Below are 57671 nucleotides of genomic sequence, written 5' to 3' on the forward strand. Positions count from 1 at the left end.
CCCAAGCCCAATACGGCAGTGCCATCAGATACAACAGCTACCATATTTCCTTTCATCGTATATTCATATACATTGTTTACATCATCATATATTTCTTTGCAAGGTTCTGCTACACCAGGGGAATAAGCAAGGCTTAAATCCTCTGCATTTCGAACAGGAATTTTGGACTTTGATTCTAGTTTACCTTTGTTAATGCGGTGCATATGCAATGCTTCTTCACGTAAAGACAATGAATTTCACTCCCAATAAACAAAATGATAACAAATACTGCGCCTGAACCATGTTCTTTCCCACACTCATATGATGTTATAAATCCAATTGCATTTCATTTCAAGAAAAACGCATCTAATTCGTATATTTCATAAAAAACGGTGGTCAGACCACTTTTTTAACTATTTTACCATATAACATCACATGAAATCTGTAAAGACTATATCTTCTTGAACACAACGTGCTTCTCTCCAAGCATTGCTTTTAAAGTTTTTATTAACTCGTCGCTTCGTTCAATAGAATAGTGAACGGGAAGCTTGACCAATTGACGTTCTGCCTCATAATAAATTTTCACGGGGATTTTCCCTCTATGAGACTGAAAATGCTGGTAAATAGCATGAAGCAGATTTTCTGTACCTTGCTTTGTTTCTATACGTAAGTATAATTCTTCTGACGGTAGTTTTTGAACCGCCTCGCTAGCAGCTTCAGCACGTTGACAAACAATTTGCTGCTGCCCATTTCTTTCATCTATCTTTCCTTGTATCAGTAAAACCTTCCCTTGTTCAAACAGCAGACGATTCTGTTCGAATACGCGGGGAAACGCGACAACTTCTCCTTCTCCACTTTCATCCGTGATGCGTAAAAAGGCCATTTGTTCTCCTTTTTTCGTTCGAATGACGCGAACTTCCAACACAAATACTAAAAGAGAGACCGCTTTTCCTGAAGCGTATTCTTTCATATCGTGAAGAGAAACAACAGAATAAAAGGAATTCAGTGCTTCATACTGAGAAGCAGGGTGGCTTGATAAATAAAAACCTAGCATATCTTTTTCATACTGAAGCCGATCTTCTATTTTCAGTTCCTCTTTTTCCATATATTTAGGCTTTAACGAAAATTCAGCTCCAAATCCAAAGTCATCATCTGGGAGTACCAAGCTTGCATGTTCAAATGCTACATCAATCGTTGCTAATAAAGTAGCTCGATTTTCTCTAAACTCATCAAAGCCTCCAGACAGAATCAAAGCTTCAAGCGCCTTTTTATTCACGGCTTTTTGTGAAACGCGTGCACAAAAATCAAATAAGTCTTCAAATCTTTTTTTCTTTCGCTCTTCTGTTATTTCCTGCATAGCTGCTGCACCAATATGTTTAATCGCTGCAAGGCTATACCTTATACTTTCACCTTCTACGTTAAACGAATACATGCTCTTGTTAATAGAAGGTGGGAGAACTTGTATTTTTTTTCTTTTTAGTTCATTAATATATTGAGCAATTTTCCCTTCGTTTCCAATAACGCTCGTTAATAAAGCTGAAAAGAACTGTAGCGGGTAATGTGCTTTCAAATAAGCTAACTGATAGGCTACCATACTGTAAGCAACAGCATGACTTCGGTTGAAGCCATAATCAGCAAAACGCACAATAAGGTCATACACTCGATTAGCAACGGATAGGTCATATCCTTTCTTCTTGCTTCCTTGGATAAAATGAGCTCGTTCACGATCCAGCACTGCCCGTTCTTTTTTACTAACTGCTCTTCTCAACAAATCTGCTTCCCCAAGAGAAAAACCGGCCATTTTTGAAGCAATCTGCATAATTTGCTCCTGATACACGATAACGCCATGCGTGGATTGTAAAATGTCTTTAAGCGTAGGATGATCATATATTACTTTCTCCACTCCATGCTTGCGCTTAATATAGGTTGGAATATTTTCCATCGGACCAGGTCTATACAGCGCGTTAACTGCTACAATATCTTCTAGCTCTGTAGGTTTTAATTGCTGAAGCACTCTTCTCATTCCATCTGACTCTAGCTGAAAAATACCGGTCGTATCCCCTTTACTCAGCAGTTCAAAAGTTTTCTGATCGTTAAATGGTATATGAGACAGTGACAGCTTTCGATTCATGTCCCGCTCAATTTTCTTTAAAATATGATCTAAAATGGTTAAGTTGCGCAAACCTAAAAAGTCCATTTTCAAAAGCCCAACGTCTTGCAGAGCTTCCATTGGATATTGAGTCAGATATACATCATCATGTCCTTCTTGTACAGCTACAGATTGCGTCAGCGGCTTCTCACTAATCACAACGCCTGCTGCATGCGTAGAAGTATGCCTTGGCAGTCCTTCTATCTTCATGGCAATGTTGTACCATTGTTTTCTGGCTTCATTTTCAGATAAATAGTCTTGAAGAACTCTTGAATCACGAAGAGCGCTTTTTAACGTTGTACCAGGTTTAGTTGGAATCGCTTTGGACATTTTGTTTAGCGCCTCTTGATCAAATCCCATCACTCTCCCTACATCACGTACGGCTGCTTTAGCTGCTAATGTTCCAAACGTAATGATTTGAGCGACATGCAGCGCTCCATATTTTTGAGCCACATACTGAATGACTTGATCTCGTTTGTTATCAGGAAAATCAATATCAATATCAGGCATTGAAATACGTTCAGGGTTTAAAAAGCGCTCAAATAAAAGCTGATGCTGAATTGGATCAACATTTGTAATTCTTAAGGCGTATGAGACCAGTGAGCCTGCCGCTGAACCACGGCCTGGCCCCGTTAAAATACCGTGTTCATGAGCATAATTCATAAAATCCCATACGATAAGAAAGTAATCACTAAAGCGCATATTTTCAATAATGTTCAGCTCATAATCCAAGCGTTCCTCGTATTGTTCCGTGATCACTTGAACTCTTTCTTGCAATCCTTTTTCGCAGAGAGTGCGCAAGTAGGTTGATGATGTAACAGACGGGGGGACAGGATATTTTGGAATGGACATTACGCCTAGAGAAATTTCGAGCTCGCATCGTCTTGCGATTTTTATACTTTCTTCTATTAAAAAATGCTGGTCATGAAAGAGATCTTCCATTTCATCAGGTGATTTGAAATAGTACTCGGTACTCTCATTTTTCATTTGTTCATCGCTATGTAATTTCTCTCCGTCTCGAATAGCTGCTAAACACTCATACGCATCTCGATCTTCTTTTTTTAAATATTTCACTTGATTCGTCGCAACAAGCGGGATATTTTCTTCAGCAGCAAGCTCCGTTAACTGCTGATTTATAAAAGCTTCATCCTGTCCGTGGCGCTGTATCGATATATACAAAGACTGCGAATATACTTTTTTAAAGAATTGAAGCACTCGCTTAGCATCTTGAAGTTTTTTTTCTGCTAGCAGGGTTTCAATCTCTCCAGTTACACCCGGTGTAATAGCAATCAACCCGCCGCTGTAATGGTGGAGCCATTTTTTATTTACACCGTGTTTTTCCTTGGTTTGAACTAAACTGCTTAGTTTTAATAGATTTTCATATCCCTTATCATTTTCCGCTAATAAAACTAAAGGGTACGCTCGCTCGCTTTCTTCATGTTCTAGGATTGATAATGTGAGCCCAATAATTGGCTTGATCCCCGCTTTCACGCAGGCTTTATAAAAAGGAATGACTCCGTACATCACGTTTTCATCAGTCAAAGCAATCGCTTCATAGTTCATTTTCTTAGCTGTTTCTACAAGTTCATGAATACGAACGGAACTGCTTAGTAAGCTATAAGAACTTTGAAGCTGCAAGTGAACAAAAGGCACAGGACTTCCCACCTTTCTTTAATTCTTTATTCTCATTATAAATTTTGTTGCCGGCGTAGACAAATTACATAACTCTGAGCGTTTGTCCATATATATGTAGGAAGCGTGATTCATTGATAAAATAGTAAAGGAGGACGCGTCATGACAAAAGAGCCTTTTATGTCTCTTTTCATTTGGAGTTACTTCACTTCATTAGGTATTATTTTAGGCGGTTCATTAATTGGAGCATTTGCGGGGTTTTTAATTGGAAAATCTCCTTTATACGTCATGCATACCCTCAGCAATAGTTTGAAAATCTGGGCAATTGTCGGAGCAATTGGAGGAACATTTGATACGTTTTACAGCTTTGAGCGAGGACTCTTTGAAGGAGCCACAAAAGATGTATTCAAACAAATCCTTTTAATTCTATCCGCTATGGGAGGAGCTCAGACCGGGGCTCTTATCATCAAGTGGTTAACTCAGGAGCATTTTGTATGAGGGTACCCAGCGAGCGAATGTTCAAGCGCTCCGACTGGCAGCGTTTTTTTGCCGGTATAGTCATTGGAGCAATTGTTAGCTGGGGGGTGTTTTTAACGATTTATGGCGTTTCAAGAGATAGAGAGCTAGAAGAAGTTCGAATTGCTAATGATAAACTAGCAAAAGCAAATTTGCAAATTAGCGCATGGCAAGAAGATGTAAAAGCATTAAACAAGGAAATGAAGCAGCATTTGATTATTCAGAATGTGAAAGTAAAATTAGTAAACGGCAATCGTTATAAAGTAAACTCTGTGGTTGAATACAATATTCAAAAAAGCGTCGACGAAGAAGCGCAGCACTTAATTGCCCAAGATATTGAAAGTGCGTATCGAAGCCGGGATATCTTAAAAAAAGCAATTGAAAATAAAAAATACGAATTCGATAAAACGATTTATGAAGTTGAAGTTCATCAAATTTATTTTTATACAACGCTTTCGATTGAAGTTCGAATTAAAAAGATGGAAAAAGTACTATAAAAAGCCGCTGATTTAAAATCAACGGCTTATTTTACAGATTACTCCTGACTGCAGAGCTCTTCTAAATCAAGTAGTAAAGGCTCTACTTCTTCCCATGAATAAATGGAAGCGCCGGACGCGAGAGGATGGCCTCCTCCGTTGTATTTTCTAGCAATTGTATTAATAACAAGCTCTTTTGAACGAAGGCGAACACGAATTTGATTTTCTTCCTCCACAAAAAACACCCACGTTTTTACTCCATCAATTTGGCCTAACGAACCGACTAGCTGAGAGGCATCAGCTGGTGTCACATCATATTTGCGAAGAATTTCATTCGGAATTTTCATATGTGCAACTCCTGCTGGAGACATCGTGAAGTTTTGCAGCACATATCCATGTAAGTGAGCGACGTTTTCTTTTGTTTTGTATAACTGATCATATACATCTTTAAAATTGAAACCATATTGAATCAATTCACTTGCATAGCAAAACGTTTTCGGCTTTGTATTTGGAAATAAAAATCGACCCGTATCTCCGACGATACCGCTGAAGATCAGCTTTGCTCCTTCATCATTCAGAGATAACCCCTTTTCTTTTCCTTCCAAGTAAAATTCATAAATCATTTCGCTTGTTGAAGAAGCAGACGTCTCAACCCAAAGCAAATCACCGTAAGGAGTTTGGTTTGGATGGTGATCAATTTTAATGACCATTTTTCCATTTACGTAGCGCTGATCTGATACTCGTGCTTCATTAGCCGTATCACAAACAATGACAAGCGCATCCTCATAGGTGTCATCAGCGATATCATCCATACGGTATAAAAATTTTAATGACTCCGCTTCTTCTCCCGTTACATATACCTTCTTCTCCGGAAAAGATGTTTTTAACAATTCCGCTAATCCGCACTGAGATCCGTATGCATCTGGATCTGGACGAATGTGCCGGTGAATAATGATGGTGTCAAACTGCTTAATAGCTTCTAATATTTGTGCTTTCATTTTCTCTCTCCTGTCAATACTGTTCTTGTTTTATGTACGTACCACATGCACTTACATTTCCACAGCGCTGTATTCATATTATTTATTAAATCATATCTCTTCTCTTTTTTAAAAGAAGAATCAATCAATAGTAGAATTTTCTGTCATCGACCTGTAAAATAATAGATACTACTGTAAACACTTTCAACACTGTGCATTACTAACATCTAGAAACATTACGGATAAAAATACACCGGACTGGAGGGGCGTCTGTGCCATTTTTAATGATTTTAATCGTTGTGTCCTTTGTTTTCTACATGTATTTAAAAGTAAAATACGTACGTTCGAAACGCCCAATGGAACGAAAGTGGATTTCCGCTAAGTCGAGTATTTGTCTTGGCTCTTTTGTATTATTTTTTGGGATCAATCAATGGTTTATTTACGAAACAAACCTTTCGCTTATCATCGGCATATTATTTGTATTATTCGGTTCAGGCAGCATATTAGCAGGTATCAAAGCTTACAAGTACTATCAGCCTTATGCAATAAAAGAAGCAGATCAAATGTAAAGAGATTGAGACATAACGAAATCAATTCAATCTAAAGACAAACAAAAGGGATAAAGGAGCTAGTATAGATCACTTGTTACACCGCTGTTGGTTTCCGTGCAAGTCTTCGCCTTGCCCTCCAATCAACAGCTAGACGCATCTTCATTGAAACCTACGTTCACCCTATCAATGAAAAAATCCGAACGAATTTGATTCTCCATCAAGAATCTCAATTTATCGTTCGGATTTTCTTTCAACTAAAATACGTTTGTCCCAGCCTCTTTTTTATACTCTTTCTAATAACTGAGCCATCATCATCGCTTTCCCTACTACAACCCCAGCATTGTAGACTTCTACATCTAATTTAGCAAACTTCCGACCAAGTTCTAATAGCTTAGGACGAATTTCAATTACACTTTCAATTTGAACTGGCTTAATAAAATAAACGGTGATGTTTTCAATAACCAAATCACCTTTTTTATATAAGCGAAGAACACGATTGGCGGCTTCCGTTACAATAGTAGTGAAAACTCCGTATGAAATAGTCCCCATATAATTCGTCATTTGCGGCGTTACTTCACAGCGATACACCGGTGCTTCTTTTGTCTCTTGTACATCCATAAACTGATTGGTTACAATGTCGTCAATGGTTTCTCCTACCTGCGGTTGACGCTGAATCATTTGCAGTGCCTTTAAAACGTCTTGACGGCTGATAATGCCCTCTAGCCGGTGGTAATCATCCACTACAGGCAGCACTTCAATCCCTTCCCATACCATCATATGCGCAGAAGAAGCGACCGATGTTTTTCCGTGAACCGTCATCGGATTTTTCGTCATTACTTTTTCGATTGAAGTAGAAAGGTCATATCCAATAACATCTTTTGAGGTGACCATACCGTGAACTTTCATATGCTGATCCACTACAGGAAAACGACTGTGGTGAGTCTTATCGTTACATTCATGCCATTTTTCAATCGTATCGGTTAACTGCAAGCTAACCGCTTCAGAGACAGGTGTTAAAATATCCTCTACAAGCACAATTTCTTTTTTTATCAGCTGGTCATAAATAGCACGATTAATCATCGTTGCAACTGTAAACGTATCATAGCTCGTTGAAATAATAGGAAGCTTAAGATCATCCGCAAGCTTCTTAACCCATTCTTCCGTATCAAAGCCGCCCGTAATTAACACGGCTGCTCCTGCTTCAAGAGCTAATTCATGAGCGTTTACTCGATTCCCTACGATAAGAAGGTTTCCAGCCTCGGTATATCTCATCATAGCATCAAGCTTCATCGCTCCAATAACAAACTTGTTTAACGTTTTATGCAAGCCTTCACGTCCGCCCAGCACTTGTCCATCCACGATGTTTACTACTTCAGCAAACGTGAGCTTTTCAATGTTTTCTTTCTTCTTTCGTTCAATTCGAATGGTCCCAACTCGTTCAATCGTTGAAACATATCCTTTATTTTCCGCGTCTTTTATTGCTCGGTACGCCGTGCCTTCACTGACATTCAGTTCTTTGGCAATTTGGCGCACTGAAATTTTTTCACCAATTGGAAGCGAATCGATATACTGTAAAATTTGCTCATGTTTTGTCGCCACGTGTACTTCACCCTTCTAAAACGTTTTTACGTTTCATATGTCTTTTCTTTTATTATACGGGGGAAGTGAAATGGATTCAATCTAACCTCTTTGACGCAAAGGCTTTCTCGCACTATTTTTTTGAATACCTGCCTTTTTGCGGCGCGGTGTATAAAGTAGTGATGACAAATTGCCTCCGGCTACAAAAAGAGCAAAGGTAAGCCAGCTTATACTAAAAATTCCTTGCAAACTCGAAGTTGTTAACACTAAGTGCGGCATTGCATAGTAAAGCATCACTCCGCATAGTAAAAGCGATAAAATAACTCGATTTTTTTCCATAACTCTCCCTCCTTATTATTACTATCGTATGCAGGGAAGTAAAAAAAGCAGAACGTTTCTTTACAAATAAAAAACAAACGACTAATCGATAATATCGATTAGTCGTTCGTATCTATCTTTAACTGAAATACTTTTGTACTAGCCTCTGTTTATGATTAAAAATCCAACCCTTCTCCAGCTTTCAACACTTTTCCTTCAATACCAGATAAAGACTCAACAAATTGATGAGGATCTTGCTTAATTACAGGAAATGTATTGTAGTGAATTGGCACAACAAGCTTTGCCTGCACCCATTCCGCTGCGATAGCCGCATCTTCAGGTCCCATTGTAAAGTTATCTCCAATTGGAAGAAATGCTACGTCAGGCTCATGGCGACCAATTAACTTTAAATCAGAAAATAAAGCCGTATCTCCAGCATGATAAATTGTCTTTCCTTCAATCGTTAAAAGCAAGCCAGCCGGCATTCCTGTATAAATAATTTTTTCATTATTCTCTGTATAACTTGAACCGTGGAAAGCTTGTGTCAATTTCACCGTGCCAAAATCAAATGTATAGGCTCCGCCTATGCTCATTGGGTGTACGTTTAAGCCTTGCCAGCTAAGATATGTAGCTAATTCTGCTACTGCCACAACAAGTGCACCGCTGCGCTTAGCAATTTCAACCGTGTCGCCTACATGATCATTATGGCCATGAGTCAGTAAAATCACATCTGCTTTTACATCTTCAGCATTTAAATCTGTTAATTCATTTCCAGTGATAAACGGGTCAATTAAAATTGTTTTTCCTTTTGTTTCAATTTTAACAATAGAATGTCCATGATAAGAAACGTGCATCATTTATTCTCTCCTTTTACACTAACCTTTTCTATATTCTACCCGTCTGTTTTAGTTACAAAACAAGTGAATACGCGGCTATCATATCACAAACTGCGCAAAAACATGCCTTATTATGCTTGCTCTAATAAAGTTGTTGCATCAGCGTAAGTTAGACCGTGTGCATCTGCCACAGCCGCGTAAGTGACAAACCCATTTAGGGTGTTGATGCCTTGAAGAAGGGAAGGGTTTTTTAAGCACGCTTTTTTATATCCCTGACTTGCTATTTGCAGAGCATAAGGCACCGTTACGTTGGTCAGTGCTAAGGTCGACGTGCGGGGAACAGCTCCTGGCATATTAGCAACAGCATAATGCAAGACCTCATGCTTCGAATAAGTCGGGTTATCGTGAGTGGTAATGCGATCAGTTGTTTCAAAAATCCCGCCTTGATCAATAGCAATATCAACCACAACGGACCCTTTTGACATCGTTTGAACCATTTCCTCGGTGACAAGCTTTGGCGCTTTAGCTCCGGGTATGAGAACCGCTCCTATCACTAAATCTGACTCTTTTACAGATTGTGCGATATTGTAGTGATTTGACATTAATGTCGTCACTTCTTTACCAAATAAATCATCAAGCTGGCGAAGGCGATCAGCGTTTAAATCAATTATTGTAACATCAGCCCCTAATCCGACCGCAATTTTAGCAGCGTTGGTCCCTGCTACTCCTCCTCCAATAATCGTTACTTTTCCTCTTTGCACGCCTGGAACTCCACTTAATAAAATCCCTTTGCCACCTTTGGTTTTCTCCAAAAATTGAGCTCCAATCTGAGAAGACATTCTTCCTGCAACTTCGCTCATCGGCGTTAACAGAGGCAAGCTTTTGTTTGGAAGCTGTACAGTTTCATAAGCGATGCCTACCACCTTTTTATCAATCAATGCTTTCGTTAATGCTTCTTCAGCTGCCAAATGTAAATACGTAAACAAAATAAGTCCTTCACGAAAATATCCGTATTCTTCTGAAATCGGTTCTTTTACTTTCATAACCATTTCAGCATCCCACGCTTCTTTTGCAGTATTTACAATAGAAGCTCCTGCATTTGTGTAATCTTCATCATGGAATCCAGAGCCTTCTCCTGCCTGTGTTTCAATATATACATCATGCCCACCGTTAACTAAAGCTGTAACACCAGCTGGAGTAATAGCCACGCGATTTTCATTGTTTTTTACTTCTTTCGGCACTCCAATTTTCACCTTTATCCCTCTTTTCTTATATCAGTGATTAACTGAAAAAAGAACGCCATACCAAATCCTTTAGAAAACCGGATTTACTATGACGTTACCTTTCGATAGAGCTCAGCATAATCCTGCTTTTCTTAGTCTATATACAGTATATGCATGTAGTTATTCATATAGTTCGTTATCACTCTGTGCTTCTGGATTTTCAACCACAGAAGCCATAGCATCGCCAATGACGCCGCTTGAATAAGAATCCATTAGCTGTCTTGATGTCTCTTTTTCTCCTTCAAAATCATATTCATATACATGATGCGGATGTTTTTTGTCTTTCATATGTCACTTCTCCTTTTTCACTCTATTTTCTTTACGAATGTGAACTTTACTTCATAATCCCTTACATGATCTTTTCTATTTTCTTCTTAAATGCTCTAGTTATACCATTTATCTCACATCAAAAAACGCCCGCAGATTTTTCTGCGGACGTTTTGATAACTTTTTTATATCGATGTTTTTTCGTGCAATTCATCTTTAGCTAGCTGAATTGCTTTTTTCACTTGTTCAAACCCTGTTCCTCCCGCGCTATTGCGGCGATTAACAGCTGTTTTTGGACTTAATACATGATAGATGTCTTCCTCGAATAAATCTGACGCTTCCTTATATTGCTCAAGCGGCAAATCCATTAGGTAGATATTTTTCTGAATGCAAACGAGAACCAGTTTCCCGACCACTTCATGTGCTTCACGAAACGGCATGCCTTTTGAAGCAAGATAGTCAGCTAACTCCGTTGCATTTGAAAAATCTTGTTTCGTAGCTTTTTCCATAACATTTGTTTTTACTGTCATTGTTTCAATCATGCCAGCAAAAATGGTCAAACAGCCTTCAATCGTTGTAACCGTATCGAACATGCCTTCTTTATCTTCTTGCAAGTCTTTGTTGTATGTTAAAGGCGTGCCTTTTAACACAGTCAATAGGCTAAATAAATGACCATATACTCGTCCTGTTTTACCACGAATTAACTCCGCCATATCAGGATTTTTCTTTTGAGGCATAATACTGCTGCCCGTTGCGTACGTATCATCCATTTCAACAAATTGAAATTCTTGACTAGACCATAAAATTAACTCTTCACAAAAACGAGATAAATGCATCATTAAAATAGAACTGTTGCTTAAAAACTCTAAAATAAAGTCACGATCGCTGACAGCATCCATACTGTTTTGATAAATCCCATTAAAGCCTAAAAGCTCCGCGCTATAATGACGATCAATCGGGAATGTTGTACCAGCTAAAGCTCCTGCTCCTAAAGGAGATAAATCAATACGCTTCAGCGATTCCGCATAACGTTCAGCATCGCGCTTGAACATTGAAACATAAGCCATTAAATGATGAGCAAAAGAAACCGGCTGCGCGCGCTGTAAATGTGTGTAGCCTGGAAAAATGGTTTCAACATGCTGATCTGCTTTTGTAAGCAATACATCTTCTAGATTTTCAATCAGCCCTACAATTTGCTGAACATGCTTTTTTAAATATAAGTGCATATCTGTAGCAACTTGATCATTACGGCTTCGACCCGTATGAAGCTTTCCTCCAACCGGACCAATTTCATCAATTAATAACTTTTCTAAATTCAAATGAATATCTTCATATTGAGCAGAAAATGTTAATTCTTTCTTCTTAGCTTTTTCAAGCAGTGTTTGAAGGCCTTTTTTAATTTGTGACGCTTCATCTCCAGAAAGAATACTGCATTTCTCAAGCATTGTTACATGTGCTAAACTGCCTTCAATATCTTCTTCTACAAGATGCTGATCAAATGAAATCGACGCACCGAACTCGTCAATCCATTGTTCAGGGCGTTTCGTAAAACGCCCTCCCCAAAGTTTGGTCATACCGTTGTCACCTTCTTTTGATTTACCATGCTGCTCACTTGTGTTGGAAGTCCCCATAATGAGATGAAACCAACTGCTGCATTGTGATCAAATTCATCTTCTTTTGTATATGTTGCAAGTTTTTCATTGTATAAAGAATTAGGAGATTTACGTCCTTCTACGATAGCATGCCCTTTAAATAGTTTTACTCTCACTGTTCCGTTCACATATTGCTGCGTATCTTTTAAGAATGCAAGCAGTGAATTTGTTAATGGAGAGAACCATAAACCTTCATAGATAACTTCTGTTAATTTTTTCTCAATCACTGGTTTGAAGTGCGCTACTTCTTTCACTAATGTTAAATCTTCAAGCTCTTTGTGTGCTTTAATTAATGTCATAGCAGCTGGACACTCATATACTTCACGTGATTTAATTCCCACAAGACGGTTTTCTACATGATCAATACGTCCGACTCCGTGCTTACCTGCAATTTCATTCAATTCTAGAATTAACTGAGCTAGCGTGTAAGATTGACCGTTTAATGATACTGGAACACCTTCAACGAATTCAATTTCTACTACATCCGCTGTGTCTGGAGTGTTTTCAAGAGAAGCCGTTAGGTCATATGCTTCTTCAGGTGGAGCTGCCCAAGGATCTTCAAGAACGCCACACTCGTTACTTCTTCCCCATAAATTTTGGTCAATTGAAAATGGGCTGTCTAAGTTAATTGGAATTGGAATATTCTTTTCTTTTGCATACTCGATTTCTTCTTCACGAGACCATTTCCAGTCACGAACAGGAGCTAAAACTTCTAAGTGTGGATTTAATGCTTTAATTGATACTTCGAAACGCACTTGGTCATTTCCTTTTCCCGTACATCCATGTGCGACAGCTACTGCATTTTCTTGTTCTGCTACTTCTACAAGCTTTTTAGCGATTAGCGGTCTAGATAGTGCAGATACTAATGGATATTTTCCTTCATATAATGTGTGTGCTTGAAGTGCTGCTAACGCAAATGTATTGGCATATTCTTCTTTTGCATCAATCACATATGATGATACCGCTCCAACTGTTAATGCTTTTTCTTTAACGAATTTTAAATCTTTTCCTTCGCCTACATCTAAACAGCAAGCTACCACATCGTACCCTTTTTCCTGTAACCATTTAATTGCAACTGATGTATCTAAACCTCCAGAATATGCTAAAACAACTTTTGGATTACTCATCATCTATTCCTCCTACAAATTATATATATATTAATACAACCGTTTTAATTTTTATTCATTTAATCTACTATTACTTTAACAACTTTTTAATCTATTTTCAATAGTTATTCAAAAAAAAGTATATAAATTCACATTTATTTTAATTTAATAGGGTAAAATCTCTTAAAATACTGTAAAAATAGACATGAATGAATATTCCTTCCTGAAATACTGTGTATATTTATATGCATAAATCAAGTATAAATGATTTATTTTTCACTTACAGTAGCTCTGGCTTTTGTCATTGTATAAAATGGAAGGGAAGAGGTGAAAAAATGGAGCGCTTTTTTACTTATGACAACAGACTCGGTATAAAAATTCCTGCTCTTGAAAGAGAATGGACATTCTATTCTGAAAAAGTTCAGCAGGATATCCTCCTAACATGGGAATCCATTCGTGGGCAGATTCCAGACAAAATTCAATCTTTAGAAAAGAGTATTAATCAAAAACAAGCGGCGTTAGAAGATGAGACTAATTTTATCCGCTCCTGTGAATTAAATAGCGAGATAGGAGAACTTGCTTCTATTATTAATGATTTGTGGATTTGGTATCGAACAAATGAGGAAATATCAAAAAAAGTTCACGGATAGACAAAAAAAACGAGTCTCATGAAAAATTAATGAGACTCGTTTTTCTTATCCAGCAAATAGCGGTATTGGTAAAAGCGCTTCGCATAATCTGTCACTTGTTTGGCCATTCGATAATTCATCCCTCCACCAACCATCATACTCACAATTGGCAAACGATTATAAACTTTTCGCTTCGCAGCAAATATAGCTAGCGTTTTCCCAATTTGCACAACGATTTTTTGCAGCCACGTTTTATCTACAATTTGATCAACACCTTCATAAAAATACGGGTCAAAGTCTTGGCTTAACTCACTCTTTAATTGATGCCACCCCTCAGCCTGAAGGTGTCTAGGTAACGTTGCTGCATGGAAAACTTTTAGCGTTAGCATAAGTTCTGAAGGAGTCTGGATATGATAGCCGTAGCTCATTGCTGCCTGTTGCACCGCTTGAATATTCATGCATAAAACAGCGGGTATATCAATACCGACTAGCAGCGATTGTCCGGTTCCTGAAAGTGCTCCTTGACTCAGCGCATACAACCGAAGCTTGGCCATTTGCTGTTCGCATATATAAGAAAGCTGATCTACTTGAAGGGAATTCATTTCTGACAGATCTGTGATATCTTCTTTGAATACACGGGCAGTTTCAATAATTCGTTTTGTCGCTTGAGTTTGCATTTCCGTACCTTGAATTAATGCAGTTAACTGAAAGAGTCCCTCATCAATTTTATGTAAATAGGTCTCACGAACAAAAGCAGGAATTAAGTTAAGCCCTTTTTCTAACCACTCTTCGTACAATAACTCCATCTCAGTTGCTTCTACGCTCTGTAAGCTCTCTTCCCATTTATAGATTTCTTCTAAAAGCTGTTCTTCGCGATTCGTTAGTATCATCATGTCACCCTTTCAAGAAATAAGTAGTTTTATTTTTATTATAACAAATAATGCATCCGTTACATTTTGCTTCCTATATTATTTCTTTCTTCTATACGTTGTAAACCTTCTTTCAACCGTCAGCTATTTACGCTATATAAAAAAGCTGATTTCCTAACAAGGAAATCAGCTTTTCGTTAGTTTGCCTGACAATTTATGAGAATTCATGCATTGAAGAGGCACTTTATGAACTTAAATATTCGCTAAACGAGTAACGTCACGTGCAATCATAACTTCTTCGTCTGTAGGAATAACCATAACTTTAACTGGAGAATGAGGGTAGCTAATAAATGCTTCTTCTCCTTGTACACTATTTAAAGCTGGATCCCAATAAACGCCCATGAACTCTAAACCGCGAAGAACGCGAGCACGTACAACATCACTGTTTTCTCCAATACCTGCTGTGAAGATGATTGCATCTACACCAGACATACGAGCAGCATAAGAACCGATATATTTATGAATACGGCTAGCAAATACTTCAAGTGCTGTTTCAGCGCGTTCATTGCCTTCAGCGCTTGCTTTGATTAGATCGCGTAGGTCACTAGAAATACCAGATACACCTAAAAGACCACTTTCTTTATTTAATACATTTAATACTTCGTCAGCAGTTTTTCCTGTTTTCTCCATAATAAATGGAATTAATGCAGGGTCAATGTTACCTGAACGAGTTCCCATTGCTACACCAGCTAATGGTGTGAAACCCATTGATGTGTCAATTGACTTGCCGCCTTCAATTGCAGCGATACTTGCACCGTTACCTAAGTGACAAGAAATTAAGCGCAATTGTTCGATTGGACGGCCAAGAAGCTCAGCTGCACGCTCAGAAACATATTTATGAGATGTGCCGTGGAAACCGTATTTACGAACGCCATACTTTTCATAGTACTCGTACGGTAAGCTGTACAAGAATGATTTTTCTGGCATTGTTTGATGGAATGCTGTATCGAAGACTGCTACAGCTGGAACATTTGGAAGAATATCTTGGAACGCTTTAATTCCCACAATGTTTGCTGGGTTGTGAAGCGGTGCTAAATCAGATAAAGCTTCAATTTCCGCTAGTGTTTCATCTGTGATTAAAACAGAATTAGCAAATTTCTCTCCGCCGTGTACGACACGGTGACCTACACCAGTGATTTCATCGTATGATTGAATGATGTTTTGAGAAAGTAACTTTTCAACTAAAATTTTAACTGCAACAGCATGGTCAGGGATTTCTGTAATATCCGTTTGTTTTTCACCATTTACCGAGATCGTGAAAACAGCGTTATCTAAACCAATTCGTTCTACTAAACCTTTTGTTAATACCGTCTCACTTGGCATTTCAAATAATTGAAACTTAAGTGAAGAACTGCCGGCGTTGATTGCCATGATTTTTGACATAAAAAAACAGCTCCTTCTTTATTATACGTGCATCATAAACATAACGAACAGAACATAAAAGTGTAATCTCTACAATATTCTATGCATTTCGACACGATTTCTATCCTTATTCATTTAATCATTCACGACAATAGATTTCAAGAGCTATACATCATGAAAACGCTACCGGAAAATATTCGTTATTTTCGAAAAAGACTTACTTTTTATTAACGCGGAACCATTGGTCCATTTGAGCCATAATATCACTCATTGCTTCTCGATTACTGAACTTCGGCAAATTCACAAGTAGCGCTTGATCAGGCGCTGTTACCCCTTCTCCCTGCTTTTGAAGAATGATAATACTCTTAGCAGCCTGCTCTTGTTTGAACATTGAAAGCGGCAGCTGAACGATTCCTTGAACGATTGCTTCCTCTTTTAGCAGCGGCTGTAATAAATGAGACTGTTCAGATTCGAACAAGTTATTTGGAATAAGGGCAACTACGTATCCTCCGTCTTTTACATGACGCAAGCTTTGTTCAATAAATAAGTGATGAGCATAGGTATGACCTTCTTCAGCTCTTACTTTATACTCTTTTGCCCCTTCATCGTTTGGATAATAACCAACCGGCAGGTCACAGACAACTAAATCAACAGGATCAATAAAAAGCGGCTGTAAGCTGTCTTGATTGAATAATTGAACGCCGTGCTTCTGTAAATTTGCATTTACATATGTCAATTGAAGTAATAAATCATCCACATCTACACCGTATACGTGTTCAATTGACGCAGCGTGTGTATTTAAAATTGTTGTTAATAAGTTCCCTGCTCCTACTGCTGGATCTAAAAGCGTATATTTATCTTTTCCTGCCATGAACTTTCCAACTAGGTAGCTGACAAATAGTCCTACAGCATCAGGCGTCATTTGATGGTTAGGCTGAACTGCTTCTTTCATGCCTTTTAAAATAGCTAGCTGATACGCTTTTCGAATAGTTTCTTTTTCAAAATGATCAAGCGTAATTGAATCGTACTCTTTTTTTAAACGTTTTTTAGTTACCTCATCTAGCTCTTCTTGTAAAATAGTTCCTTGAAACAAATTTTCTCCCGTTTCAGCTACTGCTTCTAAATATACGCAGTTTAGTTCTTTTCTTAAAATAATAGCTGTTTGATCAATTACACCAAATAGCTTTTCCATACTAGCTAACTGACTCATATTCTGCCTCCTGTGTAATGAAATAATATCTATATAAATGAGTAAACGTCCTATTTGGAACATCATATTTTATCATAAAAACTTCTTAAAACACAAAGAAGGCGAAAAACATTGTTTTCCGCCTTCTGCCGAACGCCACTGACAATCTTACTTAGCTGTTTTAGCTGCTTCGATTGCTGCTTCGTAGTTCGGATGCTCAGTTACTTCTGGTAAGTACTCAACATACGTTACGTTGTCATTTGAGTCTACTACAAAGATTGAACGAGCTAATAAGCGTAATTCTTGAATAGCTACACCATATGCTTCTCCGAAAGATAAGTCGCGGTGGTCAGATAAAGTTTGAACATTATCAATGCCATTAGCACCACACCAGCGCTTTTGAGCAAACGGTAAATCTACGCTTACTGTTAATACTTTTACGTTATCTAATTTAGCTGCCTCTTCGTTGAAGCGGCGAGTTTGCGCATCACAAACTCCAGTATCAATAGAAGGAACTACACTGATTAGGCGAACAGAACCCTTTGTGCTGTCAAGCGTTACCTCTGATAAATCATTTGCTAAAACGGTAAAGTTTGGAGCCTTGTCTCCAACCTTCACTTGATTTCCTAATAATGTTACATCGTTACCTTTAAATTTAACCTTAGTCACGAATAATTCCTCCTTTAAATAAGTATGTACACTGTTCATATTAGCTTGTCTGTCTCTATATTGCAATTAAATGACATACAAAACATGGCACTCCAAGCTAGAAAACAAACCAAACAAAATAAGCTTTACTTGCTTCTTTTACTATTCAAAGAAGCAAGCAAAGCTTTATTTTACACCTACAAATTAAAATCGTTTGCACTATCATGATGCTGATTTTGTTGATTATGATGATCCTGCTGATGATTGTTTCGTTTAAACATTTGCTGCACGCGTTCAATTGCTTGAGGGGCTGTATCTAAAATCTTTTCATATAAATGTGTACTTTCGTTAAGGTGAAGCATTTTAATTCCGCTTCCACTCACAATTAAAAAGGCAATTGGCGTAATTGATACACCGCCACCGCTACCTCCGCCAAATGGATGACCTGATTCTTGCTGATGCTGTCCCGGAGAAGATGGTGCATGCCCTTCTACTCCAAACTCGCTTCCGCCCGCTGCAAAACCAAAACCTACTTTTGAGACAGTTAAAATAACACTGCCATCAGGTGTTTCTACAGGATCACCAATGATTGTATTAACATCAATCATTTCCTTTAAATTTTCCATAGCTGTCGACATTAAACTTTTAATTGGATGTTCTGCCATTAAGATAACCTCCTTATGTTTTCACAGAGTGTGTCTTGTTCTTATTTGACGACTTCCATCTTTTGCGACGCTTTTTGGACGTATGCCGCCAGTATCTCAAGGTCCGTAAACCTACTAGAATAGCTTGACCAACTCGAAAAGAAATTATGCACTCAAATACCGTTTCTGACCAAAGATGTTGAAATACAGGAGTAACGCTCATTACAGGCATATCTTTTAGTTTCATATAACGGCTGATTATACCAACTATGCCCCCCTTTGCAGACCATACAGCCCCGGTAAGTACGCCTGTTAACGCAGCATCACCTAAGCCGAAACGGCTGTGCCATCTAATATCACTTACCGTCACTTTCTGTAAGAAACGACGAAAAATTTTATGAAAACCGACTACCTGTTCAAGGAATTGCTTCGCATTTTCTAACATACTTAGCCCGTCTTCTACAGAATAATCACTCCATGAATTCTCGTCTTCTTTTCCTTGATCACCCATTCCTTTCTTCTTTTCAACAAGCAAACGAGGAGAATCTTTTTTCACTTTCACTACCGGAATTTCATATGTATAGCGAATAAGACCAAACCAAGCCCTGAGTCTCACTCTGTAATAATCGTTATCTCGGACATGGTGAAGATCTACAAATAGCGTGATTTTTGTCCATACAATAAGTACAATAACAATTAAAAGTGCTAGCAATATCCATAAAAGCCATAGCACATCCTTCACTCCTTCTTAGCTTCACATTATCTCCAAAACACAGAATATTAAACCTTATGAAAACAATAAAAAGAGGTTGAGATATAACGAAATGAATCCAATCTAAAGACGAACAAATGGGATACATGAGCTGAACCGCTTGTGACACCGCAGTTGATTTCCGTGCAAGACTTCGCTTTCCGCGAGCGGTCGCTGAGCCTCCTCGTCGCATACGCTCCTGTGGGGTCTCACCTGTTCCGCTTTTCCCGGAGGAGTCTTCGCCTTGCCCTCCAATCAGCTGCTAGAAGGATCTAAACAAATGAAACCTACGTTTACCATAACAAAAAAAACGAACCACTAATCAAAAATCTTGATCAATGGTTCGTTTTTCACTTCGTCTAAAATCCTTTTGTCCCAGCCTCTTTTTATTATCTGCTTATTGTACCTTCATGTATGACAGTTGTATCTGCGTAGTAATCATGGGCTCCTTGCTTCTTAGGTAAAAACGCAACTAATAAATAGCCAAGTAAAAAAACTGTTTTAGAAATATAACGTCCAACTCCTTCACGAAACAGCACAACAGGCCAAGTTAAAGTGGAGTCTTTCAGCGATACTACTTTAAGCCCAAACACCATCTTTCCAAGCGTTTGTCCAAAATATTTGGTCATTAAAACAAAATAACCATAAAAGATAATAACCGTTACAATCGTATAGGGAGAAAAAAATCCATCTCCTTGAGAAATACCTGCTAAATAGAAAATGGGCTTGATCAGCAGGGAGTTCAAGCTAGCTACCACAGCTAGATCCAAAAGATATGCCCAAAAGCGCATCCAAAAGCCTGCATAATGGAATTCGCTACTTATTGGAGTACTTACCGCTGGCTCATGTTTTATATTGTCGTTTGATTCGGTTGAATGAGACTGATTTTCCATGTTCCCACCTCTATTCTGCATATAAATACATCAGGCGCGGAGAGCTTGGCTGCGCAAATGTTTTTAACATTGCAGTGACTTGTTCATCTCCACCTATTACTTTTTGCATGCTCATTGAAAGCCAAGAAGGCAGTCCGAATCCTTGATTGTATTGAATTACTTGTGCACCTTTTAACTTATAATCTTTCTCCATTCCTGTTACCGCATCTTCAAAATAACCTAGTTCATCGACTAGCTTCAGCTCTTTAGCCTGACGTCCATCGTACACTCGTCCATCTGCAATGGAACGCACTTTTTCTTTAGACAAGTGACGTCCCTCAGAGATAACATTGACGAAACCATCGTACGAGTTGTCTACAAGTGTTTGCATAATTTCTTTTTCTTCTCCGGTCATTTCTCTTGTTGGAGACATAATATCTTTATGAGCCCCGCTTTTAATAACAACAGATTCTACTCCTAGTTTATCAGCCAGCTTGCCGTAGTTAACGCTTTGCATAATTACACCTAGTGAACCTGTTAAAGTGTCCGGGATTGCATAGATTTTATTAGCAGCTGTTGAAATGTAATAGCCTCCTGAAGCAGCCATTGATCCCATTGAAATATACACTGGCTTTTTCGTGTCTTTCTTCAGCTCTTCAATTTTTTTATGTATTTCAGCACTTTCAACGACGCCGCCGCCCGGTGAATTCACCTTAATAATGACTCCTTTAACTGCCTTATCATTTTTTGCAGCCTCTAGCTGCTTTAAAAATGCTTGGTGGTTATAACCATTTTGGGACATAAGCGGAGAGGAACCGCTTCCTGTATCTTGAATCGTTCCATTGACCTCTAGCACTGCAATTTTCTTAGCTGCATTCCCTTTTTCGATAACTGTTTCTGATAGTTCACTGTCGTCTCCTCCAAATATGCCTGCCAGACCGTCATCTTTTTCTTCTTTGACTGAAAAACCAATATTAACAATCGCAGAAAAAATGAATAAGCAGGCCGCAATTAAAAGAGCAATCCACCTTTTTTTGTTCATGAAAATCCTCCTTTTTAGGTGTCAGAATTAAAAGATTATTCTTTTAATTCTTAAAGCAATAATGCTATAATTATTGTAACAAACTTTTTTTAAAAAGTTTACTTTATCGCTAATATTTTACATATCAGACAAACAAGGGGGAACTATCTATGCCAAATCGTCGCAACGTTTATTTCTTTCATCCAAAAAACCAGGAAACAAAGGCGCTCGTAAGTCCACTTATTGAACTTGCAAAACAATATGACTTTCAAGTAGTAGACCATTTCGACAGCGCTAACATCATTGTAAGTATTGGCGGTGACGGAGCTTTCTTGCAGGCTGTCCGTCAATCTGGCTTTCGAGATGACTGCTTATATGCTGGTGTCACAACTTCAGATCAACTAAGCTTTTACTGCGATTTTCATATTGATGAAACGGATAAAATGATTGAAGCTATTACGACAGAAAATATAGAAGTACGTCGATTTCCCGTTTTACAAACTCAAATTGATCAAGGAACTTCTTTTTATTGCTTAAATGAATGTTCTATTCGATCAGGTGTTATAAAAACACTCAGTCTAGATGTTTTTATTAATGAAAATCACTTTGAAACATTCCGTGGGGATGGGATGATTATTTCAACACCAACAGGCAGTACGGCTTATAATAAATCGGTAAGTGGAGCCGTAGTTGATCCGTTAATTCCTTGTATGCAAGTCAGCGAATTGGCATCGTTAAATAATAATAACTATCGTACATTAGGATCTTCATTCATCCTAAGCGCTGAGCATACGCTCACTTTAAAACTATCCAATGACAACAACCACAATCCAATTATTGGAATAGATAACGAAGCATTAAATGCACGTCAAGTTGATCAAGTTCAAATTCGTTTAAGCGACCGTCAAATTAAAACGGTTAAGCTAAAAGATAACTCTTTCTGGCAACGAGTTAAGCGTACATTTCTATAATAAAAAGCGCCCTTGGGCGCTTTTTATTTTTGATATACAATTTCTCCACCAATAGCAGTCATCTGCACCTGTACCTCTGGAATATCATCTACAGAGATTTCAAACAAATCTCGTTCTAATACGGTAAAATCAGCTACATAGTCCTTTTGAATATATCCTTTTCTGTCCTCTTGATGAATGGCCTGCGCGCTTCCTAATGTAAACAGCTGAACAGCTTCAAATACAGTGAGTCGCTCAGAAGGTATGTAAACGACCGAGCTGTTCGGAGAAGTTTTTCTAGAAACTGCTGCATGAATCGTTAACATGGGATTGATAGGTTCAATAGGAGCATCTGATCCTCCTGCACACATAACGCCCTCGTCCAATAACGTTTTCCACGCATAGCAATAGTCCAAATGCTCTTCTCCAATTTTTTCAATAACCCATGGAAAATCGCTGGCTAAAAACCGAGGCTGAATATCCAGCACAACCGGGAGCTTTTTTACACGATCAACTAAATCTTTTCGTAGAATTTGCGCATGAATAATACGATCTCTTTGCCCTGTTTGAGGAGGATATTGTTCAATGCTTTCTACTACATATTGAAACGCTAAATCACCAATCGCGTGAATTGCAACGGTCATATTCAATTCTCTCGCTTTTCTCACTAGCTGTTTTAATTCATCTAGTGATTGAATAGCTACGCCTCTTGTAGAAGGATCGCTTTTGTATGGAAAGCTTAAAAGGGCAGATTGACTGCCAAGCGAACCATCAGCAAAAATCTTCATTGGTCCTATTTCAATAAAAGCGGATGTGTCTTTCTTTTCTTTAACGTATGTATACATATCATCTACAGCTTCATGATGAACAAGTAAATGAGCACGAAACAGCTGCTTTTCTTTATGAATAACGTCTTGAAATGCTTGATATGCACGCAAAAAGCCTCCATAATAATTTAAATCTTCCGTATGTCCACCCGTTAATCCGTGTTCAACACAATCTTTAATAGCTACTGAAAGAGCTTGTCGAATGTATGCTTCTGATACTTGAGGAATATGAGCCGTTACTAATTCTTGCGCTTGATCAGCCAAAAAACCGGTAGGATTTCCCACTTCATCCCTCTGGATAATACCTCCTTCCGGATCGCGTGTTTCAGCTGTAATCCCGGCTATTTTAAGAGCAGTCCCGTTTACTACTAATCCGTGACGACAGACTCGCTTCAACATAATAGGATGTTCAGTTGAAAGCTGATCAAGATCTTGATACTGAATCAAAGAGGAATCTTCCCACTGATTTTCATCCCACCCTTCTCCAATTACCCATTCTCCTTTTGGTGTACTCTCTACTTTTTGCCGAACGCGCATCAGCACGTCTTCCCTAGAAGTAGCTTGAGACAAATCAAGCCTAAGGAGCTTTTCACCGTGACCAATTAAGTGAAGATGGCTATCTACAAAGCCCGGATACATTGGATATCCTTTGAGGTGTACTTCTTTGTCAATCTCGGCACCCCATTTGATTCTTAGATCTTCTTCTGCGCCTATATCTTCAATGAATCCTTTTTCAACATATACGCTTTCTACATGCTCATCTTCTTTTAGCATCGTATATATTTTGCCGCCGTAAAATAAAGTCCCCATCGCCAACATCTCCTTTACTTTATAAAGCTTGATCTTCTCTCTCTATTATACGTGACAAAACAAACAAGACAAAAGAGTGAGGTTTCCCTCACTCTTTTTAGCCATCATTATTTAATTAATATGACTTATTTACCACCAAGTTGTTGCTCAGCCATTTGAACTAAGCGTTTAGTGATTTCTCCACCAACAGATCCGTTAGCGCGAGCTGTTGCTTCTGGTCCAAGATTTACACCGAATTCAGAAGCGATTTCGTATTTCATTTGGTCGATAGCAGCTGCTGAACCAGGAGCTACTAATTTGTTTGTGTTTGCCATGTGTTTTCACCTCCTTGTTGAATATAGATTGTGTCAAAACACATGGCATCATACATTATTTTTTTGGTAATTTTATGAAATTTAACTTTTAAAACAAATCTTCTACGCTGTCTGCGGTATTTGTAGCCGAAGAAGCTGTCATCTCAAGCGTTTCTACATTATTTACCGCTTCTTGAATTAATGTTTCAAAATCATAAAATTGTTCGTATCGATTTATTTTTTCACGCTTTGGCTTAGTTTTTGGTGAGCTTGGCGTAAAAATTGTACAGCAGTCTTCATACGGTCGATTCGAAATTTCATGTGTATCAATTTTACGGGCAATTTCAACAATCTCCGTTTTATCCATTGTCACAAGCGGACGCAAAATTGGCGTATTAGTCACTTCATTAATCGCATACATGCTCTCAACCGTTTGACTAGCTACTTGCCCTAAGCTGTCGCCAGTTACGATAGCTAACGATTCATTTTTTTCACGAATAAGGTCCGTAATTCGAAGCATCATACGGCGTGTAGAGGTCATGGTATAATTCTCTGGAATTTGTTTTTGAATCGCTTGCTGTACAGCTGTAAACGGTACAATGTGTAACTTTACTTTTTCGTGATAAGCGGTTAATTTTTGCGTTAAATCGATGACTTTTTGCTTAGAACGTTCACTTGTAAAAGGCGGACTGTAAAAATGAACCGCTTCTATTTCTAATCCGCGCTTCATGGCTAAGTATCCTGCAACCGGGCTGTCGATTCCTCCAGAAAGCATCAGCATCGCTTTTCCACTCGTACCAACTGGAAGACCTCCTGCTCCGCGATAATCAAAACATGTAATATACGTTGCTTCACTTCTCACTTCTACTCGTACATTTACGCTTGGTTCTTTTACGTTTACCTGTAGATGCTCTGTATTTCGTAGAATATGACTTCCTACTGCATAATTTAATTCGTTTGTATCAAGAGGAAATTGTTTGTACGCTCTCCTAGTAGATACTTTGAATGTTTTTCCTTCTATATCAAATTCTTTCATTGCTTCTAACGCTGCTTCTTGAATCGCTTCAAGCTCATTTTCAACTTTTAATGCTAAACTAAAGCTTTGAATACCAAAGATTTGCTGAAGGCGTTCGATGATAGGCTCGTGATTTTCACCGTTTAAGTGAATATACATGCGGTCTCTTGTGTATTTCACGTGAATATTTTGGAATGCACTAAGAGCCGTTACAATATTTTTTCTTAGCTGGGCAACAAATTTTTTTCTATTTTGTCCTTTGGTTGAGATTTCTCCGTACCGAATTAAAATATGGTTATATATCATAATCATTTACCTCATTACTTTCTTTAGATCTTCAATTACTGTGAAAATAGCATTTACAATGGGCGTTACTTCATTATAATCATTTAAGCCTGACAAGCTCAATCGAATGGACTGATCGGCTTCTTCGTAATTTTTACCGATAGCTAAAAGCGTTTTACTTGGCTTTTTTCGCTTTGATGAGCAAGCAGATGTAGTGGATACAAACACTCCTTTTTCTTCAAGAGCGTGAACAAAAACCTCACCTTTAATACCTTGTGCTGTAAAATTTATGATATGGGGGGCCGAATGCTCATTCGGCGTATTAATCGTGATTCTTTCGTGAGCAGAAAGTTTGTCCATCAGTTCTGCTTTTATTTTCCGCATTTTTTGCTGATTTTGAGCTGCATGTTCAAGTGTTAAACGAAGTGCTTTAGCAAATGCTACTATTCCCGGAACATTTTCCGTGCCTGATCGATGCTGCATTTCCTGAGAGCCTCCGCTAAGCAACGGATGAATCTGAACTCCATTTCGTTTATATAAAATTCCCGTTCCTTTTAAGCCGTGAATTTTGTGTCCTGATAATGTGCATAAATCAATTTTATGATCCGCTAAAGAAAGCGGAACTTTTCCAATCCCCTGCACATGATCGACATGAAAAAGTACCTTCGAATAGTTCGTCAGCATCTGTCCAATTTCTTCAATTGGCTGAATGGTGCCAATCTCATTATTTACATGCATAACAGATACTAAAATGGTTTCATCCGTAATAGCTGACTCAATAGCCGCAGGTGACACAAATCCTCTGGAATCTACCGGAACATACGTAACGTTAAACCCTAGGGCTTCTAATTGCTTAAGTGGTTCATGAACAGAATCATGTTCAATATTTGTCGTAATGATATGCTGACCTCGGCTTTTATATTGCATCGCTACGCCTTTAATAGCCAAATTATTCCCTTCCGTTCCTCCTGATGTAAAGATAATTTCATTTGACGATACGTGCAGCAATTCTGCTACTTGCTCACGTGAACGGCTCAACAAATTCTCCGCCTGTACGCCAAATTGATGGAGGGAGGATGGATTGCCATAATAAGTTGTAGCTACTTTGGTAAAAGATTGTATGACTTCATTATAGGGTTTTGTTGTAGCGCTATTATCTAAATAAATCAAGGATGCGCGCCCCCTTCTTCATTTTTTCGGAACAACGTATTATCATAACATACCTTGATACTTTTTTAAATTAGGTTTTGCCTTAGTAATCATAACAAGGATAGACGATCTTTTCAAAGCTATTTGCCACTTTATAAGCAAGGTCTCCCCTTCCTTATCCTAACAGTTGCTGCCGCATTCATAGACTATACTATTAGCATTGAAAGAGATACGAGATAGTATGCAAAGAAAAGCATCATAAAAAAGCTCGTGTCCTTTGGACACGAGCTTTTTAACTTTGTGAAGATACAATACGCTGTATACGATCCAGCGCACCAGGATCTACTTGCTCAATAGCTGCAGATGCCTGTTTTAATGCTTCTTTGTATTCATAATGACGAAATGCTTCTTCTGCTTCTTCTAAAGACTGTGCAATCGAGTGATGAGTACTTCTATAACGGTTACCATATTGAATCACTCTTTCAACGAGTCGCGCTTCTTCTAACATTGCCTCTGTTTCATCAAATGTATCCTGAACAAAACCAACAGCATCTTCAAGTAAAGATTGAACAGCTTGAATATTAAGCGGTTTTTCTTTCAGCTTAGCGGTTACTTCATTTAAGATATGAACCGTTTTTTCCAGCTGCACTTTATATTCTTCAGGAACACCAGGAAGGTTGCTTTTTTGAATAAGGCGTCGCGCTTCAATCAACTGAGATTTCAGTTCTTCTATTTTGTCCTTAGCTGAGAGCTCATCTTTGCGAAGAGCTTGTAGCATATCGCTATAGGATTCCTGAGATTCTTTTAATTGGTTAAGCTGTTTGGAAACGTCTTCGAGTTCTTCTTGGATCACACTGTAGGCTAAATTGTGCTCCGCTACCTTGTCCGAAATATTATAGTACAAGTTAGTTAATCGTTTTAGTTCGCGGTCCATTTTATAATATACGTCTAAATCGCGCTCTTTAAAATGATAGCTTTGCTGTACAAATAGCGTTTCTTCACGAAGTTCACGGTTTCGTTCTTGAAGCATACGAAGGAAGTTAGATACCGTATGAGATTCACGGTTCATTTTATGATAGGAGAAAACCTCATGCTCAAGTGAGTCATATAACTGCTCTAAGCGTTCGTTCACATCATCTAGTTTTGTAATCGCTTCTTCCACATATAACTCTTCAATATCTGCAATAATTTCAGCAGTTTCTTGTTTTAAAAGCTCTACCGTTTCTTCTACTTGCAGATGATCTAACACATATCCCTGCTCACTCATTTCGCGGAACCCGTCAAGCAGTTCATTGAACTGAACAGGAAGAGTGGTCTGACACTCAACTAACACTTTTGGAATTTGTTCTAAATACGAATCAATAGCTGTTAAATCAGTTTTTAATTGAAGAACAATCTCACGTGCTTGAAGATAGTTTCCGTTAATCGTCTCTTCCTCGTATTTTTTAAACTGCTCTTTAGATGTATTAATTGCGTATTCTAACGTTTTTTCAGCATTTCCATAGGAATACCGATGTGCGAGCAATTTTTTCTTCACATGGCGGTGAAGCTGATTTAATTCCTCAATATCATATCGATTATCTTGTTCGCTACCAATTAAATTTTGAAGTTCAGTAAGTATGTTTTCAATATCTATCTTGGTTTGTTCTAAGGCTTGATCAATATGTATAGATAACCGCTTCGCTTTTTTAAATCGGTATTTATCTGCTGCTTCTTCCGTTTCAAACAGTTCTTTATCAATTTTCGGGAGATTAGTTGATATAATTTCATCCCACTGCTCACGCCAACGTTCAAATAGCTCTTCAGTTTGACCTGTCATGTTCAATTCTTTTACTTTTGAAATTTCCTCTGCAACTGGCGTATTTGCTAATTCGACTTTGATCGTTTCCAGGCGATCAATTTCTTGATAAATCTTTTTACGTGAAAACATTCCGTACACAACTAATCCGATAATAAGTATGATTAGTGCTATAATGAATTCCATACTAAGCCCCCTTACAGTGCGTTCTACATGACAAGTTTCTTATTTATAAAAAGGGTGAATTTAATCCTTTAAATTTTTTTGCGTCAATGTTTTTATGATACCATGTAAAGTCCAACTTTTGAGCAAAAAATTAAATTTTTTTATACAAAATATTGGCATGGAGTCACTTTGTGTCGTTACAATGGAAAAAGAAGAAAAAAGGAGGCATTTTTTATGAAAGTTGACAAACATATTCATACTCCATTTTGCCCACACGGTTCACCTGATTCATTGCAACAATATGTTGAACAGGCGATTTCCCTGAACTTTAGCGAGATTTCGTTTACAGAGCATGCTCCATTACCAAAAAGCTTCAGTGATCCGACGCCTGATCGAGACAGCGGAATGGATCCTGACAAACTTGATCGCTACATTCAAAACGTACAGCAAGTTAAAAAAGAATTTGAGCGCGATATTCGTATTAATATCGGATTGGAAGTTGACTTTATTGAAGGATTTGAACACGAAACAACAGATTTCTTAAACGAATATGGTCCTTATCTCGATGACAGCATCCTTTCTGTCCACTTCTTGAAACATGAAGAAGGATATGACTGCCTAGATTTTAGCGCTGACGTATTTGCACATATTGTACAGAAGTTTGGCAGCGTAAGCAAAGTATATGATAAGTATTACAACACGGTATTACGCTCTGTACAGGCCAATTTAGGCGTTTATAAGCCTAAGCGCATTGGTCATATGACACTCGTACATAAATTTCAAACTCGCTTTCCATATGAAGACACACTTTCCCCTATTATTTTATCAATACTCGATGAAATAAAAATGAAAGATCTGTCTTTGGATTATAATGGTGCAGGGTTGTTTAAGCCTTTGTGCAAGGAAGCGTATCCAGCTCCCTTTGTTGTAAAAGCAGCCCAACAGAAAAAAATCCCTCTCGTATATGGGTCAGACGCCCACTGTGCGAAGGATTTAGGCCAAGGCTATGGAGAGCTCCATTTAGGATAATTGAACGCGCAGTTTGTTTGTCCGTTCATATGGCAAACATACCATTGTGTGCACCCATTGCTCAAGCTCAATCGCATATTGCTGAACAAAATACGGTTCGTGAGGCAATATATGAAGAACTTCACTTAGATACTGAGGATGAAGATAAGGCATAGACAGCATGCCCTTAAGCTCAATGATTGTAAAAGAAACGTGCAGCTTTCGAAACTCCTTTTCTTTCATCCCTCTTTCAAGGATTGTTTTTAAGTAGTATTTTTCCTTGGTTAAATACGTAGTCATAACTTCTCGAATTAAAATCGTGTCAAGAGAGATTTCTCTATATACGAGCCGGGCAATATGCCTATTTTCGTGCTGGTAATGTAAGATAGCTCGAATCATCACGATCATACTTTCTGTTGAGGACAAATTTTCCATTTCTTGGAACACTTGCTCCAGCACCCCAATATAACCTTCAAAATAAGAAATCACTAAACTTTCAAGCAACCCTTCTTTGCTATGAAAATAATATGAAATATTCGCTACGTTCACTTTCGCTTTTCCTGCAATCTCGCGCACCGACGTACCATCAAAACCTTTTACGTTAAAAAGAGAAACAGCCGCATCAATAATTTTCTCTTTCGTTTTTGACTGTACAGCCATCTATCTACACCTCATTTCGATTTATTTTTACAAAACACATATGATTGCAAAATTGTGTAGAAATCGTTACAGTATTTAAAAAGGATTTTAGTAGCCTCTCTACATAATTCGTGATAGGCTTTTTAGTTCCTGTAATCTTTTATCGACAAAGTAGCGTTAAAACTGACGTTTCCTGATAAAAATTCATTAAATCTTATGTTGAATGGAGGAGAATACATTGTTTAATGTCGAAAACTACAGCGGCTCAAAACAAAAGGATTATGAATTAGTAATTAAGCAATTACGCGCCTTATTAGAAGGAGAAAGCAATACAATTGCTAATCTAGCAAATGCTTCAGCTTTACTAAATCAATTTTTAAATGAAGTAAACTGGGTAGGTTTTTATTTAATGGAAGACGGCGAGTTAGTACTCGGCCCTTTCCAGGGGCTGCCGGCTTGTGTTCGCATTCCACTTGGAAAAGGCGTATGCGGTACAGCAGCTCAAAATCAAAGAACAGAGCGGATCGAAGATGTTCATGCATTCCCTGGCCACATTGCATGTGATGCTGCTTCTCAATCTGAAATCGTTGTACCAATGGTAAAAGACGGCAAACTTTTAGGTGTTCTTGATATTGACAGTCCAATCAAAAATCGCTTTGATGAAATCGATCAACAGTATCTTGAAGAATTCGTCAAAGAACTCACTTCTTTTCTTTAAATATGAATAAGCAAAAAAAACCGCTGCAAATCAGCGGTTTTTGCTTATTAAACAAACGTTTGATTAGTCTATCACCACCGTTTTCTTACGTTCTTTCTTCTCCTTTCATACTTCAAATGAATATATCCTTTCTTTTACATTCTTTTAATCTTCAATCTTCCTTGACTTTATACGAGGAAACACCTATAATACTCGTTGTGTGAAATATTGCAGCTTATACAATCTTCTTTATGTTTTTTCATTTTGTTCCTCATTAAAAGATTGTTTTACAGAAGTAGCAATTCTTTTAACAAGATGGTGTATCGTGTAACTCTCTGCTGCTAGAGCGATGGTACATGAAAACAAAATGAGCATATCGCTAGAATGTGTCTGTTTTTGTTTTGCATAAAATAAAAACACAAACAAGGAGGAGTCATCATGGCTCGTTATACAGGTCCAAGTTGGAAAATCTCTCGTCGCTTAGGTCTTTCTCTAAGTGGTACAGGTAAAGAATTAGAAAAACGCCCTTACGCTCCAGGTCCACACGGCCCAGGTCAACGTAAGAAAATTTCTGAGTACGGTTTACAATTACAAGAAAAGCAAAAATTACGCCACATGTATGGTGTAACTGAGCGTCAATTCCGTAACTTATTCGTTGCTGCTGGTAAATTAACTGGTAAGCACGGTGAGAACTTCATGATTCTTTTAGAAGCTCGTCTTGATAACTTAGTATACCGTATGGGTCTTGCACGCACTCGTCGTCAAGCTCGTCAATTAGTTAACCACGGTCACATTTTAGTTGACGGTAAACGCGTTGACATCCCATCTTACCGTGTACAACCTGGTCAAGTGATCGGTGTTCGCGAAAAATCTCGCAACCTTTCAATCGTGAAAGAAGCGCTTGAAGTTAACAACTTCGTACCAGACTACTTAACAGTAGACGCTGATAAATTAGAAGGTACATTCACTCGCTTACCAGAGCGTTCTGAATTATCTGCTGAAATCAACGAAGCACTAATCGTAGAGTTCTACTCTCGTTAATAGTAAAAAGCCGTTCCTTATGGAGCGGCTTTTTTACTGTCTATATATATAAAAAAAGGCCTTTCGGCCTTTTTTTATGCGTATTGAATAAGCGTATATTTTTTCTTGCCTCGACGAATCACTGTGAATTGACCTTCAATACGGTCTTCTGCACCTACTGTTTTTTGTAAATCTTGTTCACGCTCACCGTTTAAGTAAATCGCACCGTTTGAAATATCTTCGCGTGCTTGACGTTTAGAAGGAGAAATTTTACTTTCTACAAGTAAATCAATTAAACCAATATCTTCACCTGTATGCGTGTAAGAAGGAACATCCTTGAATCCTTGCTTAATTTCTTCTGCTGTTAACTCTGAAATACTTCCGCTAAATAAAGCTTGCGAAATACGAATTGCTTGCTCAAGAGCTTCTTCACCGTGTACAAGCGTAGTCATCGCTGCCGCTAGTGCTTTTTGTGCTTCGCGTTTTTCAGGAGCTTCTTTTGCAGAAGCTGCTAATTCATTAATTTCTTCATGTGATAAGAAGGTAAAGTATTTTAAATATTTTATAACATCACGATCATCTGTATTAATCCAGAATTGGTAGAATTCATACGGACTTGTTTTTTCAGCGTCTAACCAAATTGCTCCGCCTTCTGTTTTACCGAACTTCGTCCCGTCCGCTTTTGTTACAAGCGGAACTGTTAATCCAAATGCTTTTGCATCTTCTTCTGATTTACGAATTAATTCTAAGCCAGCCGTAATATTTCCCCATTGGTCGCTGCCGCCAATTTGAAGCTTACAGTTATATGTTTGGTATAAATTCAAGAAATCGTATGACTGTAAAATCATGTAGCTAAATTCCGTAAATGAAATGCCTGATTCGATACGAGATTGAACAGAATCCTTTGCCATCATATAGTTAATACCAAAGTTTTTACCGATATCTCGTAGGAATGTAATAACATCTAATGAGCCAATCCAGTCATAGTTATTCGCAATAACTGCTGCATTTTCACCTTCTTCGAAATCTAAGAAGCGTGAAAGCTGACCTTTAATACGCTCACTAAACATGGCAACCGTTTCTTTTTCATTTAACGTACGCTCTGCTTTTTTACCGCTTGGATCTCCAATAAGACCCGTACCTCCACCAACTAATGCAATCGGTTGGTGTCCAGCTTGTTGAAAGCGACGTAAAATTAAAACAGGAAGCATGTGGCCGATGTGAAGGCTGTCGGCTGTCGGATCAAATCCGCAGTACAAACGAACAGACTCTTTACTCAAAAGTTCACTTAAACCTTTTTCATCCGTTTGTTGGTTAATGAGCCCTCGAAACTCAAGATCTTGTAAAATATCCATGTTATATATTCTCTCCTTTATCTAATTGCTCGTTACAATTTGTTGAACAACATAAAAAACGCCCCTTCTTAAAAAAGAAGGGACGAAAATATCGCGGTACCACCCTATTTGGAAATAAATTATTTCCCACTTAAATGATGTAACGGTCTACCCGTCTTTTGCTACTGTAAGTTCACAAAAGATGCTCAAGGACGTATTTCATATTTGTCTATGTACTGATTTTCAGCAACCATCAGCTCTCTTAAACAGGGAGACAAGTATTACTTCTTCCTATCACTGCAGTTTATTTTATTTAAAAGTTTACACCCCACAATTATGAATGATTTCATTTTAAAATTCAAGTCCAAAAAAAAGTTCAAACAGCTGGCTGTTTGAACTTTATAAAAATCACTTATTTTCCCTACAAAGATTGAAACGTTTACTCCTTAGTCTTCCATCGTTGACAAATCGCCCGTTGGCAAATCTAATTCCCACGCTTTTAAAACGCGACGCATAATTTTACCACTTCGTGTTTTAGGTAGCTTATCTTTAAACTCGATTTCACGCGGGGCTGCATGAGCAGCTAACCCTTTTTTCACAAATTGACGAATATCTTCAATCAGTTCATCTGAAGATTCATACCCATCTCTAAGTGCGATAAATGCTTTAATAATTTCCCCGCGCACAGGATCAGGCTTACCAATGACACCGGCTTCTGCTACAGCAGGATGTTCAACAAGCTTACTTTCTACTTCAAATGGACCCACGCGTTCTCCTGCCGTCATAATAACATCATCGATTCGGCCTTGGAACCAAAAATAACCGTCTTCATCCATATACGCCGAATCACCTGATACGTACCAATCACCTGGCATAAAATATGACTCATACTTTTCTTTGTTGTTCCAAATCGTATGCATCATAGATGGCCAGCCTTTTTTAATTGCTAAGTTCCCCATTCGATAAGGTGGAAGCTCTTGTCCTTGATCGTCAACGATTGCTGCTTGTACACCCGGAATAGGTTTTCCCATAGATCCTGGTTTAATTTTCATAGACGGATAATTACAAATCGTCTGACCGCCAGTTTCAGTCATCCACCACGTGTCATGAATACGTTTTTGGAAAACCTTCATCCCCCAGCGTACTACTTCAGGATTTAACGGTTCTCCCACACTTAATACATGTCTGAGGTTCCTTAAATCATAGCGTTTAACTAAGTCATCACCAGCACCCATTAGCATACGAAATGCTGTAGGTGCACTGTACCAAACGGTTACACCAAAATCTTCAAGCGCTTGATACCATGCATCTGGACTAAATCGTCCTCCTACAATCACATTGGTTGCTCCAGCAAGCCAAGGACCAAAAATTCCATAGGAAGTCCCCGTTACCCAACCGGGATCTGCTGTACACCAATACACATCGTCATCTTTTAAGTCGAGCACCCACTTTGCAGTTTGATAGTGCTGAAGCATTGCGTTGTGAACATGAAGTACGCCTTTTGGTTTGCCAGTTGAACCTGATGTATAATGAAGCAGCATACCATCTGTTCTATCTACCCATTCAATTTCAACCTCTTTATTCGCCGCTTCTAATCGCTTCAAAAAATCTAGTTGAATGCCTTCTTCTTCTACATTTTCCCCTACAAGGAGAATGTGTTTTAAAGCTGGCAAATCTTTCACCGGAACGCGGCTCAGCAATTCAGGCGTTGTAATTAACACTTTTGCATCACTGTCTTGCAAACGATCTTTTACTGCACCTTCCATGAACGCTTCAAACAAAGGCCCAACAATAGCGCCAAGCTTCACCGCGCCTAACAATGCAAAATAAAGTTCCGGAGAGCGAGGCATAAAGATAAACACGCGATCTCCCTTCTCTACGTCTGCTTGTTTTAGCACGTTTGCGGCTTTGTTTGACCATTCTTTCATTTCTTTGAATGTATATTTTTCATTGCGCTGCGCATCTCGATAATAAAGCGCAACTTTATTTTTACGCGTAGAGTTTGCGTGCTTATCAATTGCTTCATAAGCTGCATTTAATTTACCTGTTTCATGCCATGAAAATTCCTTCTCCACTTGTGACCAGTCAAAGGTTTGATACGTTTTATCATAGTCCTGTAAGTTGTATACCCCTTCAATTACAGGAAGCGCTTCCACCTTCATCACAAACTCCCCCTTATGTATAAAATTTACAAACCTATTATATAACAAAAATAGACTTTTCACAATTTTATAAAAATTATTTGTCGGAATTGGGATAATAGTCTCCCTTGTTATATGACAACCTGTGTTATATAAGTGTCGAATTAACAACGATCTCTTTTAATTTTCTATTCTATGTTTTTTACAAAACTCCTTTTCTTTTATTTAATTTTTTGAAAACGCTTTAATATAGAGTTTTTTTTGTATTATAATACAGATAAGACTGCTTGAAGGTGGTGATTCATGTGAAACATTCCCAAACATACAATATGAAAGAACTAAAAACAGCTGTTGGAGCAATTGTTATTGAAGGACCTGTCTCCTCACAGACCTTGCAACAACTTGATTTTCATGAGCAACTAACGGCCTTTCGTCCACCTGAACAGCAAAAAGAAGCATTGATCGAGATTGCCAACTTGCCTGAAGGTAGAATCATTATTGCTCGCCATCATCATACAATCATTGGTTACGTAACCTTTTTATATCCCGATCCTCTAGAACGATGGTCGGAAGGAAATATGGAGAATTTAATCGAATTAGGAGCTATAGAGGTAGCCGCTCCATTTCGCAGCTACGCTGTTGGTAAAAACTTGCTTATCGTATCTATGATGGATGATGCAATGGAAGATTATATTGTCATTACGACAGAATACTACTGGCATTGGGATTTAAAAGGAACAGGGCTAAATGTGTGGGATTACCGCAAAATTATGGAGAAAATGATGAATAAAGGCGGACTGACGTGGTTTGCCACAGATGATCCGGAGATTAGCTCTCACCCTGCTAATTGTTTGATGGTAAGAATCGGGAGCAGAGTACCTCAAGAAAGCATACAAGAATTTGATAGCCTGCGCTTTCGAAATCGTTTCATGTATTAAGCTGACCTTTAAGAAAAGGAGCCGTGTCTGATGATTGTTGAAGAGATGATGAAAACCGATCTCGTTACCTTAACCCCCGACCATACGATTGCTGAAGCTATGAAACTTTTAGATACACATAAGATTAGACATATTCCTATCGTTAATGACCTTCATCACGTAGTTGGCATCATTTCTGATCGAGACGTAAGAGATGCAAGTCCATCTATTTTAGATAATACTTATACATCTGCTCTTCTATCCGAACCCGTGCGGATGATTATGCAAACAGAAGTCATTACAGCTCACCCTCTTGATTTTGTTGAAGAAATTGCAAGTATTTTTTATGAACATCAAATCGGTTGTATTCCCGTCACAAAAAACAAGCGGTTAGTAGGCGTTGTTACCGAAAGAGATCTATTACATACGTTTATTCAGCTTACCGGCACCAATAAACCAGGTTCACAAATTGAAATAAAAGTAGAAAATAAGGCTGGCGTGCTCGCTGAAGTTACATCCCTCTTTGGTTCAAAGAGAACAAACATCTTAAGCGTACTTGTCTACCCTGATGTAGATGAACGATATAAAATCCTTGTGCTTCGCATTCAAGCTATTAATCCATTGATTAGTATAAATACATTAAAAGAAAACGGCTATGAGGTGTTGTGGCCTAAATTACCGGAGATGACGTAATGACTAGTAATGCTGTATTTATTTATTCAGATGATATTCTTTCGTACAAATTCAGCAATAATCATCCGTTTAACCAGCTTCGTGTTCAACTAACATATGAACTGTTACGGGAATTTGGCGCTTTAGGCAATCAAGATATTGTATTACCGCGGATGGCATCTGATGAAGAACTTCAGCTTGTCCATGATACTAGCTATATTCAAGCGGTAAAATTAGCAGGAAGCGGCGAGCTTTCTGTTGAAAAAGCAGCAGATTTTGGTCTTGGAACAGAAGATACACCTATGTTTCCCAACATGCATGAAGCCAGTGCATTTTTAGTTGGGGGTACACTTACTGCTGTAGATTATGTGATGACTGGAAAAGCTAAGCATGCTCTAAATTTAGGAGGAGGATTGCACCACGGCTTTCGAGGAAAAGCTTCCGGCTTCTGTATTTATAACGATAGCGCGGTAGCCATTAAATATATGCAGCAAAAGTACAACGCGCGCGTTCTCTACGTCGATACAGATGCTCACCACGGTGACGGCGTGCAATGGACATTTTATGACGACCCTTCCGTTTGTACTCTTTCCATTCATGAAACGGGACGCTACTTGTTTCCAGGCACGGGAAACGTTAACGAACGCGGGCACAGTGAAGGCTATGGTTATTCATTTAATGTGCCTGTTGATGCTTATACCGAAGATGAGTCTTGGCTCGACGTTTATAAGACCTCTTTAAAAGAAGTAGCTGCTTTTTTTAAACCAGATGTTATCTTGACACAAAATGGAGCCGATTCTCATTATTACGATCCGCTCACTCATTTATGCGGCACCACGAAAATATACCGTGAGATTCCTAAAATTGCTCATGAAATTGCCCATGAATACTGTCAGGGAAGATGGATTGCGGTTGGCGGAGGAGGCTATGATATTTGGCGGGTTGTTCCTCGGGCTTGGTCATTCATTTGGCTTGAAATGATTGAACGAAAGGCAGAAGGCATGCTTCCTCTGTCATGGCTTGAAAAATGGACAAAAGTATCGCCTCACCCCGTTTGCACGCAGTGGGATGATGAACCTAATATCTATCAGCCAATTCCAAGAAAACCAGAAATAACAGAAAAAAACGCTCAAACTCTTGAGCGCGCTCTTTATCCTATTCGTTCTCATACATCTCATTCTTAAAAAAAGGCTATACAAGCGTATGGCCTTTTTCACTGTGCTTCGGGATCTGAAATAATAATTTCGACGCGTCTATTTTTTTGCAGATTGTCATTAGACGTGTTCGGAACAAGCGGCTTTGTATCTCCGTATCCAAGTGCTTCAAAGCGATTAGCAGAAAGAGAAAAATGGTTCGTTAAATAACGTATGACGCCGCTAGCACGCGCTGCCGATAGTTCCCAATTAGATGGATAACGATAGGTGTGAATGGGTCGATTGTCGGTATGACCTTCTACTTTAATATCATTTGGAATAGTACTGAATAACCTTCCTAATTCATCTAGAAAAGGGGTACCTTTTTTCAAAATGTCTGCTTGTCCTGTTTCAAACAGCACCTGTTCTTGTAAAATAAGCACAACTCCGCGTTCATCTCGCTTAGCAGTAATGACGTGCTGAAGCTTATTTTCCTTCAGGTAGTCCTGCACTTTCGCTAAAATGTTATCCAGCTTTTGAGACTGCTGGCTCTTTTCTACAGAAGCTAATGAGCCACCGCTTGTAAGCGAATTGACAACGGTCTGAAACTTTTGATTATCAACGCTAGACATTGAAAATAGTAAAATAAAAAAAACTAATATTAACGTCACCAAATCAGCAAATGTTACCATCCATTTTGGCGACTGTGCCGAATACCTTTTTCTTCTACGCTTCACGAACGTGCTCTCTCTTTTCTTCAAGCTTTCGTTTTTCAACAGGGGCAAACACTTTTAGCTTTGCTTGCACAAAGCGAGAATTTTGACCCGCCTGCAAGCCGATGACACCTTCAATAATCACTTCTTTAACAAAAAGCTCATGCTCGGTTTTACCAGCTAATTTAGCTGCGATTGGCTGAAAAAACAAGTTTGAAAGCAGCACCCCGTAGAAAGTCGTTAAAAGAGCAATTGCCATGTTAGGCCCAAGCGATGAAGGGGTATTAAGGCTTTTAAGCATTAGCACTAGCCCAACGAGCGTCCCAATCATTCCCCAAGCGGGGGCATAATCGCCTGCTTTTTCAAACATACTTCGACCTCTCGCATGTCTTTCTTCCACTGCAGCTATTTCAGCTTCAAGCAGCTCTCGAATCATTTCCGGTTCTACTCCATCAATAGCTAGCAGAATACCTTTTTTCACAAATGAATCATCGATTTGTTCAAGCTCTGCTTCTAACGATAGAAGTCCTTCTCGACGCGCTTTTTCCGATAAATGTACAAATGTTCCTACAATTTCTTCTACGTTTATTTCTTTAGATTGAAACGCTTGTTTCCCTACTCTTCCCATATTTTTTAATTGTTTTAAAGGAAAGCTCACGCACAGCGTACCAAAAACGCCTCCCAGTACAATTAAAATCGATGGCACATCAATAAAAGCTAAAAAACCGCTCATTCCTCCACTTGAAATAACCCCAAACACAACCATAGAGATACCAATTAGTATCCCTATAGGTGTGAGCATATCAATTTTTTTCATATTCTATCTCCCCGTGTCTGAACTTTGGATTCGTTCTTATTCATTCACGGGTATTATTTTGTTGATTGTCTGAACTCGATGCGGTGAGGAAGCTGTACAATGCTGCTGTCTACCGTTTCTTTGTTCATATATTTCGTTAAGAGACGCATCGCTACTGCACCAATATCATACATTGGCTGTACAACAGATGTTAACTGAGGACGAACCATTGTTGAAAGTCTTGTGTTATCAAAACCGATAACTTCTAGATCGTTTGGTACATTCAACCCGCGATCTTGTGCCCCGTGAATAACGCCTAATGCCATTTCATCCGTTCCAACGAAAATAGCAGTTGGCTTTTCATCTTCTTCTAATAGTTTTTCAAGCGCTTCAATACCTGAATCGTACGTGTAGTCTCCTTCTACAATGTAAGAATCACGTACAGGCAATCCGCTTTCAGTAAGAGCACGCTTGTACCCTTTTACTTTTTTCGCATGATTGATTGGTTCTTCTAACGTACCTGAAACGAATGCAATATTTTTATGACCGCTGTCAATTAGTGATTGCACTGCATCAAAAGCTGCTTGTTCATAATCAATAGTTACAGATGGGATTTGGTTAGTTGATTCGATTGATGCTGCAAGTACAACTGGAACCGGTGATTTTTTTAGCTCTTCTACGTGTTCTTCCGTTACATTCCCACTCATGAAGATGATTCCGTCTACTTGTTTACCAAGCATGTTATTTAAAAGGTGAAGTTCTTTATCTTGATTTTGATCGGAGTTACTTAAGATGATATTATACTTGTACATCGTTGCAATATCTTCGATTCCACGCGCTAGTTCTGCATAGAAAATATTTGAAATATCAGGAATGATAACTCCTACTGTCGTTGTTTTTTTACTTGCTAATCCACGCGCTACTGCGTTCGGACGATAGCCTAGTCTCTCAATTGTTTCTAATACTTTTTTTCTAGTTGATGGTTTTACATTTGGATTTCCGTTTACCACACGAGAAACCGTTGCCATCGACACGCTTGCTTCCCTTGCTACATCATAAATTGTTACGTTCACAACAAACACTCCTTATCGAAAAACATTTCGTTTATTTTATCCTTATTTCATTTCTTGTATTTACGTATATAAATCCATCTTCCTTTATAGAATGGCTATTTCTAGCTCCTTCACTCTTACATACAGCTTAGATACCCTGTATGCATCTAAATCATTCCTGTTATGCCCTTATTATTACGTGTGCAAAGACAATTTTACCAGTTTATATGTAACAATGTAAAAGACGGTGTATATTAAGTAAATAAAAAAAGTGAATCGCGAATTTATATCATATGCAATCACAGAATGATAGCGAATATCTGTAACTACTATACGATACTATGTGCTTCATCGCAACGTATTTACCGCCTTTTTCCGACAAGTTTCACGAGAATTTCATAAATTCTTGTTTTTTGGATTTGCACTTATTCTTTCCTATTTTGACAAAAGTTATCGACTGTTTTCAAAATACGTGATAATTTCGCTTATCTTTATTATAACGAAAGGCAAACAAGCTTGAAACCATTAAGTGCCTCAAACTTGTCATAAAAGTATACGAATTTTTCATTTTTACGTTTTTTTATAAATTTAAGTTACATATAGGTTTTAGCTGTTTCATAAATTCTGTAAATTGCGGGATATCCATTTGCTGAGCTGAGTCAGAAAGTGCTACCGCAGGATCTGGATGAACTTCTGCCATAATTCCATCTGCACCAATGGCAAGAGCCGCTTTAGCCGTTGGAACAAGTAAATCTCGTCTTCCCGTTGAATGCGTAACGTCGACTAAAACAGGTAAATGAGTTTCTTGTTTTAAAATGGGAACAGCTGAAATATCCAGCGTATTTCGCGTTGCTCGCTCATACGTACGAATTCCTCGTTCACACAAAATCAGCTGATCATTTCCTTTTGAAACAATGTATTCAGCAGCATTAATAAACTCATCAATCGTAGCAGCTAAGCCTCGCTTTAATAAGACAGGCTTCTTCACCGCACCCGCTTCTTTTAACAGCTCAAAATTTTGCATATTACGAGCACCAATTTGAATCACATCTACGTATTCTACAGCTGTTTCAATATCAGCGGGGTCGACAATTTCACTAATAACGGCTAGATTATATTCGTCAGCTACTCTTTTTAAAATTTGCAGTCCTTCTAAGCCAAGGCCTTGAAAATCATAAGGAGATGTTCTTGGCTTGTAGGCTCCGCCCCTAAGCATCCGCACGCCCTGCTGCTTCACGGCTTTTGCTACGGCTGCTACTTGCTCATAGCTTTCAACGGAACAAGGTCCTGCTACAAAACGCTGAAGTCCGTCACCAATTGTTTCTCCTTTTACCATAACAATTGTATTTTCCGGCTTCTTTTTACGAGATACAAGAAGTGCTTTACGATGATCATCTTCTTGAAGCTCTAAATGAGCTTTGAAAATCTCTTTGAAAATATGTTGAAGCGTAGACGTTTGGAACGGTCCTTCATTCTTGCTTAAAATCGCATCAAGCATTGCTCGTTCACGAACGGGATCAAACCGTTTGGTTGACTGCATTCCTTTTAACTTTCCTATTTCTTGAACAAGCTCGCCTCGCTCATTAATAAGCTTTAACAGTTTCATATTTACTTCGTCAATTTGAGATCGCAAATGCTGAAGATCTGAATTCGTCATGTACGTCCACCCTTTCACTGATTTTAAAAAATCCGTTTAGCAGGGTCACTACATAAGATGATAGATGATGGAGGATATATGTAAGGGGCTTCTCTGCTTTTATGTGCTAAACTACATCTATTGTACGAAAAAGCGGACGAAACCGCAATCAGCTTATAAAAAAAAGAGGTTGAGACATAGCTAAACCGCTCCAATCTAAAGAGTAACAAATGGGATAAGTAAGCTCGTATGAATCAGCTACATACAGTAAACCTACGTTCACCCTACCAATGAAAAAACCGAACGATTAATCGTTCGGATCTTCCTTCACCTAAACTTCTTTTGTCCCAGCCTCTTTCAATTAATGAGCTACGTTTTTCGCTAATTCTTCTTCGTTAATGTTCCAGTGAGAAGCATGCCACTTCACTTTTCCATCTTCAAACAGAAGCGCTTGAGGTGATTCATGCTTCACTTCATACGTCTCAGCGATATAGTTAGATACATCACGTGAATCTTGCACATGAAGATAATAAGAAGGAATGTCTTCATGACTAGAAGCAAACGCTGAAAATGCCTCATGACCAGCTGCACTAATTGGACACGTTGTGCTGTGCTTTAAAAATAAAAAGCGATTGTTTTCCTTTACAACTTGTTCGAACTCTTCAACTGTTGAAATCTTCTTCATTTTTTTCACCCTTTCTGTACTTACTCTTAAGTTTACATGGTTTGACCGTTTCCATACAAAAAGAGTGCTCAGCTTTATGTATGATGCTAATGAATTCATTTATAAGGTGGAGTTTTTTTCTGCATAGAAAGAAAAGAACTTGATAAAGGCAAAAATTGTGAACCAACCTCTTCTTCTTTATAGGTAAACGTCATACTAAGAGTTTTTTTATATTAGACATAATCTCTCCTTTCCATTTACTGACTATATCATTATAAAAACATTTTCCTTTTTTTACACAATCCTTTTTGCTTAAATTAAATCCCTATGATGAAACTAGCATTTACTTGCTGTTACCCAACCTAAATTATATACAAAAAAAGCGTTCACCCTATAGGGTAAACGCTTTTGATTCTTTATTATGGTCGTGGCACTGTGCTTTCCACTTCATCTAGTGCTTTTTGAGCTTCTGTTAGCTTCTGCTGAACGTCTTCGTTGCTTTGAGACTCAACTTCATCAGCAAGCACTTCTAAGCTTGTTGGCGGCAATGCTTCATGCTCAGGATCTACTTTACGGAAGTTTTTCACTTTGTCCACTACTTGTGAAGATTGCTCAGACAATGTTTGTGATAAACCAGCCGTTTTTTCTTTAGCCGTTTGAGCAAACCCTTGTCCTTTTTCAACAGCGCTGTTTTTCGCTTGCTCCGTTTTTAAACGAACGTAAGCTGCCTGCTCATTCAAATCAGAACGGAACTCTTTACCTGATTTTGGAGCAAGTAGTAATGCCGTTGCAGCTCCTACAACTCCTCCAATCACTGTTCCTACTAAAAAGCCTTTATTTGAAGTGTTGTTTGGTTTATTTGGTTTGTTTGACATATGCGTCTCCTCCTTTAAAGTTCATCCTTATGAAAATGAGCGTGAGCGTTGAACCGCTTTTTCTTTTACTTCAACAGGTACAGGCTCTGCGTCAATTTTTTTCTGTTTTCTTAATTTTATACGTTCCCATACGTCTAATGCAACATTGCTCCATTGAACGACTTGAGCAACAGTTTCTTTATTTTCTTCTACTTTCTCTGAAACGCTTGATGATACGCTTTTAATAGACTTATTTAGGTCTTGGATTGAATCACCTACGCCTTTAACAGAATCCACCACTGTATTCAGCGCTTCGGATTTACGCTGAATATCTTCAGCTAACAGATTAGTCTTATGTAAAAGTGCAGTTGTTTCGGCTGTGATTCCTGTCATTTGCTTTTCTACACCGTCTAAAGTACCTGCCACTGAATTTAATGTGTGCTGAACGGATTTCAATGTTTTGGACACGGAAACCACCAGGTAAAAAATCGCAATGGCAACAATAGCAGCGCTTAAATAAAGAATAATAACCATCTGTGCAAGGCACCTCCTATTTTCATCTCTCTTGTTATAACTACTTTCCCAATTTTATAAACAATTAAACCTTCTATTCCCTATAGACTCTTTAACTTTACCATATTCTCTCTGCTTTTATTCATAAAAAGGGAAGGTTGCTACATTATTTCGCGATATATGAGTTATTTCCCTTCCTAAAGAAAAAAAGGATTTTAAAGCATAAAAACAAACAAAATAAGCTCAGTGGGGTACAATAGAAAGTGAATCACCAATCATTGTTATTTTAAGGAGGCACTATTTATGAAAGACCCTAGAATTGCCACATTAGCTAAAAATTTAATTAATTATTCTGTTCGCCTTCAAAAAGGAGAAAAAGTATTAATCGAAAACTTTGGACTTCAGCGCGAACTTGTGACAGCACTTGTAGATGAAGCGTACAAGGCGGGTGGCTATCCGTTTGTACTGCTAAAAGATCATTCGGTAGACCGAGCTCTTTTAAACGGTGCACAAGAAGAGCAGTTCAATATGATGGCAGACTTCGAAGCAAATGTGATGAAAGAAATGAATGCTTATATTGGCTTGCGTTCTGGTTCAAACATTTTTGAACAATCAGATGTTCCGGCAGATAAAATGAAAATCCAAGGGAATACGATCGGTAAAAAAGTACATAGAGAAATTCGCGTTCCAAAAACAAAATGGGTTGTTCTTCGCTATCCAAACGATTCAATGGCGCAGCTTGCTAAAATGAGTACAGAAGCATTTGAAGATTTTTATTTTGATGTATGTAACTTAGACTATGGCAAAATGAGCAAAGCGATGGATGCTTTAGTTGAGCTCATGAACCGTACGGACAAAGTGCGTTTAACAGGTGAGAATACAGACTTAACGTTCTCTATTAAAGATATTCCTGCAGTGAAGTGTGCCGGAGAAATGAATATTCCGGACGGTGAAGTATACACGGCTCCTGTACGTGATTCTGTAAACGGAACAATTTCTTACAACACTCCTTCTAACTATCAAGGCTTTACGTTTGAGAATGTATCCTTAACATTTAAAAACGGTAAGATTGTTGAAGCAACCGCTAATGATACAGAACGCATCAACGGCATTTTTGATACGGATGAAGGCGCACGTTTTGTTGGCGAATTTGCGATTGGCGTAAATCCATATATTCAACATCCAATGCAAGACATTTTATTTGATGAAAAAATTGACGGAAGCTTCCACTTCACTCCTGGCGAGTGCTACGAAGATGCGTATAATGGAAACAAGTCAAATATTCACTGGGATATGGTGATGATTCAGCGCCCAGAATACGGCGGCGGTGAGATTTATTTCGATGACGTGTTGATTCGTAAAGACGGGCTATTTGTCATTGAGGAATTAAAAGCGTTAAATCCTGAAAATTTAAAATGAGTTTTGAAATAAAAAAAGGCACTCAGGAGAGTGCCTTTTTTTATGATACGGTTTGCTGATATAGTTTTTCAAACTTTTGAATGTCTCCAGCACCCATAAATACTAACACAGCTTCATTATGGTCTTTTAACGATTCAATTGTTTCTTCATTAATTAATTCAGCTCCGCTGATTTTGCTTCGTAAATCTTCAATTGATAATTTACCTTGATGCTCACGAGCTGATCCAAAAATGTCACATAAATATACTTTATCAGCGTGCTGTAAGCTTGCTGCAAAGTCCTCTAAGAACGTTTGTGTACGCGTAAAAGTATGCGGTTGGAAAACAGCCACAACTTCACGGTTTGGATACTTTTGACGAGCAGCTGAAATCGTTGCATTAATTTCCGTTGGATGGTGTGCATAATCATCGATTAGCACTTGTTTGCCAACGTTCTTTTCACTGAAACGACGCTTTACACCTTGATATGTTTTAAAACGCTCTTGCAGCACAGCAACATCAATTTCTTCATAATGACAAAGTGCAATAACAGAAAGTGCATTTAAGATGTTATGGTCGCCATACCCTGGAATTTCAAATGATGCGTGGAATGTATTACGAACGAACACATCAAATGTTGTGCCTGTTGTACTTTTTACGATATTACGTGCTTGGAAATCATTTTCTTCGCCTAATCCGTAATAAAGAACAGGTACCTTCGCTTGAATTTGCTGCAGATGTTCATCGTCACCACAGGCAATAATTCCTTTTTTGACTTGAAGCGCCATCTCTTGGAACGCGCTGAATACATCATCGATATTGGCAAAATAATCAGGGTGATCAAAATCAATATTCGTCATGATTGCATAGTCTGGCGTATAAGATAAGAAGTGGCGGCGATACTCACATGCCTCAAACGCAAAATACTTGCTGTCTTTTACACCTTTACCCGTACCGTCTCCAATTAAATATGAAGTAGGTTCAGCTCCTTGAATCACATGCGCTAACATACCCGTTGTGGATGTTTTCCCGTGTGCTCCTGTTACGGCTACACTCGTATACTGTTTCATAAAGTCACCTAAGAAACGGTGATAGCGTACAAGCTTGACTCCTTCTTTTGAAGCTGCTTCTGCAATTTCTTCATGCGTATCAGGAAAAGCATTTCCTGCGATTACAGTCATGCCGTCTTTAATATTATTTTTATCAAATGGTAAAACAGGAATTCCCTGCTGTTCTAGTGCTTTTTGCGTAAAAATTTCTTTTTCAATATCCGATCCTTGAACTTGAAAGCCCATATCGTTTAGGATTTGCGCAAGCGCACTCATTCCTGTTCCTTTAATACCTACAAAATGGTAAACTGTCATATAAAGAACCTCCAACATTCGTCTATCTGTAAGACAGTATATGACGGTTATCTAGAATTGCTCTTACAAACGTATATAAATGTCGTTTGATTGCTGATTTCATGATAACATTCGTACATTATATCACTTCTTATAACATAACTCCATGACTCCATTTCTACTCTCTTCCCTTGCGAAACGGCCTTTTATTTTGGCTTCATCACATAGTGTATAGCCTGCTGTTTTAAAAACGAGCGCCATGTCATTGCATTTTTTTTGTCGTTATATTGCGTTACTAACTGTTCAATGCGTTGTTTATGTCCTAAAAAGAAAGAGTCAATTAACACGTCATATCCGATTGATTTTATTTTTCGAATCCAAATTACTTGTTGTTCCTCTAAATTTGCAAATCTTCCTCTTACATCTTTGATGATAACCTGCTCATTTGTCAATGGGGTATATCCTTTTAAGAAAAACGAATTAGGTACTTTAGACACAATAATTGGCTCTAGTACACTCGTCAAAAAAAAGGCTCCTTGAATCAAAAACGACTCTGTTTTCTGCTTCGCCTGATCAGCTAAAAAAAGCTGCAGCAGGGTTTTTCCCTGAATGGTTACATATTCAAATGCAAACCACTGAAAAAATAATTGTTCATGGGAATCAGACAGAGGCGCCTCATGAGGCAAGTTTACTAACTCTTTAAATAAATGTGAAGCCCGCACTTTTTCTCGTATATTCGTATAGCGGTTCACAAAAAAGAAATATTGATTGTAAAAGTCGCAAATAGCATTATCAGACTGAAGCTGCTTTTGTTCACGAATTTCATTAAAGTTAATCAGTTCATGATTTTCTTCTGTCATTACTCTTCACTCGTACTCTAATTATTTTGGTTTGTCCTCTTTAAACGCCTTCAGCTCATATGTTTCTGCTGGTGAGAAATGATAGCAAACTATCACATGCTAAAAAAGCAAAACACACATTATCCTTACATATAGTAAATCATTTTACTAGTTCTGACAAACCTTTTCCTTTTTTTCCTGATGGATTTCTTCCAAAATCTCTACTCTAATTCTGTATAAACGAACTTAAAGCAGGAAAAAAGAGACGACGGAGACAGTGACAGAGCGTTAGCTCACATAAAGCTGTATCCTGCTGATCTTGCATAGCCTCTTTTTTTAACCTACATGTAGAAAAGCAGCTTAAAATGTAGAAGTGGCTGTTTGACTTTCCATTTCCTGAAGCTCGTTTTCGGTAATGAGCACGTCTCTCGGCTTGCTTCCTCTTGCTTCTGAAATAATTCCTTGCTGCTCCATCATATCAATTAGGCGCGCTGCGCGATTGTACCCCATTCTGAAGCGTCTTTGCAGACTGGAAGTAGATGCACCGCCTTGATCTAGCACAAACTCGCATGCTTCATAGAAAAGCTCATCTTCTTCATTTGAAGCAAAGCTTTGCTGCTTTTTCAACAAATCTTCTTGATCAAATAAGTATGTTGGCTTCATTTGTTTTTTGACATGACCTACCACGCGATCAATTTCTTCATCTGAAACAAAGTTCCCTTGAATTCGAACGCTTTTAGAAGAGCCGTTTTCAAGAAGCAGCATATCACCTTTACCTAATAGCTTCTCTGCTCCCCCTGTGTCGATAATTGTACGTGAATCAACTTGCGAAGAAACAGAAAATGCAATACGCGTTGGCACATTGGCTTTAATTAAGCCTGTAATAACATCTACGGAAGGACGCTGCGTTGCAAGCAATAAGTGAATGCCACACGCTCTTGCCTTTTGTGCAATACGGCAAATAGCTTCCTCTACTTCCCCTGGAGATACCATCATTAAGTCGGCTAGTTCATCAATAATAATAACTAGATATGGCAGCTCCCCGCTTTTTTCATTATGTTCTTTTACACGTTCGTTGTATTTTGTAATATCACGTACGCCCGCATGTGCAAACAGTTCATAACGGCGCTCCATTTCCTCTACTGCCCATTTTAAAGCTGTAGTAGCTGCTTTAGCATCCGTGATAACCGGGCTGACTAAATGCGGAATACCGTTGTAAGGAGCTAGCTCAACCATTTTAGGGTCAATTAACATCAGCTTGACTTCATGTGGCGCAGCTTTATAAAGCAAGCTGACGATAATGGTATTAATACACACGCTTTTGCCGGATCCCGTCGCTCCGGCAATCAAACCGTGAGGCATTTTGTTCAAGTCAGTCACAACCGGCGTTCCTGAAATATCTAACCCTAACGCCACCGTTAAAGGAGAGTTATCTTTTCTAAAAGAAGGATGCCTCAAAATTTCGCGAATTAACACCGGCTTACTTTGACGATTTGGCACTTCAATTCCAATCGTATTTTTCCCTGGAATTGGCGCTTCAATTCGGATATCACGCGCGGCTAGGCTCAGTTTAATATCATCTGTTAAATTCGTAATTTTGTTCACTTTCACGCCGGGCTCAGGATGTACTTCAAATCTGGTCACGGTAGGACCTTGCGTGACGTTTACGACCTTAGCTCGAACGTTAAAGTTTTTTAATGTCATATCCAAAAGCTCACGCTGCTCATCCGCCCATTGATTATCTTCTTCAATAGCAGCCGGAGGAATGTTAAGCAAGTTCATTCCAGGAAATGTATAAGGAGAAGGAGCCTTTACATTTACAGGTTCTTCAGCTTTTAACGAAGCCTGTGGAACCGCTTCTTTGGTTTTTTCACCGTGAACTTCTTCTTGCCTACTTACTTCCGTTTTTTTTTGCAGAGCTTCTGCCTCCTGCCTTTGGTATGAACCTTGAGACGGCTGACTTTTTTCTCGAGCACTGTTATCCATCTTTGTGCGGTCTTTTTTCAGCATCATTACGTTAAAAGGCACTAATCGCTTACCGCGAGCTCGTTCAGCATTTCCTGGCTGTTCTGCAGGTACAAGAGGCTCTACAGCTGACTCTTGCTGTACTTGTCCTTGTAACTCTTGACTTTCCTGCATACTGCTCTCTTCCTCTTTTATCACTGAATTTTCAAGCTCTTGGTGAACAACAGCCGATGCCGCTTCTGGTTGCCATTCATCAGCTGCGGGTTGCGATGGATTTAAACTTTCAGAATTCAGCTCATGCTCTGCTTCCATATGAACACTGTTTGTTGATTCTTCTAGAATGACGTCACTTTCTTTCTGAGCAGCTGGAGCTTCTTCTTTCTTTCTAGGCTTTAGTGCTTCTACTTCTTCTGCTGCTTGTAAAAACACTGCGCTTCCGTCCATCAACGTTTCTGCTTCTACCTCTTCAGCCTCATTTCCTATCTCTTGTTGGAGAGTAACTGATGATTCAGACGGGCCCGCTTCCTCTGAAATTGGAACTTCTTCGGCCGCTGTCATACCTTTCACTAAATCCCATTCAATAGTTTTCTCTTGTCCCGCTAACGGTTCGCCCGCGTGTGATTCTTCAAAAGTTGGAGCCTCTTCCTGTTCTTTTACAGCTACTGAAGAACTTGGCTTTTCTTCAGGAAATGATAGCTTCTCTTTTTGATTTTCCTCATATTGCTTCCACTGAGCAAAACGCTGAGAAGACAGTTGCATCATTTCTTCCGTTTCTTGAATCGGTGCTTCTTCGGCTATAGGCTTAGAAACTGGTTTTCTTAACGGCTCTACAACAGCCGTATTCATCGCTCGTCGGTAAATTTCATCTTCAAACGCTGCTTTTGATAACTGTGTACTCGGAAGCTCATATTCTACTACTTCCTCACTTCCGTTTTGTACAACATTAGAAGGTCGCTTATTAAACCCATAAACAGGTGAAGGAATTTCAGTCGGACGAAACGGACGTTTTCTTACTTGCGGAACGGCTTCTTTCTTTTCAGATACCGTTTTTAACGGCTGAGATACTGACTTAGGCTGCGTTAGCGCCGACTTGCGAACAGGCTCTTGATAAAACGGAGCCGGTGCCTTTTTTGTTACAGGCCTTGGTTCATTTTTAGGAGCTGCTGCCTTTTTTGCTTCTCCCGTATCATCAATTAAAGGAAAACGAAACGTTCCTTTTGGATATTGATAAGCTACTTTTGTATGAACATCTTGCTGCTCTTCACTGTAACTCCGCTTTTGCGTTCTGGCCAAGTGTGGAACAGAAGGTTTTGGCGCTGCTTTCATCACTGGCTTTTGATGAATTGACTGCATTTGTTTAGGCTTAGGAGCCTTCTTTTTAGGAATTGTTTTTTCTCTATTTAAAGGGTATTCTTCCGTTGTATTTCCATGTTCGTCTACAACAATTTCTTTCACTTCGTATCCTAGTAAATAATCCATTACTTTTCGTACAAAACCCATTTTTATCACTCTTTCTATCAGACTATCTTACTTCGTTTAGCCTCTTATATCGCAGTGCTGCGACATCTACAAAAAGCTATCCATGCATCCTTTATTTACCTTTGGCCTCAAAGTATTCTCTGAGATGGATATATATACTATCTTTTCATTTATCATTCTATCACGTATGCTTGAACTCTTACTATAAAATCTACTATTTTGCTTCCCTTATTTATACAGTAAAATTCCTCTTTGCAAAAATATTTTTTTGCATCTAGTTAGCACTCATAATTAAACGCGAAAAAAGCCACTAGTATATACTAGTGGCTTTTAATTTTATCAAACCTTTTTAAGAATTGACAATTGCTTTTCAGCAACTGTAACGCTTTGAAATATACGTGTAAAAAAACATCATGCTTTTGCCCTATAAATCAGTATCGCACTCTGCTTTTATGCTTGAAAAGGTTGACCTGCTTCATATTTGTCTTCAAGTACTAAGATCCCTTTTTCTTGAGGAGCGTTCGGAAGCGCCAGCTCTTTAGCAGAGCAAATCATACCTGAAGAAGGTACACCGCGCAGCTCTGCATCTTTAATGATCATACCACTTGGCATAACCGCTCCTACTTTTGCTACCACGACTTTTTGACCTGCGTCTACATTTGGTGCTCCACATACAATTTGAAGTGTTTCTGTGCCAACATCTACTTTACAGATGTTCAGCTTATCCGCATTTGGATGCTTCTCTTTTTCTTGAACATATCCCACTACAAATTTAGGAGATAAATCCACTTCAAGTTTACCTTCAAAACCGCTTTCGCTAAGTACACGATTTACTTCTTCCACCATTTCTTCTGTTAATTCAAGAGAACCATTTCCCTCTACTTTTAACTTAGAAGAAGCATGAAAGATGTTATAGCCAGCTGTTGTATTTGATTTTTGATCAAAGATACGCACAACGTCGCCTTTTGTTTCAAACGTGCGATTTTCAATTGCGATATCTTCTAGCTTGACGATTAACGTATCGCCGATGCCTTCTTTATTATAAAAAAGATTCATAATTAGTCCCGTCCTTTACTGCGATTTTTTCCTAGAATAAAAATAGGTTCTAGCTCACCGTTTTCGTATAAAAATGAAAGAGCTGTGATGGGTACACGTCCACTTGCAAAAAAGCTCATGGTCATCTGCGCAAGAATATCATAACCCGTTTCGTTTTGGATATCAGCTAGAATCAACACATCTTGATGAGGTACTGCTACAGCCATTGTGCCCGAAACACTAGAAGCAAAATCTTGCAAAAATGCCTCGTTAAGAATTCGGCTTGCATCGTATCCATCGTTCTGATTTACAAAATAAAAGTCATTGCCTGCTACCGTATCTTTTTTATGTGAAATCGGCAAAGAGCGAAGATTAAATTTAGCCATTTCCCGCACTGCGGATAGATCTAAACTTTCCTTGCGAATTAGTTTCTCATCTAATAGACGATATGTATTGCCTAAATCAAGCGCATAATAAATGCGTGTTTCAGCTGTATGTTCATCATAAATCAACGGCACGTCTTCATTCGATTTATCCGGAAAAGACGTTGAGCGAATAACTGGATAAATGCGCTTTTCTTTTCCCGTTACCTGCTGTTCATCGTTCATAACACGAAGAGCTTCTTTTATATAATATACCATTTCATCTAGAGCTGCTTCCTTTTTTTCTTCCCATTTTGCAATTAGCCCAGGTAAAGAAATGGTTACACCTTTTTTCGTTTCCTGATGTTCAACGCGCAGCGTATCTTTTTCACGATCAAATAAAAATGACCACTCCGCACCCGTTAATCGCTCTTCTAGTAGTTTTCTCATCTTTTGACTATTCATTTTCGCCATATTTACGCCTCCTTTTCTCATTTTTATGTATGAAGACTGATAGCTGTAGATCGCTATCAGTCTTCACTTGATTTATGCATTTAAGCCGTTAATAAACTCTTCAATTTCTTCTTTTGTTTTACGGTCTTTGCTGACAAAACGCCCTGTTTCTTCTCCGTTGCTGTAACCAACAAAGCTTGGAATTCCAAAGATGCTTAATTCTGCACAAAGATCGATAAAGTCGTCGCGGTCGACATAGTGAAATGTATACTCGCTATGATTCGCCTCAATTTCTGGAAGCACAGGCTCGATTACTCGGCAATCTGGGCACCAGTCTGCTGAAAACATCATGATATGTTTTCCTTCTTTAATGATTTCTTTGTATTGTTCAATTGTTTGCATTTTTTCCATTTTTCTTTCCTCCACTTTTTCTTTTACTTTCGTATTTAAACGGCTAAAGCCCTATACATTATTTAATCCTTCTACATCAAAACATAGTATATGAGTTGTTGCAACTATCATACACTGATGCTTTTCTATTATAAAGGGTTACAAAGAAATTTCCTATTGAACAGCTTGATTTGTCCTAAAATCCAGCTGTCCTTTTAGCATTAAAACAACCTGATAAAACATAGCGGTCCGATCTAAATTTCCATTGGTAAAAATACCGATTGCTCCTTCTTTTTTTCGAATATTCTTTTGGTTTGTATACACTTCCATAGCTTCGGCTAATTCTTTTTTGTCATGACGAAGCATACCGGCTACCGCTTCAGGAAGCCGAATACGAGCCCCTCCACCTAAAATCGGTTCAAGGTCCTTAGAGGTAACAAGGCTTCCCCAATTGCAAAGGAATAAGCCATGAGGCGTTTCCTGCACCCCTCCTTCAAGCCCAATACCAATATCAGCACCTGTCTCTTTGACAGCAGCACGCGCGCGGTTAATCGCTCCTTGGATGGTTTCTTCGTCAGAAAAAGGCTGTGGCGACACCCCGGACTGCACATCTACCTCTACATATGTAAAAGTATCTCCAAATACTTTTTTTACTGCATTTACTTTTGTTGGATTCTTCGTTCCGATTGAAATTTTCATTTTTTTCTCCTGTCATTATGAAACAAAGCAACCGCAAAAGCAGCTGCTTTGTTCTTCTTTATCCGTTTTGCTTAATCGTATCGAGCGTTGTTTGGTCTGTAGAACGTACAAGTTTGACTAGTAATTCTTTTGCGGCTGCATAGTCATCTACATGAATCATAGATGCATGAGTATGAATATAACGTGAACATACGCCGATTACCGCAGAAGGAACTCCATTATTAGAAGTATGAACGCGCCCTGCATCCGTACCTCCTGGAGAAACAAAGTATTGATAAGGGATGCTGTTTGTCTCAGCTGTATCTAAAATAAATTCTCTCATTCCTCTATGTGTGACCATCGTACGGTCAAAGATACGAAGTAATACGCCTTTTCCTAACTGTCCAAATGCATTTTTATCGCCTGATGTATCGTTAGCAGGACTAGCATCTAGTGCATAAAACAAATCCGGTTTAATCATATTCGCAGCTGATTGAGCACCGCGAAGTCCTACTTCTTCTTGAACAGTAGCTCCAGAATATAAGATATTTGGCAATTTTTCATTTTTTACTTCTTTTAATAATTCAATCGCAAGTCCGCACCCATAGCGGTTATCCCATGCTTTCGCCAGTATTTTCTTTTCATTTGCCATTGGCGTAAACGGACAAATCGGTACAATTTGATCGCCAGGACGAATGCCCATTTCTGCTACTTCCTGCTTGCTATCTGCGCCCACATCAATCATCATATTTTTAATGGCCATTGGCTTGTTGCGCTGTGATTCGTCTAATAAATGGGGAGGGATAGAAGCAATTACGCCGGTGATAGGACCTTTTTTTGTAACAACATGGACGCGTTGAGCTAGCAGTACTTGACTCCACCATCCTCCTAGAGTTTGAAAACGAAGCATTCCTTTATCTGTTACAGACGTAACCATAAATCCTACTTCGTCCATATGTCCTGCTACCATTACTTTAGGGCCTTTTTCTTCATTATAGCGAACGCCGAATAAACTTCCTAACCCATCTTGAATGACTTCATCTACAAGGGGTTCAATTTGCGAGCGCATAAATGAACGTACTTGATGTTCGTTTCCAGCGGCACCTGGTAACTCCGTTAATGTTTTAAATAGAGATAGCGTTTCATTGTTCATATATACTCTCCTTTATGTATCATTTTCTTTATTGTATCGAAAACCGGAAATAGTTGCTAGTTCCGTCCTTCTCTTCTATAACTCAACTTAACAAAGCATTCGACAATTTGATATAATGATGAAAACATATCCTTAAAAAGCAGGTGAATAACGTGAAATGGACTCAACTAATAGCAGGAGCTGCAGTCGGATTTGCAAGCGCTTATATTCTTCAAAAAAGAAAGTCGTCAATTTCCTCATCGGAAGCCCTTACGATTATTAAAAGCGCTTTTAAACAAAATGGGGCAATCGACGGCTCATGGATTGAAACAACGACTAAAGTCATTCAAAAACATGGTCTCTCTTTTTATGGTTATACAGGTGGAATTATCAGAACACGTGATGCAAAACAGGAACATTACGAGTTTTTCATTGATAAAAAAAGCGGTTCTATTATTGAATTGACGCTGAATGCATCCGTTTAATTTCGTCAACTATTTCTCCTTTATTATCCCATTTTACAGCTCGATAAAAAGCATCATGATAAAAACTTAGCCAAACTTGATTCTCATAGGCATAAGCTAGCCACTGCTGCTTTTGTTCAATCGAAGTCATTGGATAATCATCATATGCCATTACCCATAAGACATTTTGATGTGCATGTGTTGGCAACAGATCGCCCATGTGCACTAAGATGTCATTGTTTCCTTTTAATACAACTACAGCATGACCATCGCTGTGACCGCCGGTATGATGAACCGTTACTCCAGGCACAATTTCATCTTTGTCGCTAAATGTTATTACTTGATGCTGAATAAATTCCCAATTTTGTTTCCAATACGTATTTTTAGAACGTATATTAGGATTTCTCATTTCATTCCACTCAATTTCACTAACAAAAATTCTTGCATTTGGAAAAGTAGAGGAAAAATGTCCGTTGCTACATTTTGTTAAGCCTGACACATGATCAAAGTGAAGATGCGTCATAATGACATGAGTAATATCTTCGCACGTAAACCCTAACTTTTGTAAATCTTCAGCAATAAATGATTCTTCTGTTACACCAAAATGACGCTTTTTTTTCTCATCCAACATACCATTTCCTATGCCTGCATCAATTAACATGAGGTGTTTTTCAGTTTGAACGAGCAAAGGATCAGTCCTCATTGGAATTCGATTTCCTTCTGAGATAGGATATTTTTTTGTCCAAAGCTCTTTTGGAACAACACCAAACATTGCTCCTCCGTCTAAATGATTATTCCCTCCACGAAGCCATGTCACTTTTAATTCGCCTATTGTTAACGTTTCCATTTTACACCTCCATTATATTCCTTTTTATTTTATCACTATCTCCTTCTCTTTTTGAACAAAAAAAGACTGAGGAACTCAGTCTTTTTCGTTCAGGTATTTTACTTCACAGCGGTAAATGCGGCTGCCTTTTTGTGAAAATTTCTCTTCATATTCCGTCATAACATTGCCTTCAAAATCGTTTTTATGCAAATCTAAGCTAATGTATTTGAGAAGAAGCCCATATTCTGAAAAGCTTGTCAATGAATATTCAAATAGCCCTTGATTATCTGTTTTAAAGTGAATTTCTCCACCATCAACCAGCAGGTTTTCATACATACTTAAGAACGTTTTGTATGTTAAACGGCGCTTGGCATGTCTCTTTTTTGGCCATGGATCAGAGAAATTGAGATAAACGCGACCCACGTCATTTTTTGCAAAGAACTCACTAAGATGGTTAGCATCTACATTCAACAGCTTTAAATTTGGCAGCTCTTCTTCAATCAATCGTTCTAGAGCACTTAAGATGACACTTTCATACATTTCAATTCCAATATAGTTGATATGCGGATTTTGTTTAGCCATCCCTACTAAAAATTGGCCTTTTCCTGTTCCTACTTCAATATGAAGAGGATTTTCGTTTCCAAAAACCTCTTTCCAGTTCCCTTTATACTCTGCTGGGTTTGGAACCACGTATTGGGGATTTTCAGCAATTTTATCTTTTGCCCAAGGTTTGTTTCGTAATCTCATGTTGCACCTCTTTAATGTATTTTGACGCATTGAAAATGTCGGTTATTCGAAACAACCGACATTCTCATGCATAATTGTGTTTAGATAGAAAAAAATAAGAGCATCATACGAGAAA

At 38.5% G+C, this 57671-nt stretch carries 56 protein-coding genes and 1 other annotated feature (1 of these 57 cut by a window edge); of the genes, 13 read left to right on the forward strand and 43 right to left on the reverse strand.

Annotated features, from left to right (window positions below):
- A protein-coding gene (gene ystJ / locus LIS78_RS24190) for an NADP-dependent malic enzyme (RefSeq protein WP_013059453.1) crosses the window boundary here: on the reverse strand, positions 1-230 show its beginning. Its footprint begins 1000 nt before the window's first position; only the first 230 of its 1230 coding nucleotides appear in the window; the start codon lies at positions 228-230; its stop codon lies off the left edge, out of view.
- A 200-nt stretch (positions 231-430) separates the two neighbouring features.
- Positions 431-3781 (reverse strand): DNA polymerase III subunit alpha, encoded by a 3351-nt coding sequence (gene dnaE, locus LIS78_RS24195; protein WP_209150705.1) that lies wholly within the window; start codon positions 3779-3781, stop codon positions 431-433.
- Between the two features lie 141 nt (positions 3782-3922).
- On the opposite strand from dnaE, the gene ytrH reads away from it, so the two are divergent.
- Positions 3923-4258 (forward strand): sporulation membrane protein YtrH, encoded by a 336-nt coding sequence (gene ytrH / locus LIS78_RS24200; protein ID WP_013059455.1) that lies wholly within the window; start codon positions 3923-3925, stop codon positions 4256-4258.
- On the forward strand, positions 4255-4773 hold the full coding sequence (gene ytrI, locus LIS78_RS24205) for a sporulation membrane protein YtrI (protein ID WP_195781745.1): 519 nt from the start codon (positions 4255-4257) through the stop codon (positions 4771-4773). The genes ytrH and ytrI overlap by 4 nt, the downstream gene beginning before the upstream one ends.
- A 38-nt stretch (positions 4774-4811) precedes the next feature.
- On the opposite strand, the gene LIS78_RS24210 is transcribed toward ytrI, so the two are convergent.
- Positions 4812-5750, reverse strand: a complete 939-nt coding sequence (locus LIS78_RS24210; protein ID WP_074893748.1) for a DHH family phosphoesterase — start codon at positions 5748-5750, stop codon at positions 4812-4814.
- Between the two features lie 251 nt (positions 5751-6001).
- On the opposite strand from LIS78_RS24210, the gene LIS78_RS24215 reads away from it, so the two are divergent.
- A complete protein-coding gene (locus LIS78_RS24215) occupies positions 6002-6298 on the forward strand; it encodes a YtpI family protein (RefSeq protein WP_195781743.1) in 297 nt (98 codons plus the stop codon).
- A 264-nt stretch (positions 6299-6562) separates the two neighbouring features.
- Here the strand turns inward: LIS78_RS24215 and LIS78_RS24220 are convergent, their stop codons facing one another.
- The 7 genes from LIS78_RS24220 to LIS78_RS24250 form a co-directional block, all read right to left on the reverse strand.
- Positions 6563-7879, reverse strand: coding sequence for a CBS domain-containing protein (locus LIS78_RS24220; protein WP_116073936.1), 1317 nt, complete (start codon positions 7877-7879; stop codon positions 6563-6565).
- 81 nt (positions 7880-7960) lie between these two features.
- A complete protein-coding gene (locus LIS78_RS24225) occupies positions 7961-8197 on the reverse strand; it encodes a hypothetical protein (protein ID WP_252284444.1) in 237 nt (78 codons plus the stop codon).
- Positions 8198-8352: 155 nt separating this feature from the next.
- Positions 8353-9030 carry a metal-dependent hydrolase gene (locus LIS78_RS24230; RefSeq protein WP_195783204.1) on the reverse strand — a complete coding sequence of 226 codons (678 nt, stop codon included), beginning with the start codon at positions 9028-9030 and terminating at the stop codon, positions 8353-8355.
- Between the two features lie 113 nt (positions 9031-9143).
- Positions 9144-10265, reverse strand: coding sequence for an alanine dehydrogenase (ald, locus tag LIS78_RS24235; protein ID WP_013059462.1), 1122 nt, complete (start codon positions 10263-10265; stop codon positions 9144-9146).
- A 150-nt stretch (positions 10266-10415) separates the two neighbouring features.
- Entirely contained in the window at positions 10416-10583 is a 168-nt protein-coding gene (locus tag LIS78_RS24240; protein ID WP_252284445.1) for a hypothetical protein, read from the reverse strand.
- Positions 10584-10747: 164 nt separating this feature from the next.
- Positions 10748-12136, reverse strand: a complete 1389-nt coding sequence (argH, locus tag LIS78_RS24245; protein WP_252284446.1) for an argininosuccinate lyase — start codon at positions 12134-12136, stop codon at positions 10748-10750.
- Positions 12133-13341, reverse strand: a complete 1209-nt coding sequence (locus LIS78_RS24250) for an argininosuccinate synthase (protein ID WP_013059465.1) — start codon at positions 13339-13341, stop codon at positions 12133-12135. The genes argH and LIS78_RS24250 overlap by 4 nt, the downstream gene beginning before the upstream one ends.
- Before the next feature lie 314 nt (positions 13342-13655).
- Here LIS78_RS24250 and LIS78_RS24255 point away from each other — a divergent pair, with 314 nt between their 5' ends.
- Positions 13656-13970 (forward strand): hypothetical protein, encoded by a 315-nt coding sequence (locus tag LIS78_RS24255; protein WP_029319996.1) that lies wholly within the window; start codon positions 13656-13658, stop codon positions 13968-13970.
- Between the two features lie 26 nt (positions 13971-13996).
- Here the strand turns inward: LIS78_RS24255 and LIS78_RS24260 are convergent, their stop codons facing one another.
- The 8 genes from LIS78_RS24260 to sppA form a co-directional block, all read right to left on the reverse strand.
- Positions 13997-14839, reverse strand: a complete 843-nt coding sequence (locus LIS78_RS24260; RefSeq protein ID WP_195781741.1) for an EcsC family protein — start codon at positions 14837-14839, stop codon at positions 13997-13999.
- A gap of 231 nt (positions 14840-15070) precedes the next feature.
- Positions 15071-16261: an acetate kinase gene (locus LIS78_RS24265; RefSeq protein ID WP_252284447.1), complete on the reverse strand. Its 1191-nt coding sequence runs from the start codon at positions 16259-16261 to the stop codon at positions 15071-15073.
- Positions 16262-16457: 196 nt separating this feature from the next.
- A complete protein-coding gene (locus tag LIS78_RS24270; RefSeq protein WP_209150708.1) occupies positions 16458-17450 on the reverse strand; it encodes a class I SAM-dependent methyltransferase in 993 nt (330 codons plus the stop codon).
- Between the two features lie 147 nt (positions 17451-17597).
- Positions 17598-18098, reverse strand: a complete 501-nt coding sequence (tpx, locus tag LIS78_RS24275; RefSeq protein WP_098901198.1) for a thiol peroxidase — start codon at positions 18096-18098, stop codon at positions 17598-17600.
- Positions 18099-18274: 176 nt separating this feature from the next.
- Positions 18275-18742, reverse strand: coding sequence for a GerW family sporulation protein (gene ytfJ / locus LIS78_RS24280; RefSeq protein ID WP_116073952.1), 468 nt, complete (start codon positions 18740-18742; stop codon positions 18275-18277).
- A 13-nt stretch (positions 18743-18755) separates the two neighbouring features.
- Positions 18756-19454, reverse strand: coding sequence for a DUF2953 domain-containing protein (locus LIS78_RS24285; protein ID WP_013059472.1), 699 nt, complete (start codon positions 19452-19454; stop codon positions 18756-18758).
- Between the two features lie 407 nt (positions 19455-19861).
- On the reverse strand, positions 19862-20365 hold the full coding sequence (locus LIS78_RS24290) for an RDD family protein (protein ID WP_252284448.1): 504 nt from the start codon (positions 20363-20365) through the stop codon (positions 19862-19864).
- A 10-nt stretch (positions 20366-20375) separates the two neighbouring features.
- Entirely contained in the window at positions 20376-21386 is a 1011-nt protein-coding gene (sppA, locus tag LIS78_RS24295) for a signal peptide peptidase SppA (RefSeq protein WP_195781738.1), read from the reverse strand.
- Between the two features lie 149 nt (positions 21387-21535).
- Between sppA and LIS78_RS24300 the strand changes: the two genes are divergently transcribed.
- The gene (locus LIS78_RS24300) at positions 21536-22336 is read left to right on the forward strand and encodes an NAD kinase (RefSeq protein WP_195781737.1); all 801 of its coding nucleotides are present in this window, start codon (positions 21536-21538) and stop codon (positions 22334-22336) included.
- 23 nt (positions 22337-22359) lie between these two features.
- On the opposite strand, the gene LIS78_RS24305 is transcribed toward LIS78_RS24300, so the two are convergent.
- From LIS78_RS24305 to ezrA, 5 genes are all read right to left on the reverse strand, one after another.
- Positions 22360-23952 carry an amidohydrolase gene (locus LIS78_RS24305; RefSeq protein ID WP_195781736.1) on the reverse strand — a complete coding sequence of 531 codons (1593 nt, stop codon included), beginning with the start codon at positions 23950-23952 and terminating at the stop codon, positions 22360-22362.
- Positions 23953-24077: 125 nt separating this feature from the next.
- Positions 24078-24266, reverse strand: a complete 189-nt coding sequence (locus tag LIS78_RS24310; RefSeq protein ID WP_013059477.1) for an alpha/beta-type small acid-soluble spore protein — start codon at positions 24264-24266, stop codon at positions 24078-24080.
- Between the two features lie 88 nt (positions 24267-24354).
- Entirely contained in the window at positions 24355-25566 is a 1212-nt protein-coding gene (thiI, locus tag LIS78_RS24315) for a tRNA uracil 4-sulfurtransferase ThiI (RefSeq protein WP_014458016.1), read from the reverse strand.
- A gap of 6 nt (positions 25567-25572) precedes the next feature.
- Positions 25573-26715, reverse strand: coding sequence for a cysteine desulfurase family protein (locus LIS78_RS24320; RefSeq protein ID WP_195781735.1), 1143 nt, complete (start codon positions 26713-26715; stop codon positions 25573-25575).
- A 271-nt stretch (positions 26716-26986) separates the two neighbouring features.
- Entirely contained in the window at positions 26987-28678 is a 1692-nt protein-coding gene (ezrA, locus tag LIS78_RS24325) for a septation ring formation regulator EzrA (RefSeq protein ID WP_252284449.1), read from the reverse strand.
- A 213-nt stretch (positions 28679-28891) separates the two neighbouring features.
- On the opposite strand from ezrA, the gene hisJ reads away from it, so the two are divergent.
- Entirely contained in the window at positions 28892-29686 is a 795-nt protein-coding gene (gene hisJ, locus LIS78_RS24330) for a histidinol-phosphatase HisJ (RefSeq protein WP_195781733.1), read from the forward strand.
- On the opposite strand, the gene refZ is transcribed toward hisJ, so the two are convergent.
- Complete coding sequence (gene refZ, locus LIS78_RS24335; protein ID WP_209150712.1) at positions 29678-30325, reverse strand: forespore capture DNA-binding protein RefZ; 648 nt, start codon at positions 30323-30325, stop codon at positions 29678-29680. The genes hisJ and refZ overlap by 9 nt on opposite strands.
- Before the next feature lie 217 nt (positions 30326-30542).
- On the opposite strand from refZ, the gene LIS78_RS24340 reads away from it, so the two are divergent.
- Both LIS78_RS24340 and rpsD read left to right on the forward strand, forming a co-directional pair.
- A complete protein-coding gene (locus LIS78_RS24340) occupies positions 30543-31022 on the forward strand; it encodes a GAF domain-containing protein (protein WP_013085220.1) in 480 nt (159 codons plus the stop codon).
- Between the two features lie 417 nt (positions 31023-31439).
- Positions 31440-32042: a 30S ribosomal protein S4 gene (gene rpsD, locus LIS78_RS24345; RefSeq protein WP_209150713.1), complete on the forward strand. Its 603-nt coding sequence runs from the start codon at positions 31440-31442 to the stop codon at positions 32040-32042.
- Positions 32043-32116: 74 nt separating this feature from the next.
- Here the strand turns inward: rpsD and tyrS are convergent, their stop codons facing one another.
- A complete protein-coding gene (tyrS, locus tag LIS78_RS24350; RefSeq protein ID WP_195781731.1) occupies positions 32117-33376 on the reverse strand; it encodes a tyrosine--tRNA ligase in 1260 nt (419 codons plus the stop codon).
- A 75-nt stretch (positions 33377-33451) separates the two neighbouring features.
- Positions 33452-33662: a binding site (T-box leader), on the reverse strand.
- 139 nt (positions 33663-33801) lie between these two features.
- Complete coding sequence (gene acsA / locus LIS78_RS24355; RefSeq protein WP_252284450.1) at positions 33802-35517, reverse strand: acetate--CoA ligase; 1716 nt, start codon at positions 35515-35517, stop codon at positions 33802-33804.
- 284 nt (positions 35518-35801) lie between these two features.
- On the opposite strand from acsA, the gene LIS78_RS24360 reads away from it, so the two are divergent.
- From LIS78_RS24360 to LIS78_RS24370, 3 genes are read left to right on the forward strand one after another with little or no spacing between them, the layout of a single operon-like run.
- On the forward strand, positions 35802-36434 hold the full coding sequence (locus LIS78_RS24360; RefSeq protein WP_028411810.1) for a hypothetical protein: 633 nt from the start codon (positions 35802-35804) through the stop codon (positions 36432-36434).
- Positions 36435-36464: 30 nt separating this feature from the next.
- Positions 36465-37106, forward strand: a complete 642-nt coding sequence (locus tag LIS78_RS24365; RefSeq protein WP_116514982.1) for an acetoin utilization AcuB family protein — start codon at positions 36465-36467, stop codon at positions 37104-37106.
- The gene (locus tag LIS78_RS24370) at positions 37106-38269 is read left to right on the forward strand and encodes an acetoin utilization protein AcuC (protein WP_016765740.1); all 1164 of its coding nucleotides are present in this window, start codon (positions 37106-37108) and stop codon (positions 38267-38269) included. Before LIS78_RS24365 ends, LIS78_RS24370 begins: the two co-directional genes overlap by 1 nt.
- A gap of 29 nt (positions 38270-38298) precedes the next feature.
- Here the strand turns inward: LIS78_RS24370 and motS are convergent, their stop codons facing one another.
- The 7 genes from motS to LIS78_RS24405 form a co-directional block, all read right to left on the reverse strand.
- Positions 38299-38979 (reverse strand): flagellar motor protein MotS, encoded by a 681-nt coding sequence (motS, locus tag LIS78_RS24375; protein ID WP_374726323.1) that lies wholly within the window; start codon positions 38977-38979, stop codon positions 38299-38301.
- Positions 38945-39748, reverse strand: a complete 804-nt coding sequence (gene motP / locus LIS78_RS24380; RefSeq protein WP_252284451.1) for a flagellar motor protein MotP — start codon at positions 39746-39748, stop codon at positions 38945-38947. Before motP ends, motS begins: the two co-directional genes overlap by 35 nt.
- Before the next feature lie 53 nt (positions 39749-39801).
- On the reverse strand, positions 39802-40800 hold the full coding sequence (ccpA, locus tag LIS78_RS24385; protein WP_209150716.1) for a catabolite control protein A: 999 nt from the start codon (positions 40798-40800) through the stop codon (positions 39802-39804).
- Positions 40801-41359: 559 nt separating this feature from the next.
- The gene (locus LIS78_RS24390) at positions 41360-42436 is read right to left on the reverse strand and encodes a bifunctional 3-deoxy-7-phosphoheptulonate synthase/chorismate mutase (protein WP_252284452.1); all 1077 of its coding nucleotides are present in this window, start codon (positions 42434-42436) and stop codon (positions 41360-41362) included.
- A gap of 340 nt (positions 42437-42776) precedes the next feature.
- Complete coding sequence (gene ytxJ / locus LIS78_RS24395; RefSeq protein WP_014458000.1) at positions 42777-43100, reverse strand: bacillithiol system redox-active protein YtxJ; 324 nt, start codon at positions 43098-43100, stop codon at positions 42777-42779.
- A gap of 398 nt (positions 43101-43498) precedes the next feature.
- On the reverse strand, positions 43499-43954 hold the full coding sequence (locus LIS78_RS24400) for a YtxH domain-containing protein (protein WP_013059496.1): 456 nt from the start codon (positions 43952-43954) through the stop codon (positions 43499-43501).
- Between the two features lie 27 nt (positions 43955-43981).
- A complete protein-coding gene (locus LIS78_RS24405) occupies positions 43982-44467 on the reverse strand; it encodes a DUF948 domain-containing protein (protein ID WP_028411817.1) in 486 nt (161 codons plus the stop codon).
- A gap of 282 nt (positions 44468-44749) precedes the next feature.
- On the opposite strand from LIS78_RS24405, the gene LIS78_RS24410 reads away from it, so the two are divergent.
- Positions 44750-45865 carry an aminopeptidase gene (locus LIS78_RS24410; protein ID WP_013085232.1) on the forward strand — a complete coding sequence of 372 codons (1116 nt, stop codon included), beginning with the start codon at positions 44750-44752 and terminating at the stop codon, positions 45863-45865.
- 40 nt (positions 45866-45905) lie between these two features.
- On the opposite strand, the gene murC is transcribed toward LIS78_RS24410, so the two are convergent.
- The 8 genes from murC to LIS78_RS24450 all read right to left on the reverse strand — a co-directional run bounded on the left by murC (position 45906) and on the right by LIS78_RS24450 (position 55540).
- Positions 45906-47207, reverse strand: a complete 1302-nt coding sequence (gene murC / locus LIS78_RS24415; RefSeq protein WP_013059499.1) for a UDP-N-acetylmuramate--L-alanine ligase — start codon at positions 47205-47207, stop codon at positions 45906-45908.
- A gap of 185 nt (positions 47208-47392) precedes the next feature.
- The gene (locus tag LIS78_RS24420) at positions 47393-48046 is read right to left on the reverse strand and encodes a nicotinate phosphoribosyltransferase (RefSeq protein ID WP_195781728.1); all 654 of its coding nucleotides are present in this window, start codon (positions 48044-48046) and stop codon (positions 47393-47395) included.
- Between the two features lie 339 nt (positions 48047-48385).
- Positions 48386-51490 carry a DNA translocase FtsK gene (locus LIS78_RS24425; protein WP_252284453.1) on the reverse strand — a complete coding sequence of 1035 codons (3105 nt, stop codon included), beginning with the start codon at positions 51488-51490 and terminating at the stop codon, positions 48386-48388.
- A 429-nt stretch (positions 51491-51919) separates the two neighbouring features.
- Entirely contained in the window at positions 51920-52525 is a 606-nt protein-coding gene (gene ytpR, locus LIS78_RS24430) for a YtpR family tRNA-binding protein (protein WP_195781727.1), read from the reverse strand.
- A 2-nt stretch (positions 52526-52527) separates the two neighbouring features.
- On the reverse strand, positions 52528-53340 hold the full coding sequence (locus LIS78_RS24435) for a DUF1444 domain-containing protein (protein ID WP_252284454.1): 813 nt from the start codon (positions 53338-53340) through the stop codon (positions 52528-52530).
- Positions 53341-53412: 72 nt separating this feature from the next.
- A complete protein-coding gene (locus tag LIS78_RS24440) occupies positions 53413-53730 on the reverse strand; it encodes a thioredoxin family protein (RefSeq protein WP_013059504.1) in 318 nt (105 codons plus the stop codon).
- Between the two features lie 153 nt (positions 53731-53883).
- Positions 53884-54408, reverse strand: coding sequence for a DUF84 family protein (locus LIS78_RS24445; RefSeq protein ID WP_195781726.1), 525 nt, complete (start codon positions 54406-54408; stop codon positions 53884-53886).
- A gap of 58 nt (positions 54409-54466) precedes the next feature.
- Positions 54467-55540, reverse strand: a complete 1074-nt coding sequence (locus LIS78_RS24450) for a M42 family metallopeptidase (protein ID WP_013059506.1) — start codon at positions 55538-55540, stop codon at positions 54467-54469.
- Between the two features lie 152 nt (positions 55541-55692).
- Here LIS78_RS24450 and LIS78_RS24455 point away from each other — a divergent pair, with 152 nt between their 5' ends.
- On the forward strand, positions 55693-56004 hold the full coding sequence (locus LIS78_RS24455; protein WP_252284455.1) for a peptidase: 312 nt from the start codon (positions 55693-55695) through the stop codon (positions 56002-56004).
- On the opposite strand, the gene LIS78_RS24460 is transcribed toward LIS78_RS24455, so the two are convergent.
- Both LIS78_RS24460 and trmB read right to left on the reverse strand, forming a co-directional pair.
- Positions 55973-56830: a YtnP family quorum-quenching lactonase gene (locus LIS78_RS24460; RefSeq protein ID WP_195781725.1), complete on the reverse strand. Its 858-nt coding sequence runs from the start codon at positions 56828-56830 to the stop codon at positions 55973-55975. The genes LIS78_RS24455 and LIS78_RS24460 overlap by 32 nt on opposite strands.
- A gap of 75 nt (positions 56831-56905) precedes the next feature.
- Complete coding sequence (gene trmB / locus LIS78_RS24465) at positions 56906-57556, reverse strand: tRNA (guanosine(46)-N7)-methyltransferase TrmB (RefSeq protein ID WP_252284456.1); 651 nt, start codon at positions 57554-57556, stop codon at positions 56906-56908.
- Positions 57557-57671 lie beyond the last annotated feature (115 nt).

This window comes from Priestia megaterium, from assembly GCF_023824195.1.
In the GTDB taxonomy this organism is placed as follows: Bacteria; Bacillota; Bacilli; order Bacillales; family Bacillaceae_H; genus Priestia; species Priestia megaterium_D.

Excerpts from the sequence above, each read along its gene's own strand:
- ytrH (WP_013059455.1), top strand. The coding sequence starts at position 3,923 with ATGACAAAAGAGCCTTTTATGTCTCTTTTCATTTGGAGTTACTTCACT.
- ytrI (WP_195781745.1), top strand. The coding sequence starts at position 4,255 with ATGAGGGTACCCAGCGAGCGAATGTTCAAGCGCTCCGACTGGCAGCGT.
- LIS78_RS24210 (WP_074893748.1), bottom strand. The coding sequence starts at position 5,750 with ATGAAAGCACAAATATTAGAAGCTATTAAGCAGTTTGACACCATCATT.
- LIS78_RS24225 (WP_252284444.1), bottom strand. The coding sequence starts at position 8,197 with ATGGAAAAAAATCGAGTTATTTTATCGCTTTTACTATGCGGAGTGATG.
- LIS78_RS24230 (WP_195783204.1), bottom strand. The coding sequence starts at position 9,030 with ATGCACGTTTCTTATCATGGACATTCTATTGTTAAAATTGAAACAAAA.
- LIS78_RS24240 (WP_252284445.1), bottom strand. The coding sequence starts at position 10,583 with ATGAAAGACAAAAAACATCCGCATCATGTATATGAATATGATTTTGAA.
- argH (WP_252284446.1), bottom strand. The coding sequence starts at position 12,136 with ATGACCAAACTTTGGGGAGGGCGTTTTACGAAACGCCCTGAACAATGG.
- LIS78_RS24250 (WP_013059465.1), bottom strand. The coding sequence starts at position 13,341 with ATGAGTAATCCAAAAGTTGTTTTAGCATATTCTGGAGGTTTAGATACA.
- LIS78_RS24255 (WP_029319996.1), top strand. The coding sequence starts at position 13,656 with ATGGAGCGCTTTTTTACTTATGACAACAGACTCGGTATAAAAATTCCT.
- LIS78_RS24260 (WP_195781741.1), bottom strand. The coding sequence starts at position 14,839 with ATGATACTAACGAATCGCGAAGAACAGCTTTTAGAAGAAATCTATAAA.
- LIS78_RS24265 (WP_252284447.1), bottom strand. The coding sequence starts at position 16,261 with ATGTCAAAAATCATGGCAATCAACGCCGGCAGTTCTTCACTTAAGTTT.
- LIS78_RS24270 (WP_209150708.1), bottom strand. The coding sequence starts at position 17,450 with ATGAGTCAGTTAGCTAGTATGGAAAAGCTATTTGGTGTAATTGATCAA.
- ytfJ (WP_116073952.1), bottom strand. The coding sequence starts at position 18,742 with ATGGCAGAACATCCAATTAAAAGTTTAATGTCGACAGCTATGGAAAAT.
- LIS78_RS24290 (WP_252284448.1), bottom strand. The coding sequence starts at position 20,365 with ATGGAAAATCAGTCTCATTCAACCGAATCAAACGACAATATAAAACAT.
- sppA (WP_195781738.1), bottom strand. The coding sequence starts at position 21,386 with ATGAACAAAAAAAGGTGGATTGCTCTTTTAATTGCGGCCTGCTTATTC.
- LIS78_RS24300 (WP_195781737.1), top strand. The coding sequence starts at position 21,536 with ATGCCAAATCGTCGCAACGTTTATTTCTTTCATCCAAAAAACCAGGAA.
- LIS78_RS24305 (WP_195781736.1), bottom strand. The coding sequence starts at position 23,952 with ATGGGGACTTTATTTTACGGCGGCAAAATATATACGATGCTAAAAGAA.
- LIS78_RS24310 (WP_013059477.1), bottom strand. The coding sequence starts at position 24,266 with ATGGCAAACACAAACAAATTAGTAGCTCCTGGTTCAGCAGCTGCTATC.
- thiI (WP_014458016.1), bottom strand. The coding sequence starts at position 25,566 with ATGATATATAACCATATTTTAATTCGGTACGGAGAAATCTCAACCAAA.
- ezrA (WP_252284449.1), bottom strand. The coding sequence starts at position 28,678 with ATGGAATTCATTATAGCACTAATCATACTTATTATCGGATTAGTTGTG.
- hisJ (WP_195781733.1), top strand. The coding sequence starts at position 28,892 with ATGAAAGTTGACAAACATATTCATACTCCATTTTGCCCACACGGTTCA.
- refZ (WP_209150712.1), bottom strand. The coding sequence starts at position 30,325 with ATGGCTGTACAGTCAAAAACGAAAGAGAAAATTATTGATGCGGCTGTT.
- rpsD (WP_209150713.1), top strand. The coding sequence starts at position 31,440 with ATGGCTCGTTATACAGGTCCAAGTTGGAAAATCTCTCGTCGCTTAGGT.
- tyrS (WP_195781731.1), bottom strand. The coding sequence starts at position 33,376 with ATGGATATTTTACAAGATCTTGAGTTTCGAGGGCTCATTAACCAACAA.
- acsA (WP_252284450.1), bottom strand. The coding sequence starts at position 35,517 with ATGAAGGTGGAAGCGCTTCCTGTAATTGAAGGGGTATACAACTTACAG.
- LIS78_RS24365 (WP_116514982.1), top strand. The coding sequence starts at position 36,465 with ATGATTGTTGAAGAGATGATGAAAACCGATCTCGTTACCTTAACCCCC.
- LIS78_RS24370 (WP_016765740.1), top strand. The coding sequence starts at position 37,106 with ATGACTAGTAATGCTGTATTTATTTATTCAGATGATATTCTTTCGTAC.
- motP (WP_252284451.1), bottom strand. The coding sequence starts at position 39,748 with ATGAAAAAAATTGATATGCTCACACCTATAGGGATACTAATTGGTATC.
- LIS78_RS24390 (WP_252284452.1), bottom strand. The coding sequence starts at position 42,436 with ATGACGAATTCAGATCTTCAGCATTTGCGATCTCAAATTGACGAAGTA.
- ytxJ (WP_014458000.1), bottom strand. The coding sequence starts at position 43,100 with ATGAAGAAGATTTCAACAGTTGAAGAGTTCGAACAAGTTGTAAAGGAA.
- LIS78_RS24400 (WP_013059496.1), bottom strand. The coding sequence starts at position 43,954 with ATGTCAAACAAACCAAATAAACCAAACAACACTTCAAATAAAGGCTTT.
- LIS78_RS24405 (WP_028411817.1), bottom strand. The coding sequence starts at position 44,467 with ATGGTTATTATTCTTTATTTAAGCGCTGCTATTGTTGCCATTGCGATT.
- LIS78_RS24410 (WP_013085232.1), top strand. The coding sequence starts at position 44,750 with ATGAAAGACCCTAGAATTGCCACATTAGCTAAAAATTTAATTAATTAT.
- murC (WP_013059499.1), bottom strand. The coding sequence starts at position 47,207 with ATGACAGTTTACCATTTTGTAGGTATTAAAGGAACAGGAATGAGTGCG.
- LIS78_RS24420 (WP_195781728.1), bottom strand. The coding sequence starts at position 48,046 with ATGACAGAAGAAAATCATGAACTGATTAACTTTAATGAAATTCGTGAA.
- LIS78_RS24425 (WP_252284453.1), bottom strand. The coding sequence starts at position 51,490 with ATGGGTTTTGTACGAAAAGTAATGGATTATTTACTAGGATACGAAGTG.
- ytpR (WP_195781727.1), bottom strand. The coding sequence starts at position 52,525 with ATGAATCTTTTTTATAATAAAGAAGGCATCGGCGATACGTTAATCGTC.
- LIS78_RS24435 (WP_252284454.1), bottom strand. The coding sequence starts at position 53,340 with ATGGCGAAAATGAATAGTCAAAAGATGAGAAAACTACTAGAAGAGCGA.
- LIS78_RS24440 (WP_013059504.1), bottom strand. The coding sequence starts at position 53,730 with ATGGAAAAAATGCAAACAATTGAACAATACAAAGAAATCATTAAAGAA.
- LIS78_RS24445 (WP_195781726.1), bottom strand. The coding sequence starts at position 54,408 with ATGAAAATTTCAATCGGAACGAAGAATCCAACAAAAGTAAATGCAGTA.
- LIS78_RS24450 (WP_013059506.1), bottom strand. The coding sequence starts at position 55,540 with ATGAACAATGAAACGCTATCTCTATTTAAAACATTAACGGAGTTACCA.
- LIS78_RS24460 (WP_195781725.1), bottom strand. The coding sequence starts at position 56,830 with ATGGAAACGTTAACAATAGGCGAATTAAAAGTGACATGGCTTCGTGGA.
- trmB (WP_252284456.1), bottom strand. The coding sequence starts at position 57,556 with ATGAGATTACGAAACAAACCTTGGGCAAAAGATAAAATTGCTGAAAAT.